General features: G+C 71.2%; 46 protein-coding genes and 2 pseudogenes (2 of these 48 only partly in view). 25 read left to right on the top strand and 23 right to left on the bottom strand.

What is annotated here, in order from left to right; genetic code table 11:
- The 5 genes in view from SLV14N_RS35090 to SLV14N_RS35070 are tightly spaced (at most 3 nt apart) and all read left to right on the top strand, a layout consistent with a single transcriptional unit that may run on beyond the window.
- Positions 1-2,357: the 3' portion of a type I polyketide synthase gene (locus SLV14N_RS35090; RefSeq protein ID WP_263273384.1), read on the top strand. It extends 4,441 nt beyond the left edge of the window; 2,357 of the gene's 6,798 nt are visible here — the last part of the coding sequence; its start codon lies off the left edge, out of view; its stop codon occupies positions 2,355-2,357.
- Position 2,358: 1 nt separating this feature from the next.
- Positions 2,359-7,053, top strand: a complete 4,695-nt coding sequence (locus SLV14N_RS35085) for a type I polyketide synthase (RefSeq protein ID WP_263272534.1) — start codon at positions 2,359-2,361, stop codon at positions 7,051-7,053.
- Positions 7,050-7,373: an acyl carrier protein gene (locus tag SLV14N_RS35080; protein WP_263272533.1), complete on the top strand. Its 324-nt coding sequence runs from the start codon at positions 7,050-7,052 to the stop codon at positions 7,371-7,373. The genes SLV14N_RS35085 and SLV14N_RS35080 overlap by 4 nt, the downstream gene beginning before the upstream one ends.
- A 3-nt stretch (positions 7,374-7,376) precedes the next feature.
- Positions 7,377-8,267 carry an alpha/beta fold hydrolase gene (locus SLV14N_RS35075; protein WP_263272532.1) on the top strand — a complete coding sequence of 297 codons (891 nt, stop codon included), beginning with the start codon at positions 7,377-7,379 and terminating at the stop codon, positions 8,265-8,267.
- The gene (locus SLV14N_RS35070; RefSeq protein ID WP_208686608.1) at positions 8,264-9,451 is read left to right on the top strand and encodes a glycosyltransferase; all 1,188 of its coding nucleotides are present in this window, start codon (positions 8,264-8,266) and stop codon (positions 9,449-9,451) included. Before SLV14N_RS35075 ends, SLV14N_RS35070 begins: the two co-directional genes overlap by 4 nt.
- Before the next feature lie 54 nt (positions 9,452-9,505).
- Here SLV14N_RS35070 and SLV14N_RS35065 read toward each other — a convergent pair whose 3' ends face one another.
- Both SLV14N_RS35065 and SLV14N_RS35060 read right to left on the bottom strand, forming a co-directional pair.
- Complete coding sequence (locus tag SLV14N_RS35065) at positions 9,506-9,778, bottom strand: PH domain-containing protein (protein ID WP_263272531.1); 273 nt, start codon at positions 9,776-9,778, stop codon at positions 9,506-9,508.
- A 25-nt stretch (positions 9,779-9,803) separates the two neighbouring features.
- Positions 9,804-9,992 (bottom strand): annotated as a pseudogene (locus SLV14N_RS35060) (transposase); the annotation flags it as partial.
- A 111-nt stretch (positions 9,993-10,103) separates the two neighbouring features.
- Between SLV14N_RS35060 and SLV14N_RS35055 the strand changes: the two are divergent.
- A complete protein-coding gene (locus tag SLV14N_RS35055) occupies positions 10,104-10,769 on the top strand; it encodes a nitroreductase (protein ID WP_208688248.1) in 666 nt (221 codons plus the stop codon).
- A gap of 226 nt (positions 10,770-10,995) precedes the next feature.
- Here the strand turns inward: SLV14N_RS35055 and SLV14N_RS35050 are convergent.
- Both SLV14N_RS35050 and SLV14N_RS35045 read right to left on the bottom strand, forming a co-directional pair.
- Positions 10,996-11,115: pseudogene (locus SLV14N_RS35050) on the bottom strand (IS5/IS1182 family transposase); the annotation flags it as partial.
- Positions 11,116-11,346: 231 nt separating this feature from the next.
- Positions 11,347-12,543, bottom strand: coding sequence for an Ig-like domain-containing protein (locus tag SLV14N_RS35045; RefSeq protein WP_263273381.1), 1,197 nt, complete (start codon positions 12,541-12,543; stop codon positions 11,347-11,349).
- A gap of 442 nt (positions 12,544-12,985) precedes the next feature.
- Here SLV14N_RS35045 and SLV14N_RS35040 point away from each other — a divergent pair, with 442 nt between their 5' ends.
- The 4 genes from SLV14N_RS35040 (at position 12,986) to SLV14N_RS35025 (ending at position 18,540) form a co-directional block, all read left to right on the top strand.
- Entirely contained in the window at positions 12,986-14,230 is a 1,245-nt protein-coding gene (locus tag SLV14N_RS35040; protein ID WP_259670608.1) for a M4 family metallopeptidase, read from the top strand.
- A gap of 553 nt (positions 14,231-14,783) precedes the next feature.
- Complete coding sequence (locus SLV14N_RS35035) at positions 14,784-15,719, top strand: hypothetical protein (RefSeq protein WP_265875045.1); 936 nt, start codon at positions 14,784-14,786, stop codon at positions 15,717-15,719.
- 696 nt (positions 15,720-16,415) lie between these two features.
- Positions 16,416-17,009 carry a carbonic anhydrase gene (locus SLV14N_RS35030; RefSeq protein WP_208686602.1) on the top strand — a complete coding sequence of 198 codons (594 nt, stop codon included), beginning with the start codon at positions 16,416-16,418 and terminating at the stop codon, positions 17,007-17,009.
- Between the two features lie 73 nt (positions 17,010-17,082).
- On the top strand, positions 17,083-18,540 hold the full coding sequence (locus tag SLV14N_RS35025; protein WP_208686600.1) for a SulP family inorganic anion transporter: 1,458 nt from the start codon (positions 17,083-17,085) through the stop codon (positions 18,538-18,540).
- 119 nt (positions 18,541-18,659) lie between these two features.
- Here SLV14N_RS35025 and SLV14N_RS35020 read toward each other — a convergent pair whose 3' ends face one another.
- The 4 genes from SLV14N_RS35020 to SLV14N_RS35005 are packed head-to-tail and all read right to left on the bottom strand — an operon-like array spanning position 18,660 to position 23,597.
- Positions 18,660-20,186, bottom strand: a complete 1,527-nt coding sequence (locus tag SLV14N_RS35020; RefSeq protein WP_208686598.1) for an ABC transporter ATP-binding protein — start codon at positions 20,184-20,186, stop codon at positions 18,660-18,662.
- Complete coding sequence (locus tag SLV14N_RS35015) at positions 20,183-21,037, bottom strand: ABC transporter permease (protein ID WP_263272530.1); 855 nt, start codon at positions 21,035-21,037, stop codon at positions 20,183-20,185. Before SLV14N_RS35015 ends, SLV14N_RS35020 begins: the two co-directional genes overlap by 4 nt.
- Positions 21,034-22,068 (bottom strand): ABC transporter permease, encoded by a 1,035-nt coding sequence (locus tag SLV14N_RS35010; protein ID WP_208686594.1) that lies wholly within the window; start codon positions 22,066-22,068, stop codon positions 21,034-21,036. Before SLV14N_RS35010 ends, SLV14N_RS35015 begins: the two co-directional genes overlap by 4 nt.
- Positions 22,053-23,597 carry an ABC transporter substrate-binding protein gene (locus tag SLV14N_RS35005; RefSeq protein WP_259670607.1) on the bottom strand — a complete coding sequence of 515 codons (1,545 nt, stop codon included), beginning with the start codon at positions 23,595-23,597 and terminating at the stop codon, positions 22,053-22,055. Before SLV14N_RS35005 ends, SLV14N_RS35010 begins: the two co-directional genes overlap by 16 nt.
- A 390-nt stretch (positions 23,598-23,987) precedes the next feature.
- Between SLV14N_RS35005 and SLV14N_RS35000 the strand changes: the two genes are divergently transcribed.
- The 5 genes from SLV14N_RS35000 to SLV14N_RS34980 are packed head-to-tail and all read left to right on the top strand — an operon-like array spanning position 23,988 to position 29,901.
- Positions 23,988-24,983 (top strand): TauD/TfdA family dioxygenase, encoded by a 996-nt coding sequence (locus SLV14N_RS35000; RefSeq protein ID WP_208686590.1) that lies wholly within the window; start codon positions 23,988-23,990, stop codon positions 24,981-24,983.
- Between the two features lie 31 nt (positions 24,984-25,014).
- Positions 25,015-26,043 (top strand): ornithine cyclodeaminase family protein, encoded by a 1,029-nt coding sequence (locus tag SLV14N_RS34995; protein WP_208686588.1) that lies wholly within the window; start codon positions 25,015-25,017, stop codon positions 26,041-26,043.
- Positions 26,034-27,407, top strand: a complete 1,374-nt coding sequence (locus tag SLV14N_RS34990) for a Y4yA family PLP-dependent enzyme (RefSeq protein WP_263272529.1) — start codon at positions 26,034-26,036, stop codon at positions 27,405-27,407. Before SLV14N_RS34995 ends, SLV14N_RS34990 begins: the two co-directional genes overlap by 10 nt.
- A gap of 41 nt (positions 27,408-27,448) precedes the next feature.
- Entirely contained in the window at positions 27,449-28,477 is a 1,029-nt protein-coding gene (locus tag SLV14N_RS34985) for a cysteine synthase family protein (protein WP_263272528.1), read from the top strand.
- Positions 28,478-28,482: 5 nt separating this feature from the next.
- Complete coding sequence (locus SLV14N_RS34980) at positions 28,483-29,901, top strand: MATE family efflux transporter (protein WP_263272527.1); 1,419 nt, start codon at positions 28,483-28,485, stop codon at positions 29,899-29,901.
- 117 nt (positions 29,902-30,018) lie between these two features.
- Here the strand turns inward: SLV14N_RS34980 and SLV14N_RS34975 are convergent, their stop codons facing one another.
- A complete protein-coding gene (locus SLV14N_RS34975; protein WP_208686581.1) occupies positions 30,019-31,494 on the bottom strand; it encodes an MFS transporter in 1,476 nt (491 codons plus the stop codon).
- A gap of 85 nt (positions 31,495-31,579) precedes the next feature.
- On the opposite strand from SLV14N_RS34975, the gene SLV14N_RS34970 reads away from it, so the two are divergent.
- Positions 31,580-31,966, top strand: a complete 387-nt coding sequence (locus SLV14N_RS34970; RefSeq protein WP_263272526.1) for a MarR family winged helix-turn-helix transcriptional regulator — start codon at positions 31,580-31,582, stop codon at positions 31,964-31,966.
- A gap of 38 nt (positions 31,967-32,004) precedes the next feature.
- Positions 32,005-32,271, top strand: coding sequence for a hypothetical protein (locus tag SLV14N_RS34965; protein WP_259670606.1), 267 nt, complete (start codon positions 32,005-32,007; stop codon positions 32,269-32,271).
- 22 nt (positions 32,272-32,293) lie between these two features.
- On the opposite strand, the gene SLV14N_RS34960 is transcribed toward SLV14N_RS34965, so the two are convergent.
- Positions 32,294-32,437 carry a hypothetical protein gene (locus SLV14N_RS34960; RefSeq protein WP_263272525.1) on the bottom strand — a complete coding sequence of 48 codons (144 nt, stop codon included), beginning with the start codon at positions 32,435-32,437 and terminating at the stop codon, positions 32,294-32,296.
- A gap of 228 nt (positions 32,438-32,665) precedes the next feature.
- On the opposite strand from SLV14N_RS34960, the gene SLV14N_RS34955 reads away from it, so the two are divergent.
- From SLV14N_RS34955 to fes, 3 genes are all read left to right on the top strand, one after another.
- Entirely contained in the window at positions 32,666-33,721 is a 1,056-nt protein-coding gene (locus tag SLV14N_RS34955; RefSeq protein WP_263272524.1) for a YncE family protein, read from the top strand.
- A 360-nt stretch (positions 33,722-34,081) separates the two neighbouring features.
- Positions 34,082-35,437: an alpha/beta hydrolase-fold protein gene (locus SLV14N_RS34950; RefSeq protein WP_263272523.1), complete on the top strand. Its 1,356-nt coding sequence runs from the start codon at positions 34,082-34,084 to the stop codon at positions 35,435-35,437.
- 215 nt (positions 35,438-35,652) lie between these two features.
- Complete coding sequence (fes, locus tag SLV14N_RS34945) at positions 35,653-36,939, top strand: enterochelin esterase (protein ID WP_263272522.1); 1,287 nt, start codon at positions 35,653-35,655, stop codon at positions 36,937-36,939.
- Here the strand turns inward: fes and SLV14N_RS34940 are convergent.
- The 9 genes from SLV14N_RS34940 to SLV14N_RS34900 form a co-directional block, all read right to left on the bottom strand.
- On the bottom strand, positions 36,846-37,610 hold the full coding sequence (locus tag SLV14N_RS34940; protein ID WP_263272521.1) for a 4'-phosphopantetheinyl transferase superfamily protein: 765 nt from the start codon (positions 37,608-37,610) through the stop codon (positions 36,846-36,848). The genes fes and SLV14N_RS34940 overlap by 94 nt on opposite strands.
- The gene (locus SLV14N_RS34935; RefSeq protein WP_208686571.1) at positions 37,607-37,795 is read right to left on the bottom strand and encodes an MbtH family NRPS accessory protein; all 189 of its coding nucleotides are present in this window, start codon (positions 37,793-37,795) and stop codon (positions 37,607-37,609) included. The genes SLV14N_RS34940 and SLV14N_RS34935 overlap by 4 nt, the downstream gene beginning before the upstream one ends.
- On the bottom strand, positions 37,792-41,718 hold the full coding sequence (locus tag SLV14N_RS34930; RefSeq protein WP_263272520.1) for an amino acid adenylation domain-containing protein: 3,927 nt from the start codon (positions 41,716-41,718) through the stop codon (positions 37,792-37,794). Before SLV14N_RS34930 ends, SLV14N_RS34935 begins: the two co-directional genes overlap by 4 nt.
- Positions 41,715-41,945: a phosphopantetheine-binding protein gene (locus SLV14N_RS34925; protein ID WP_018091629.1), complete on the bottom strand. Its 231-nt coding sequence runs from the start codon at positions 41,943-41,945 to the stop codon at positions 41,715-41,717. Before SLV14N_RS34925 ends, SLV14N_RS34930 begins: the two co-directional genes overlap by 4 nt.
- Before the next feature lie 6 nt (positions 41,946-41,951).
- Positions 41,952-42,584 carry an isochorismatase family protein gene (locus tag SLV14N_RS34920; RefSeq protein WP_208686567.1) on the bottom strand — a complete coding sequence of 211 codons (633 nt, stop codon included), beginning with the start codon at positions 42,582-42,584 and terminating at the stop codon, positions 41,952-41,954.
- 11 nt (positions 42,585-42,595) lie between these two features.
- Positions 42,596-44,254: a (2,3-dihydroxybenzoyl)adenylate synthase gene (locus tag SLV14N_RS34915; RefSeq protein WP_263272519.1), complete on the bottom strand. Its 1,659-nt coding sequence runs from the start codon at positions 44,252-44,254 to the stop codon at positions 42,596-42,598.
- On the bottom strand, positions 44,251-45,462 hold the full coding sequence (locus SLV14N_RS34910; RefSeq protein ID WP_263272518.1) for an isochorismate synthase: 1,212 nt from the start codon (positions 45,460-45,462) through the stop codon (positions 44,251-44,253). Before SLV14N_RS34910 ends, SLV14N_RS34915 begins: the two co-directional genes overlap by 4 nt.
- Positions 45,463-45,524: 62 nt before the next feature.
- Positions 45,525-46,325 carry a 2,3-dihydro-2,3-dihydroxybenzoate dehydrogenase gene (locus SLV14N_RS34905; protein WP_263272517.1) on the bottom strand — a complete coding sequence of 267 codons (801 nt, stop codon included), beginning with the start codon at positions 46,323-46,325 and terminating at the stop codon, positions 45,525-45,527.
- Positions 46,322-47,293, bottom strand: coding sequence for an iron-siderophore ABC transporter substrate-binding protein (locus SLV14N_RS34900; protein WP_018091624.1), 972 nt, complete (start codon positions 47,291-47,293; stop codon positions 46,322-46,324). The genes SLV14N_RS34905 and SLV14N_RS34900 overlap by 4 nt, the downstream gene beginning before the upstream one ends.
- Before the next feature lie 149 nt (positions 47,294-47,442).
- Between SLV14N_RS34900 and SLV14N_RS34895 the strand changes: the two genes are divergently transcribed.
- The 3 genes from SLV14N_RS34895 to SLV14N_RS34885 are packed head-to-tail and all read left to right on the top strand — an operon-like array spanning position 47,443 to position 50,391.
- The gene (locus tag SLV14N_RS34895; RefSeq protein WP_208686559.1) at positions 47,443-48,528 is read left to right on the top strand and encodes an iron ABC transporter permease; all 1,086 of its coding nucleotides are present in this window, start codon (positions 47,443-47,445) and stop codon (positions 48,526-48,528) included.
- On the top strand, positions 48,525-49,592 hold the full coding sequence (locus SLV14N_RS34890; RefSeq protein WP_208686557.1) for an iron chelate uptake ABC transporter family permease subunit: 1,068 nt from the start codon (positions 48,525-48,527) through the stop codon (positions 49,590-49,592). The genes SLV14N_RS34895 and SLV14N_RS34890 overlap by 4 nt, the downstream gene beginning before the upstream one ends.
- Positions 49,593-49,596: 4 nt before the next feature.
- Entirely contained in the window at positions 49,597-50,391 is a 795-nt protein-coding gene (locus tag SLV14N_RS34885) for an ABC transporter ATP-binding protein (protein WP_263272516.1), read from the top strand.
- A 67-nt stretch (positions 50,392-50,458) separates the two neighbouring features.
- Here SLV14N_RS34885 and SLV14N_RS34880 read toward each other — a convergent pair whose 3' ends face one another.
- Together SLV14N_RS34880 and SLV14N_RS34875 are read right to left on the bottom strand one after the other, a co-directional pair.
- Entirely contained in the window at positions 50,459-52,021 is a 1,563-nt protein-coding gene (locus SLV14N_RS34880) for a transcriptional regulator (RefSeq protein ID WP_263272515.1), read from the bottom strand.
- Between the two features lie 508 nt (positions 52,022-52,529).
- A complete protein-coding gene (locus SLV14N_RS34875) occupies positions 52,530-52,961 on the bottom strand; it encodes a hypothetical protein (protein WP_263272514.1) in 432 nt (143 codons plus the stop codon).
- Between the two features lie 939 nt (positions 52,962-53,900).
- Between SLV14N_RS34875 and SLV14N_RS34870 the strand changes: the two genes are divergently transcribed.
- Together SLV14N_RS34870 and SLV14N_RS34865 are read left to right on the top strand one after the other, a co-directional pair.
- The gene (locus SLV14N_RS34870; RefSeq protein ID WP_263272513.1) at positions 53,901-54,362 is read left to right on the top strand and encodes a tyrosinase cofactor; all 462 of its coding nucleotides are present in this window, start codon (positions 53,901-53,903) and stop codon (positions 54,360-54,362) included.
- A gap of 40 nt (positions 54,363-54,402) precedes the next feature.
- Positions 54,403-55,221, top strand: a complete 819-nt coding sequence (locus SLV14N_RS34865) for a tyrosinase family protein (RefSeq protein ID WP_208686551.1) — start codon at positions 54,403-54,405, stop codon at positions 55,219-55,221.
- Positions 55,222-55,377: 156 nt separating this feature from the next.
- Here the strand turns inward: SLV14N_RS34865 and SLV14N_RS34860 are convergent, their stop codons facing one another.
- A complete protein-coding gene (locus tag SLV14N_RS34860) occupies positions 55,378-56,031 on the bottom strand; it encodes a response regulator transcription factor (RefSeq protein WP_263272512.1) in 654 nt (217 codons plus the stop codon).
- 97 nt (positions 56,032-56,128) lie between these two features.
- A protein-coding gene (locus SLV14N_RS34855; RefSeq protein ID WP_263273379.1) for a sensor histidine kinase crosses the window boundary here: on the bottom strand, positions 56,129-57,671 show its 3' portion. Its footprint extends 194 nt past the window's final position; only the last 1,543 of its 1,737 coding nucleotides appear in the window; its start codon lies off the right edge, out of view; it ends in the stop codon at positions 56,129-56,131.

The following is a 57,671-nucleotide window of genomic DNA, read 5'->3' as shown; positions in this document are numbered from 1 at the left end:
TCGCCCTCGCGGGCGTACGGGTGGACGCCGGCGGGCTGTTGCGCGGCCGCGGCGCCGTCGAACCGGGCCATATGCCCTCGGCCGCAATCCCGTCCTCCCCTTCCGACACACGCCCCGGCTGGACCGTCAACGGACAACTGGTGCGCACCCGCGACGGCAGCCCCCTGCCCGGCTCCCTCATGCCGGCCCGACGTATCCCGGAGATGACCGTGACCAAGGCGCACAGCGACGACGTCGTCGCCAACCGGGACCAGATGATCCATGACTTCCTACGGGCCGGCCGGGAGATCGTCGCCGCCCAGCGCGATGTGCTGCTCACCTACTTCGGTGGTGAGGCGGGCCTGCCTGCCAAGGCCCCGGTCCCGACAGCGCCCGTGGAGCCCGTGCCGGTCCCGGCCGCGCTGCTGCCTGCCGAGCCGGCCCCGGCCGGGCCCGCTCAGCCGCCGGCCGCGCCGGACCAAGCACCACAGTCCGCCGCGCCGCAGGCGCTGTCCGGGGCGGACGTACTGCGCACCGTCCTGGACATCATCAGCGAGCGCACCGGCTACCCCCTTGAGATGATCGAGCCCGATCTCGACCTCGAAGCCGACCTGAGCATCGACTCGATCAAGCGGATCGAGATCGTCGGTGAGCTGGCCGCCCGTGTCGGCTTCGGCGGCCCGGACGCGGCGGCTCTTCCGCAGCTCGACGACGCGGAGCTGGAGACGCTGGCCAAGGCCCGTACGGCCGCGGGTATGGCCGACTCGCTGGCCGTGCGGCTGCCGGTCCCCCAGCACGCCACGGAACCGGGGACCTCCGGGGAGCGGACCCCGGACCACCCGCCGTTGGCGGAGGGCTCCCCGGATGCCGCCTCCGTGGCAGGCGAGGCGCCCAGCAGACTGGTGCTGCACGAGGTGGCCCTCGCACTGCCCGACGGGGACACCGTCGCGCTCGCCGGCAAGAGGTTCGCGCTGCTCGGGAGCCGCGGCCCGGTGGCCGAGAGCCTGGCCGCCCTCCTCGACGAGCACGGCGCCCACTCGCTCATCCGGGACCCGGGCCACCTGCTCGACGACGAGGACGGCCCGCTGGACGGCGTGTTCCATCTGGAGGCGCTGGCCAGCACCGGCGGTTCCGGCACCAGCGGCCCGCTCCTGCCCGATTCCTTCCCGGTGTTCCAGGCCGCACTGCGGCGCGGCCCGCGCTGGCTCATAGCGGCCGCACCGGACTCTGCTGCGCCGGCCCTCTCTCCGGACGGCCGGGCGGACGGCCTGCGGGGAATGTTCCGCACCATCGCCCGCGAGTACCCGGACACCCTCGCCAGGGTCGTCGAGCTCGCCCCGGACGAATCGCCGGCGCAGCTGGCGGCAGCACTGGTCGGCGAGTTGCTCGCCGGTAAGGACGCTCCGGTCGTACTCCGCTCCGCGGGCAGCCGCCGCGGCCTCGAACTGGTCGAGGCCGGCCTCGGCCCGCTGGCCGGCAGGGGCGCCGGCCCGGCTGGAGACGGCGCTGCCGAGGCCGAGGCCATGGGTCTGGACCATGACTCGGTCGTGCTGCTGGTCGGCGGGGCACGCGGCATCACCGCGCGGTTCGCCGCGACCCTGGCGGCGGTCGCCCGCTGCCGGATCGAGCTGGTGGGCAGGACCCCCGCACCGGCCGGGCCGGAGGACGAGGCCACGCGCAAGGCCAGCGACCGCACCGCGCTGCGCGCTGCTCTCGCGGCACAGGGCGGCCGCTCGGCGGCCGAGATCGAGCAGGCCGTCGCACGGATCCTGGCCCACCGGGAGATCACCGAAACCGTGGAGCGGCTGCGCGGCCTGGGCAGCGCGGTGCGCTACCACTCGGCGGACATGCGTGACGCGGAGGCGGTGCGACGGCTGGTGACCGGCATCCACGCCGAACACGGCCGGCTGGACGGCGTGGTCCACGCCGCCGGGGTCATCGAGGACCGCGTACTCGCGGACAAGGACCTCGACTCCTTCCGGCGGGTGTTCGGCACCAAGGTGGAGGGTGCACGCACGCTGCTCACGGCCCTGGAGGGCCTGGCGGGCGGGCCCCGGTTCGCCGTACTGTTCGGCAGCATCGCGGCCGTCCTCGGCAACCGCGGCCAGGTCGACTACGCCGCCGCCAACGACGCGCTGCAGCACCTGGGCAGCCGCTGGGCCGCGCGCACCGGGAACCGGGCGCTGACGGTGCACTGGGGACCGTGGGCGCCCACCGGTGAGCACGGCGGCATGGTCACCCCGGAGCTCGCCCGTGAGTACGCCCGGCGCGGGGTCAAGCTGATCGACCCCGAAGAGGGCACGCTGTGCCTGCTGCGCGAACTCGCCTACGGCGAGCCGTCGGCCGACGCCGTGGTCTACACCGCATCGGGCTGGTGACATGACCGGCGAGACGTACGGAAACCGGCCCCAGGTCGCCATCGTCGGCATGGCGGTGCTGTTCCCGGGAGCCGCGGACCTCCAGGCGTACTGGCACAACCTGGCCGGCGGGGTGGACGCGATCAGTGACGTGCCTCCCGGGCGGTGGGACGCCTCCTTCTACGACCCTGCGGCCGTGGACCGCTCGGACCGGGTCTACTGCCGCCGCGGCGGATTCGTCGACGACCTCGCGAAGGTCGAGGTGACGCGGTTCGGGATCATGCCCAACTCGGTGCCGGGCACCGAGCCGGAGCAGCTCATCGCGCTGCAGGTGGCCGCGGACGCCATCGCGGACGCGGGCGGTGAGCGGCGGCTGCCGGCCCGGGACCGGGTCGGGGTGATCCTCGGCCGCGGCGGGTACCTGACTCCCGGGCTCGCCCGCGGGACCCAGAGCGTGCTGACGTCCAATCAACTGGTGCGTACACTCGGCGAGTTGCTGCCCGGACTCGGCGCCGAACAGCTGGAGCGGGTGCGGAAGGCGTTCACCCGGCAGCTGGGGTCCGACGAGCCGGAGCAGGCGATCGGCCTGGTGCCCAACCTCACCGCCTCCCGGGTGGCCAACCGGCTCGACCTGCGCGGCCCCGCCTACACCGTGGACGCCGCCTGTGCGTCCTCGCTGATCGCGGTCGACCAGGCGGTGGGCGAACTGGCCGCGGGACGCTGTGACATGGTGCTCGCCGGAGGTGTGCACCACTGCCACGACATCACGCTGTGGTCCGTGTTCGCCCGGCTGCGCGCGCTCTCCCCGAGCCAGCGGATCCGTCCCTTCCACCGGGCCGCGGACGGCCTGCTGATCGGCGAGGGCACCGGCGTCGTGGCCCTCAAGCGGCTCGATGACGCGGTGCGCGACGGCGACCGGATCTATGCCGTCATCCGCGGCACCGGCGTGGCCAGCGACGGCCGCAGCGGCAGCCTGGTCAACCCGGACCCCGCGGGCCAGGTCGGCGCCGTGCGGCAGGCGTGGCAGGCAGCCGGCCTGGACCCCGCAGCGCCGGGCTCGGTCGGTCTCCTGGAGGCACACGGGACCGCGACCCCCTCGGGGGACGCGGCCGAACTCGCCACCCTGGCGGAGGTGTTCGGCCCGGGTGGCGGTGACCATGACCGGCCGGTGATCGGCTCGGTGAAGTCGATGATCGGCCACACCATGCCGGCCGCGGGCGTGGCCGGGCTCGTCAAGGCGGCGCTCGCGGTGCACCACGCGGTGCTGCCGCCGACGCTGCACTGCGACGACCCGCACCCCGCGCTGGAGCGCACCCGCTTCCGTACGATCGCCACCGCGCGCGACTGGGAGACCGGCGGCGGGCGGCGGGTCCGACGGGCGGGGGTTAACGCCTTCGGCTTCGGCGGCATCAATGCGCATGTCGTGCTCGAATCGGTGCCCGGCGCCCCGGCCGTGCGGCGGCCCCGCCCCGCGGCCGTGGTGCGCGAACCCGAACGGGTGCTGCGGCTTGCCGCCGACAGCCCGCAGCGGCTGGCCGCCCTGTTGGACACCGACGACTCCGGCGTCCTCGCGGCAGCCGCGGACCTGCCCGCTCCGGGCGGCGGGCGCACCCGGCTCGGCATCGTGGACCCGACCGCCAAGCGCCTCGCACTGGCCAGAAAGGCAGTGGCCAAGGGCCTGCCCTGGCGGGGCCGCAACGATGTGTGGTTCACGCCCGAGCCGCTGCTCGGCGGGGACGGCGGCGGACGGCTGGCGTTCGTCTTCCCCGGCCTCGAAGCCGACTTCGCGCCCCACGTCGCCGACGTCGCCGAGCACTTCGGCCTGTCCGCGCTGCTGCCCTCACTCCGGGACGCGGGCCCGGCCGAGGTGGCGGACGTCGGTCGGCACGGCGCCGAGGTGATCGGCGTGGGCCGGGTGCTGGACGCCGCCCTGCGGCGGATGGGGATTGTGCCGGACGCGGTGGCGGGCCACAGCGTCGGGGAGTGGACCGCGATGGCCACCGCCGGGCTGTACGCCGGCCGTGCCGTGGACGAGTTCACCCAGTCCTTCGACCCCGAACAGGTGCGGGTGCCGGGCCTCACCTTCGCCGTACTGGGCGCCCCGGCCGACCGCGTCCGCGCCGCACTCGAAGACCACACCGGGGTCGTGCTCTCGCACGACAACGCGCCGAACCAGTCGATGGTGTGCGGCCCGCCCGAGCGGGTGGACGAGCTCGTGCGGTGGTTCCGCGCGCAGCGCGTCATCTGCCAGGTCCTGCCGTTCCGGTCCGGCTTCCACACCCCCATGCTGGCCCCCTACCTCGACGAGATCCGACACCACGCGGAGCAGTTCGAGCTGCATCCACCGACGGTGCCCGTGTGGTCGGCGACCACCGCGTCGGAGTACCCGGAGGCCGAGAAGGACGTACGCGAGCTGTTCCTGCGGCACCTGCTGGAACCGGTGCGCTTCCGTCCGCTGACCGAGGCGATGTACGAAGCCGGCTTCCGGGTGTTCATCCAGGCCGGTACGGGCCAGGTCGGGTCGCTGATCGGCAGCACTCTCCAAGGCCGCCCGCATCTGGTGGTGGCCGCCAACTCCCCGCACCGCAGCGGCCTCGCGCAACTGCTGCGGGTCAGCACGGCGCTGTGGGCGGACGGCGGTGGTCCGGATGCCGAGGCGCTGCGGAGCGCACGCCGGACCGCGCCACATCGCGCGCCGATGCCGCTGAACCTCGGCGGGAAGCTGGTCTCCCTGGACCGGGAGACGGTGGCCGGCGTCCGCTCGGCACTGGCCGCGGGGCAACCGGCGGCGGACGACCGCGGCGAACTGGCCGCTCTGGAGCGGCTGCCCGACCGTCACTCCGCTGTGGCAGCCGAACTCCGCGCGCTGGTGAGAGACACCGCGGGCGCCGTCGAGGCGCTCACCGCGGCGGCTGCCGGCAGCGCGCACGCCGAGGTACGACCGGCTCCGGCAGCCGCGTCCGTACGACCGGAACCGCCGCAGCCACCTGTGCGTCCTGCCTCGCCGCAACCCCCCGTACGGCCGACGCCGCCACAACCCCCCGTACGGCCCGCGCCCGGCGGTCCCCCGGCGGCACCGGCCCCGCACACCCCCGGCGGGCGGGAAGAGCACACCACGCTCCGGGTATCGACGGACGCCATGCCCTACCTGCGCGATCACTGCTTCTTCGTGCAGCGTCCCGACTGGCCGGATGAGGCGGACCGCCGACCGGTGGTTCCGGCCACCACGGTGGTCCAGCACATGGTGGAGTTCGCCGAGCGGGCCCGGCCCGGCTCGCGAGCCGTCGCGGTGCACCAGGTGCGGCTGGACCGCTGGGTGACCGCCGCACCCGCCGAGGACGTACCCGTCGGTGTCACGCCGCTGGAAGCCGGCCGGGTCGCCGTGACCTTCGGCCACTACGCACGGGCCCAGGTCGAACTGGCCGCACACCATCCCGGTGACCCGCCCCGCCCCTGGCAGTGGGCCCCCGGTGCCGAACGGCGACCGGAGATCACGGCCGAGGAGCTCTACCGCGACCGCTGGATGTTCCACGGCCCCCTCTTCCAGGGAGTCACCGAACTCACCGCGATCGGCCAGGCCCATGTACGCGGAGTGCTCACCACCCCGCCCGCGCCCGGCGCGCTGCTGGACAACGTGGGACAACTCCTCGGCTACTGGATCATGACCACGCTGACCGAGCGCACGATGGTCTTCCCCGTACGGATGAAGAGCATCCGATTCTTCGGCCCGCACCCCGCGCCCGGCACCCGCCTGGAGTGCCTCATCAAGATCACCTCGATCACCGACGCCGCGGTGGAGGCCGATATGCAGCTCGTTCGCGAGGGCAGGGTCTGGGCGCACATCACCGGCTGGGAGGACCACCGCTTCGACAACCACCTGGACACCAGGGAGCAGGAGCGCTTCCCCGAGCGCCACACCCTCTCCCGCGTCCAGGAGGGCGGCTGGTCACTGGTCTTCGACCGCTGCCGGGACCTCGCCTCCCGCGATCTCGTCATGCGCCGGCACCTCGGCAGCGCCGAGCAGGAGCAGTACGCGGCGTGTCCGCCACGCGGCCGCAGGCAGTGGCTGCTGGGCCGGATCGCGGTCAAGGACGCCGTGCGCCAATGGCTGTGGGACCACGGCGAGGGGCCGGTCTTCCCCGCCGAGATACGGGTGAGCAACGAAGCGAGCGGCCGGCCCCGGGTCAGCGGTCTGCACGGCCGCGCCCTGCCCGGACTGGACGTCACGCTGGCGCACCGGGCAGAAGCCGCGGTCGCGCTGGTCCGGCCGTGCGCCCCGTACGGGCAACCGGGGCCCGGCATTGACGTGGAGGAGGTCACCGAGCGCCCCGCGCAGACCCTCACCGCCGCACTGGGCCCGGCCGAACTCGCCCTCCTCACCGCGCGCTGCACCGCGACTGGCGAGCCGGAAGTCCTGTGGTTCACCAGGTTCTGGGCGGCCAAGGAAGCGGTGTCCAAGGCGGAGGGCACCGGCCTGCAGGGGCGGCCCAAGCGCTTCACGGTGGTGGCCGCACAGCCTGACGAGCTGCTGGTGGACGTGGACGGCCGCCGTTACCCGGTGCACTGCCGGCGAATCGGCAATCCGGCCGATCTGCCCGGCCGGGAGTACGTCGTCGCATGGACGGCGGCGCCGACCGACGGCAGCAGCGACGACAGCAACGAGAACACCAGCAACAGCGACAACAACGCAACCGACGAACGGGAGACGCAACGATGAACAGCGGTCAGCCGACGACTCCGGCCACGGCGAACGAGGAGGAAGTTTTCAACGAGGTCGTCGGCATGCTCCAGGCCGTCCTCGGCGACTACGGCCTGGACGAGGCCGGAATCACCATGGACACCCGCTTCCACGAGGACCTGGACCTGGAGAGCATCGACCTGGTGACCCTCGGCGGCCACCTGGAGGCCCGGTACGGGGACACCGTGAACTTCGCCGAGTACCTCGCCGGCCTCGGCCTCGAACAGATCATCAATCTGTCCATAGGCCGGCTCGTCGAGCATGTCGCCGCGTGCCTGCGGGACTCCGAGGAGCACTGAACAGTGGCACTGGTCAACGCCAACGGCGTCGATATGCATGTGGAACGGATGCCTGCCCGCAACGGCACCGGCACCGTCAGCGGCACCTTCGCCGGTACCGCGGCACCGCCCACCGTGGTGCTCCTCCACGGCCTGGTCATCGACAGCCTCATCAGCTACTACTTCACCCTGGCACCGGCCTTCGCGGGCGCGGGACTCGACGTGATCATGTACGACCTGCGCGGGCACGGCCACAGCGAACGGCCGCCGAGCGGCTACCTGCTCCAGGACTTCGTCGAGGACCTCGACGCGCTGCTCGACCGGCTGGAGGTCGCCGGACCGGTGCACCTGGTCGGCAACTCCTACGGCGGCACCGTCGCGTTCAGCTACGCGGCCCGCCGCCCGGACCGCGTGGCCAGCCTCTCGCTGGTCGAATCGGAGCCGCCGACCGGGGCCTGGGCCCGCAAGATGGCCGACAGCCTCGGCAGCGGGGTGGTGGAGCTGGCCCGGGAGAGCCTGTATCCGGAACTGGCAGAGAAGTACAGCGCACACGTCTCCCGGCGGGTGAAGTCCATTGCCCGGCTGCTGCACTCCTGCACCCTGTCCGAGGAGATCCCCGCCAGCAGGGTCATGGAGGAGGCCGAGATCCGGTCCGTACGCTGCCCGGTCCTCGCCGTCTACGGCAGCGAATCCGAACTCGCGCCTCAGGAAGGGTGGTTGAAGTCGCTCCTCCCCCACTGCCGTACCGCAACCATCCCGGATCAGGAGCACTCGATCCTCACCGGCGCCACGCAGCAGGTGAGCGACCTGGTGATGGCGTGGATCCGTGATCACACCGCGGAGCCCTCAGCGTCCTCGGCGCGACCTGCGCCAACAGCAACACCAGCACGATCAGCAAGGGCCGGACACCCATGAGCAGATTCCTCTTCGTCGTACCGCCCCTGGTCGGGCACATCAACCCCACGGTCGGCGTCGCGGCCGAGCTGGCCCGACGCGGTCACGAGGTGGCCTGGGCAGGACGGCCGCAGCTCGTGGAGCCGCTGGTGGGCGGACGGGCGACGGTCTTCCCCTGCGCCTCACGGCAGTTGGGCGACCCCGGCCTGCTGCGCCCGGACTCGCTGCGCGGCCCGGCGGCGCTGAACTTCCTGTGGGAGCGGTTCTTCGGGCCGCTGGCGCACGACATGGCCCCTGGTGTCCAGGCCGCGGTCGAGGAGTTCCGGCCCGACGTCCTCATAGCCGACCAGCAGGCCGTCGCCGGAGCGCTGGTGGCCGAGCGGATGGGGGTGCCCTGGGCCACCTCGGCGACCACGTCGGCGGGGTTCACCTCGCTGGAGGGCATGCCGAAGGTGGAGGAGTGGATCGCCGGCCTGCTGCACGGCCTGCGGCAGCAGATCGGTGCACCGGAAGGCACCGCGGATCCCCGCCTGTCGGACGACCTCGTGCTCCTGTTCAGCACCGAGGCCCTGGTGGGCCAGGACGCCTCCCTCGGCGAGCAGGTGCGGTGCGTCGGCCCGTCCATCTCCGCCCGCCCCACCGGGTCCGACTTCCCCTGGAAGCGGCTGGACCACCGGCGCCCCAAGGTGCTGATCACCCTCGGCACGGCCAACACGGAGGTCGCGCCGCGCTTCCTCGCCGAGTGCGCCGAAGCCGTACGCACCCGGACCAACCGCCTGCAGGCAATCGTCGTCGACCCCTCGGGCACCTTGCCGGAGATCGGCGACAGCGTTCTCGTCCGCCGCCGAGTCCCCCAACTCCCCCTGCTGGAAAGGGTCGACGCCGTAGTCTGCCACGCCGGCCACAACACCGTCTGCGAGACGCTCTGGCACGGGCTCCCCCTGGTCGTCGCTCCCATACGGGACGATCAGCCGGCCGTCGCCGGCCAGGTCACCCGGGCCGGCGCGGGAGTACGCGTGCGCTTCAACCGGGCGGGCGCCGCCCATATCAACGCGGCACTCGACGCCGTACTCCACGATCCCGACTACCGGGCCGCCGCCCAACGGGTGGGTCGCTCCTTCCGCGAAGCCGGCGGCGCGACCGCTGCGGCCACCCACCTCGAACAGCTCGCCGCCCGCACGGCAGGCGAGACGCGGCCGCGCTGAATCGACCGCCGACGCGTACGGCAACTCCTGCACGGCGCGTCGGCGGCCGAGTGTTCACGACCCGCCGGGCGCGAGCAAGCAGAAGCTCTCTCCGTTCACCAGGTCAAGCCGGATCTGGTACACAGGGCCCCTGCGGCCGAAGATTTCGCCGTTCCGCAGGTCCACATAGATGCGCTCGACGGCGTGCCAGGGAATGAACCGCCGCCGCAGCGGGGTCCTGGTCCGAACGCCTTCGGCACCGATGTAGGTGCGCCCGGCGGTGCAGCAGTGCCCGATGAGGGAGAGCGGCACGAACACCAAGAGCGCGATGGTCAGTTCCGTGACCACCCCGTGGCGCGGTTCCTCGATCGAGATACACCGTCTTCCACGGTCCGTACCGCTCAGGCAGATCACGCCAATGCACGCCCGTGCATATCCGGTACAGCACCCCGTTCACGACCTGGCGATGATCCCGCCACCTGCCGCAACGCCCGTTGCTCACCGGCAGAAGAGGCGCCAACCGCTCCCACTGGGCATCCGTCAGGTCACCTCTATTCCCCATAGTCGCATCAACGACTGGCTGCTCGCCGAGACGTTGTCCAGCCTCCGGCGATGCTCGGTGCTGACCGCTGAATACGGTGGAGAGCCCGGCTGAATGAGAGGACGCGAAGAAGTGGATGTGTATGAGGCCGTGGACAGTCGCCGGGCCGTGCGGGCGTTCAGCGATGAGCCGGTACCCAAGGAAGTGCTCGAACGAGTGCTGAACGCAGCGACGCGGGCTCCGTCTAGCGGGAACCTCCAGCCGTGGCATCTGTATGTCGTGACCGACGAACCCTTGGCCGAACTGAAGAGGCGCGCGACCGGCAGGGCACTGGCGGGAGACCCAGGTGACGAGCGGGAGTATCCGATGTACCCGGACGAACTGACCTCGCCGTATCTGGACCGCTTCTCCGCCGCGGCAGCCCAGCGGTACAAAGCGCTGGGGATTAAGCGCGACGACCCCGACCGGCCCCAGAAGATCGCTACCTTGAACTCGGAGGCGTTCGGGGCGCCGGTCGTACTGTTCTGCTACCTCGACCGGACGATGGGGCCCGGACAGTGGGGGGACGCGGGGATGTACTTGCAGACGGTCATGCTGTTGCTGAGGGCGGAAGGGTTGCACAGCTGCCCCCAAGTGATGTGGACCATGTACCGCAAGACCGTCAGCCGAAGCGTCGGAGCCGATGACGGGCTCGTACTGTTCTGCGGCATCTCAGTGGGATTCGAGAAGGAAGGCGTGCCACGGCTGCGTACCGGGCGGGCGGACATGACGGAAACGGTGAGCTTCATCGGAGTGTGACCGCTGACGACCGAGATCGACAGGACAGGCACTAGGTCTAAAACTGACGGAGGTTGTTGACAGGTGGGTCTCTGATTCCTAGGAGACCTGCATGACCGAACGGGAACTACAACGGCGTGCTCGGCATCGGCTCGCGCCCACATGCCCACCGCCACGGCGGCCGACGTCGTGGAGTTCTATCGCCTGCTGGAGGGACAGGCCATCGACGACGTCAACCTCTTCAACATCAAGCTGCAGGAGTGAGAGCCTGCCGAGACCCGTTGCCGTGCTGCCGGCAGTCACGAAGGATCTTGTAGTGCTTCATCCGGGCGAAGGCGTGCTCGACGCGGGCTCTGACGCGGCGATGCTCCGCGTTGTCCGCCTCCGGTCCGCGGCATCGGCGAGCCGGGATACCGGTCGGCTCAAGGGCGAGCAGGGACGCAGGAGTTGAGGGTTGATGCCTGCACATCGCGCGTCAGGGCGATCCCACCGCACCGAGGAATGCGCCCCGACGATCGCTGCAAAAAGGGCCGGAACCGCTCGGTGCTGCCGGGTGAACTCCCTTGCCGCATCCGGCCATGCAGGGGGGCTGGGTCGGTCAGACCGCGCTGCCCTCCTTCCAGTCCGCCCAGGACAGGTTCCAGCCGTTGAGGCCGTTGTCCGGCTTGATGGTCTGCTCGTCGGAGTTCTTGATGATGACGACATCGCCGATCAGCGACTCGTTGAAGAACCACTTGCCGTCGGTGTCGCCCCCGCCGCCCTGGTGGTCGCGCAGACCGACGCAGCCGTGGCTGGTGCCGGAGTTGCCGAAGATCGACGGGTTGCCCCAGTAATTGCCGTGGAGGAAGGTGCCGGAGTCCGACAGCCGCATGGCATGCGGCACATCAGCTATGTCGTAGGTTTTCCCCTTTTCGCCGAAGCCGACCGTGGAACCGTCCATCCGGGTCTGCTCCAGCTTCTCCGAGATCACCATCTGGCCGTTGTAGGTCGGGTTCTCGGGGCTGCCGCCGGAGATCGGGACGTCCTTGAGGGTCTTGCCGTCCCGCTTGACCGTCATGTGCTGGGTGTTCATGTCGACCGTGGAGACCTGCGAGCGCCCGATGGTGAAGGACACCGTCTTGGACTGCACACCGGTGATGCCCTGGCCGCCCTTCACCCCGTCCAGGTCGATCTTCATGGTGACCTTGGAGCCGGCCTTCCAGTAGTCCTCGGGACGGAAGTCCAGGCGCTGGGTGCCGAACCAGTGGCCGACGACCTTCTGGCCGCTGCTGGAGGTCACCGTGATGTGGGACTGGACGTCCTTCTTGTTGGTGATCGCCTTGTCGAACTTGAAGGACACCGGCATACCGACGCCGACGGTCTTGCCGTTGTCGGGGGTGTAGCTGCCGATGAAGCTGCCGGCCGAGGAGACCGTCGTGAAGCTCGCGTTCTCGGTGGCGGCCCGGCCCTTGGCGTCCTTGGCCTTCGCCACGATCCGGTACTTGGTGCCGCGCTCCAGCTGGACCCCGGGCTTCCAGGACGCGCCGTCGGACGATATGGCACCGGCGACGACCTTGCCGGAGTCGGCCTCGGTGAGCTTCACCTCGGTCAGCTTGCCGCCGGTGGCCTTCACACCGGTGTCGTTGATGCTGGCGTTGGTGGCACCGTTCTTCGAGGAGACCGTGATCTTGGCGTCCGAAGCGTTGGCACCCGGCCGGCCGTTCTTGCCGTCGTCGGTGCCGCCGGCCGAGGAACCGTCGCCACAGCCGGACAGCGCCAGCGCGCCCACCGCGAGCAGCGCGGCGACGGCCGGCATGCGGCGCGTCCGACGGGCGCGCCCCAGCGCGCCGGGCGCCTGCTGCTCGGCTGCATGAGGCAACTGGTGCGGGGGACGGGACCGGCCCGACGCGGGTGTGTGCGGCGATGTCACGAGCTGCTCCAGACAGGGACGTTGGGTAATTCCGTGCGCATACATATCCTGCTGCGGAGGCGTTCACGGGTGTGGTCTTCTCACGACCTGTCTCTTCGCTACCGCAGGGTGGCTCTCTGCAAGTGCACCTCACAGATCTAAGAGGCGATCTCAGAAATCCTCTTTACGCTCGTTCCCTACCGGCTCGGCCTCACACGGGAACTCCTGGCCATATCAGCCCCCGCCCCACTCATCCGCCTGCCTCTGACCGCTCTACCCACCGCGCTGGGCCATATCGACGCCGACCGCGCACCGCCGGGTCACAGGTACGGAACAAGAAGGAGGAACAGTGCGTAAGAAGTTGGCCCGGGGAGTTACGGCGAGCGCCGCAGCAGTGGTGATGGTCGCCGGCATCCTGTCGGACTCGGCCTCCGCCGGGACAAGCAACAACACCTCGGCACCCGGTGGACGCAGTAACGCCGAAGGGATATCGCCGACGCGGGAGGATACCGGTCAGCGCGTCGAAGGCACCTTGGCCTCGGAAGCGATGACAGGGCCGAAGGGCACCACGAGCGCCACGAAGGCAGCAAGGTCTGCGGAGACCCGCATCGGTACCGGCAACGGCGTGTACGTCGGCAAGGTCAACATCACCACGCGGCTGCGCAACGGCAGGTACGAGCTGACCGACCCCACCCGCGGCGGCCTGTCAACCGTCGACTTCGGCAACCGCAGCAACCGGGAAGAATCGTCGGGCAAACGGTTCACCGACAGCGACAACGTGTGGGGCAACGGCACCGTGAACAGCCGCCAGTCGGCCGCCGTCGACGCCTACTTCGCTGCCGGAAAGACCTGGGATTACTACAAGAACACCTTTGGCCGCAAGGGCATGCGGGGCAACGGCCAAGGGCCCACGGCAATTGTCCACTACGGCAAGAGCCTCACCACGGCCGAATACGACTACGGCCTCTGGTTCGGCGACGGCAAGGGCGACAAGCGCCCGCTGACCGAACTCGACATCGTGGCCCACGAGTTCACTCATGGCGTCGTCGAGTCGACGGTCGGGTTTGCCCGCACGGGCGACGAATTCCGAGGTTTGAACGAAGCCACCTGTGACATCTTCGGCACGATGGTGGAGTTCAATGCCAACATTGCCGCCGACACCCCTGACTACCTCATCGGCGAGAAGGTCAATTCTCATGGTGACGGCAAGCCGATGCGCTACATGGACAAGCCCTCCAAGGACGGCAAGTCCCCGGACTACTGGAAGCCCGGCATCGGTCGTCTCGACGACGCCCACCACGCGGCAGGGGTGGCCAACCACTTCTTCTATCTGATGGCCGAGGGCAGCGGTAAGAAGGTCATCAACGGCGTGGCCTACGACAGCCCCACGTATGACGGCTCGAAGGTCACCGGTATCGGTCGCGAGAAAGCCGCAAAGATCTGGTACAAGGCGCTGACCACCCAGTTCACCTCGACCACCGACTACAAGCACGCCCGGGCCGGCACGCTGAAGACCGCCGCCGCCCTCTACGGCAAAACCAGCTCCGAGTACAAGGCCGTCCAGAAAGCCTGGACCGCGGTCAACGTGAAGTGACCCACCTCGCACGGCACGCACCGCCCTGGCCGTGCCCACACCCCGCGTACGGACGATGCCGGGGAGCGCGTGGGGAGAATCGACTGCGTAAGTGGGCATGAAGCGGAAAGGCCGCGAAAGAAGCATCTGCGCAGGTCAGATGCAGATCCAGTGGCGTTGCCGCAGGCCAGGGCCACCGGGTAGAGGACCTCGTGATGTATGTACTGCCCGATCATCCGTACACGGCCGTGCATGTTCACCTGTACGCCGACAGGCGAACCTTCACCCGCCGGGTTAGCCTCAACCAGAAACGGGCATTCCAGACTTTTTCGGGATTCTGGTGGGGTGGGCTCGGCTCCTGGGTGTGCGGGTGTCTGTGGCTTCGCTGCGCTCTCCGACGCTCCAAGGGCATCCGCCTGCTGCGACGGAGGAGTTCACCGTGCATCGAGTACTGCAGTTGTTGAGAGGGCGGCGCGTGCCTGTCCTGGCCGCGGCTCTCGGCGTGGCGGGTCTGGTGATGGCCCCCGGCGTGCCCCGAACGGCGGCCGCGCCCGCGGGTCACACTCCTCCTCCGGTGGGCACCGTGCACGAGTACCAGATGCCCCTGCCCCGGCTGGGCAGCACGCATGAGTTGGTCATCGGGCCGGACGGCAACCTGTGGGTCTCCCAGCAACTCGAGGACCGAGTCCTTCGCGTATCCACGGCGGGCCGGGTGGTGGGAATCACCGAATTCCCCAGCAACAGCAGGCCCCACGGCATCGACAAGGACCGGCGCGGCCATGTCTGGGTCACCGAGGAAGACACCAACGCGCTGGTGGAACTGGCCGCCACCGGCGAGCGCATCGCCCGTTACCCGCTCCCGGTGCCCGGCGCCGGGCCGCACGGCCTGCGCATCGGATGCGACGGGCACACCGTGTGGTGGACGGGGAAGGAAAACGGAACCATCGGAAGCTTCGACCCCCGCACCCACAGGTGGACCGTGCACCCCCTCGCCGCCGACAGTCAGCCGATCTACCTGGCGCGAGGGCCTCGCTGTGCCATGTTCTTCACCGAGCTGACAGGCAGCCGCGTCGGCCGTGTCGACGCGAACGGCGTCGTGCGCGAATACGCCACCCCCACCCCTGACAGCCGGCCCATCGCCATTGCCGCCGGCCGACACGGCCATATGTGGTTCACGGAGGAGGCCGGCGCCGCCTACGCCGAACTCGACCCCGCCACCGGCCGCATCACCGAGCACCGCACCGATGTCGAGGGCGCCAAGCTGGCTGGGCTGGCCTTCGACTGCTTCGGCAACCTGTGGGTCCAGTACAACCAGCCCGGACTGATCGACCGCGTCCGACCGGACCTGACCACCAGCCGCTACACACTGCCCACCACCGCCCCGGTCGGCCATCGCATCATTTCCGGTCCGGACGGCTCCATGTGGTTCAGCGAACTGGCTGTCGACATCGTCGGCTCCATCACCACCGGCTGCCCCACCCCACCCCGGCCTCCTGAGCCGACGGCGTGAGCCGCGGACAGACGTCAAGGCGTGCGCATCGCCGTCGCCCTCGCGGTCGCAGCCTGCCGCGCCGACTCTCGATCCATCTCACCAGCCTCGGGTCCGCTCCCCACGCCACGAGCGGTGTCGCCCTCTTGGCCGAGCTCATCCGGCCCGGCGGCCGGGGGTCGGGGCGATGTGGGAGCGCTCTCCGGCTCCCACGCCACCCATGGGGCGTACGCCTTAGCGCATCGCAATGGGAAATGCGCCAATTGGCCATGCGGGACAGCGCGTTACCGTGATTTGACCGTGACTTGACCCCTGGCCATGAGGTAATCTTCACGCAAAGAGGTGTTCGCGCGATGGTCAAGCGGACCATCTGACGTGCTGATGCAGTGGCGCGCCTGTGCTCTGGCAAACGGCCGCGATATTCGGGGGAGATGTACTGATGGAGTGGTGGCGGACCCCCTGCGCATACGGCCACTGGCCGTCATGGTCGCTACCGGACCACAGACGTTCCGACTCCTGCCGCCATGCGGTGGCGGGGCGCTCCACGCTCTAGGCGCGGGCGTCGTCCCGTCTCGGATCACCTCTTCGTTTCGCGTCGACGATGACGCGGAATCACCGGCTGCCGTCTAGAGGCAGACCGGAACATGTTCCTTCCACTGATGACCTGAACACACCGCGCTCACGGGCAACGCTCGTGAGCGCAGGAGAAAGGCCACCATGAAGTCCCTGGTTGACAACGCACGATCCTTCACCTCGCATGTGGCGGAGCGTGCTGAAGAGTTCAGCGCCCTTGAGGCCGGGCAGAGCCCCGAGGTGCTGTTCATCACCTGCTCCGACTCGCGCGTGGTGCCGTCACTGATCACCGGTGCACGCCCAGGCGAGCTGTTCGAGCTGCGGACGGCGGGCAACATCGTGCCCGAGTACAGCAGCGACCGCCCCACCGCGGAGACGGCAACCATCGAGTACGCGGTGCGGGTACTCGGCGTCCGCGACATCGTCGTGTGCGGGCACTCCCACTGCGGTGCGGTCAACGCCCTGGTCAGCGGTGGTGACCTCTCCAGCCTGCCCGCCGTACAGGGCTGGCTGGAGCACGCGGCCGCCCAGCCCGAGACGACCACGCCCCCCTCACCCGACGTTGCGGAGGCGGTCCAGCTCCACGCGGTCGCCCAGCTGGAGCGACTGCACACCCACCCCTGCATCGCGGAACGGGTCGAGGAGGGCACGTTGAACGTGCACGCCTGGTACTACGAGGTGCACACCGGAGCAGTCAAGGCATACGGGCCGGACGAGAAGGCTTTCCTGTCGCTGTGACCCGCATCCGCCCGCCCCACGGGCCACCCAGTACCTCCACCCTTCCGCTTCCGCTGTGCGAGGAAGTCCACTGATGCTCTCCCCCCTCAAAAACCCCGCCCATCTGCGGCGTGATGTCCTAGCCTCCCTCGTCGTCTTCCTGGTCGCCCTGCCCCTGTGCGTTGGAGTGGCCGTAGCCTCCGGTGTACCGGCGGAACTCGGCCTGATCACCGGCATAGTCGGCGGTCTGGTCGTCGGCTTCCTTCCCGGCAGCAGCCTCCAGGTCAGTGGCCCGGCCGCCGGCCTGACCGTCCTGGTCTTCGAGGCCGTCCAGGAATTCGGCCTCGGCGTTCTCGGGGCCGTCGTCCTGCTCGCCGGGCTGGTCCAACTCGCCCTGGGTGCACTGCGGTTCGGGCGATTCTTCCGCGCGATCACGGTCGCGGTCGTCCAGGGCATGCTGGCCGGCATCGGACTCGTTCTGATCTTCGGCCAGCTCTACACCATGGCCGGGGTCGAGCAGCCCCGCTCCGGGATCGACAAGATCCTGGGAGTGCCGCACCTGGTCACCGAGATCGCCACCTCTGGCCAAGCCCTGACCGCGTTCGCCATCGGGGCAGGCACCATCGCCGTCCTCGTGCTGTGGAAGAAGCTCCCGGCTCAGGCCCAGCTGCTGCCCGCACCGCTTGCCGCGGTCGCCCTGGCCACCGTGGCAACCACGGTGGCCGGCTGGTCCGTACCCCGCGTCGAGGTCCAAGGGCTCCTCTCGGCGATCCAGCCGCCGGGGATCTCCGACTTCGCCTCGCTGGGCAGCCTCGCCGCCCTCGGCACGGTCCTCGCCTTCGCCCTCATCGCCTCGGCCGAAAGCCTCTTCAGCGCCGCGGCCGTCGACCGCATGCACGACGGTCCGCGCACCGACTTCGACAAGGAACTGATGGCCCAGGGCGTGGGCAACGCCCTCTGCGGAGTGCTCGGCGCGCTGCCGCTGACCGCGGTCATCGTCCGTAGCTCGGCCAACGTCCAGGCCGGAGCCAAGACGAAGCTCTCGCGCATCCTGCACGGACTGTGGCTCGTGCTGTTCGCCGCCCTCCTTCCGGCCGCGATCGGCGTCATCCCGTTGGCCGCGCTCGCCGGGGTCCTGGTCCATGCCGGCTGCAAGCTGGTCCCGGTCAAGGACCTCCTGCCCCTGTGGCGCTCACACCGCGGCGAAGCGCTCGTCCTCGCCGTCACCGCGATCGCCATCATCACCACCAACATGTTCGAAGGCGTTCTCCTCGGCATCGCCCTCGCCGTGATCAAAAGCGCCTGGGAAACCTCCCACATCCAGCTCGACACCCACGAAACAACCGACGGCCGGCTCCTGGTCACCCTCACCGGATCCGCCACCTTCCTCCGTCTGCCCCGCATGCTCGAAACCCTCGAAGCACTCCCGCACAACAAGCCCGTCGAACTCGACCTCTCCGAGCTGCGCCACCTCGACCACGCCTGCCGCATCACACTGGAGAACTGGGCACAACAGCGGGGAACCACCATCGGGGCACTCGCAAAGGTCTGACCAGCCATTCATTCCGCACGCGACCTGAGGACGGCTCAGCCTCACCAGGGGCGCGTAAACGCACTGCTGCCCCTCGCCCGACGCCGGGCGAGGGGCACAGGGCTTTCCCTGCGGGCGGTTCATGCCGGCTGGGCCGCGCCCGCCACCAAGGCAGCGGTCACCGGGTGGGCCGGGGAGGTGAAGATCCGCGGAGTGGGGCCGGATTCGACGGCCCGGCCCTCGGAGAGGACGAGGAGGGAGTCGGTTCTGCTCGCCATGAGGCGGAGGTCGTGGCTGATGAGGACCAGGACGAGGCCGCGGCGGTCGCGCAGGTCATCCAGCAGGTCCATGATCGAGGAGGCCGTCCCGGCATCGAGGGCGGAGGTGACTTCATCGCAGACCAGCACGTTGGGGTCCGCCGCGAGCGCGCGGGCGATGGAGACGCGCTGACGCTGGCCGCCGGAGAGTTCGTGGGGGTAGCGGTCGGCGAAGTGGGCGGGGAGGCCGACCTGTTCGAGGAGTTCCAGGACACGGGTGGGGGCCTGGTCGGGGGTGGCGCGCCGGTGCAGACGCAGCGGCCGGCCGAGGGTCGCGCCGACCGTACGGCTCGGATTGAGGGTGCCCAGCGGGTCCTGCGGCACGAGTTGGAGGCGTCGGCGCTGTTCGCGGGTGCGGCCCTGGGCGGTGGGGGCGAGGCGTACTCCGTCGAGGGTGACGGAGCCGCTGGTGGGCCGGTGGAGTCCGACGACGGCGCGGACCAGGGTCGTCTTGCCCGAGCCGGAGGCTCCGACGATGCCCGTACTGGACCCGGCCGGCACGGCGAGGCCGACGTCGTGAAGGACGGGGGTGCGGTGGCCGCGTCGTCCGAAGGCCGCGTGCAGACCGGAGACGGTGAGCGTGGGTGCGCCGGTGGGGAGCGGCCGGTCGGTGGTGCGTGGCAGGGGTGGCGGTGCGGGCGCGCCGCTGGAGAGGTCCACGACGTCGTCGGCCAGCCGGGAGACCAGGTCCGCGTCGTGGCAGGACAGTGCGATGGCGAGCTGGTGACGGTCCGCGAGATGGCGCAGGAGTGCGGCGATCTCGTGGCGCAGCTCCGGGTCGAGACCGGCGGTCGGCTCGTCGAGGAGCAGTGCGGCGGGGCGGCGGGCCAGTGCCCTGGCGAGGGCGACGCGGCGCTGCTGGCCACCGGAGAGCGCTCCGGGGCGGCGTCCCAAAATGCCGTTCTCGGTGGGGAGTTGGACCTCGGAGATCAGGTCGCGCAGTGCCTGAGGGCTGCGGTCCGCGGCGACTTCGGCGAGCAGGCGGCGGACCGTCATCCGGGGATTGAGACCTGAGCCCGGGTCCTGCCCGACGTAGGCGAGACGGTGGCGGCGCAGGCTGCGCAGTGCGGTGGCGTCCAGCGCCGGCACGTCCCGGCCGAGGACTTCGATACAGCCGGCCGTGAGCCGGGTCCCTGGCGGCAGGACGCCGGCCACGGCGCGCAACAGGGTGGTCTTGCCGCAGCCGGAGGGACCGGTGAGTGCGGTGATACGGCCGGGGCGGACCTCCAGACTGCCGCCGTCAAGGAGCAGACGGCCGTCCGGGGCAGTGATCGTGAGGTCCGTGACGGTCACCGCCGGTTCGGTGGACGGTGCACGGTCCTCGGGGTACCGGCCTGGCATGTGGTTCACAGTGCGGTCACCGCCTTCCGGCCGGTCTGCGGGACGAGTGCCGAAACGGCGAGGTTGACGCTCATGGCGAGGAGGCCGATGGCGAGACTGGGGGCCAGTACGCCCCAGGGGTTGAGGACGATGCCGCCCGCGTTCTCCCGGATCATCAATGCCCAGTCGGCGGCGGGTGGTTGGGGGCCCACCTGGAGGAAGCCGGCGGTGGCGACGACGTAGACGGCGGCGACGAACCGCAGCCCGAAGAGGGCGAGCAGGGTGGCCCGCAGGTTGGGCAGGACCTCCCGTACGACGAGGTGCCACAGTCGCTCTCCGCCGACCGCCGCCGCCTCGATGTAGCCGGAGGCCGCGACGGGCGCCGCCGCCCCTGCGACGAGGCGCACCGCGTAGGGCACGCCCATGACGACGGCGGCGGCGATCACCGCGAAGCGTCCGCCGCCCGGCCACGACAGGGTGAGGAGGAGGATGCCGAGTACGGCGGGCAGCAGCATCAGGACGTCCGCGGAGCGTTCGACGATCCGGCCGACGGTCGGCCGCAGGGCACCGAGCGCGCCGAGCAGGGCCGCCACCACCGTCACGAGCAGGGCGACCAGCAGTGACGTGACGATGAGTTCGCGGCCCCCGGCGAGGACACGGGTGAGCACATCGCGGCCGAGATGGTCGCCACCGAGCGGGGCGCCACCACCCGGCTCGGAGTACGGAGCGGTGACGGGGGCATCGATGGCGTGCGGGTGGAGCCACGGCCCGGTGGCGGCGGCCGTGATGAGCAGGAGCGCGGGAAGGGTGCGCAGAACGAGGCCGCGCGAGCGGCGCCGGCGGATGGGCTGTTCGAGGGCGGTCGGGTGCGGGGCGGTCATATGCGGCCTCCGGAAGCCCAGGCACGTACGAGGTCGGCGAGCAGGAGTACCCCGGTGATGACGGCTCCGGTGACGGCGACGACGCCCGCGACGACCGGGCTGTCCCGGTCGGCGACGGCTCCGGCCAGAACCCCGCCGATGCCGGGGTAGTTGAAGATCGTCTCCACCACGACGGCGCCGCCCAGCAGCATGCCGGTCGAGGTGGCGAGACCCGCCGCGATGGTGGGCAGCGCGCCGGGAAGCAGGTGGTGGGTCAAGATCCGGTGCCGCGGCAGCCCGTCGATCAGCGCGGTCTCCATGTGCGGGGCCTTGGCCTCGTCGGCGAGGGCCGCGCGCACGATGCGGGTGTTCCAGCCGATCTGCGGGACGGACAGCGCCACCACGGGCAGCACGAGCATCGGCCAGGACGCGGGTGCGCCGTCAGCGCCGGTGAGGGTGACGGCGGGCAGCCAGCCGGCCCACAGGGCGAAGACCAGGACGAGGGCGACCGCGACCACGAATTCGGGCAGCGCGAGGATGCCGGTGGCGGTGGCCGATACGGCCCGGTCGGTGAGGCGGCCGGGCTTGAACGCCGCCAGGCAGCCGAGTCCGAGCGAGACCACGAGGGTCACCAGCAGGGCGAGTCCGCCCAGAAGCAAGGTGTTGGGGAAGGGGCGGGCGAGAAGACCGGCGACCGCCTCCCCGTGGGCGGAGGTGCCGAGGTCGCCGGTGGGCAGGCCGGTCATCCAGTCGGCGAAGCGGGTCAGGACCGGGCGGTCGAGGCCGAGGAGGTGACGCCGGTGCCCGAGGTCGGCGGGGCTCTCACCGCGCTCCGCGGTGGCGGTGGCGGCGTCGCCCGGCAGCAGTTCGATGGCGGCGAAGACGGCGGCGAGCAGCACGGCGAGCAGCAGCATCCGGCGGGCCGGCAGGGCGAGCAGACCGCCCGTGCGCAGGACCGCGGACAGCACGGGCCGGACCGGACGGACGGCCGTCGGCTCCCCGTCCGGTCCGGTCGCCGGCTCCCGCGCCGTACCGCTCAGCGGGCCAGCCATGCCCGCTCAAGCTGCACACGGCCGTAACCGGGCAGGGTGGGCAGACCGCGCACCGGGGCGGCGGCCAGGTCGATGCCGTCGGCCATGCCCCACAACAGGTAGCCGGATGTGTCATGTTCGATCCGCTGGAGTTCCTTGAGCGCTGTGGCGCGCTTCGCCGCGTCCCTGGTGCCGATGGCCTTGCGGTACGCCGCGTCGAACTCGGCGTTCTTCCAGCCGGTTTCGTTCGTGGCCGATGCGGAGAACATCGTCTTGCTGGCGAAGAAGACGACGGAGTCGTTGGTGCCCCAGTAGGTCGTGTAGAGATCGCCCTGGAGCCAGGTCTTGTCCCAGAACGTGGCGGACTCCTGCTTGACCACGTCGATCTTCACCCCGGCCTCGCGGACCTGGGTCGCGAACAGGGTCGCGGACTCGGTGAGCCCGGAGACGTCCTCGGTGGTCAGCAGCTTGTACGTCTTGGACGTGTCGAAGCCCGCCGCTTTCAGCAGGGACCTGGCCCTGCTGAGGTCACGGGTGCGCTGCGGGATGGCGGCGGCGTAGGCGGGGTCGCCGGTCCCGAGAATGTCGTTGGCTACGGCGCCGTAGCCGGACAGCACCTGCTTGACCATGGCCTCGCGGTCCACGGCCAGCCGGAGCGCCTCCCGCACTTTCGCGTCCGCGAACGGTCCGCCGGTGGTGCGCATGACGATCGGCATCGCCATGTCGTCGGGGCGGCGGATGATCTGGACGTCCTTGCGCTGCTCGGCCGTACGCGCCGCCACCGCGCCGACGTTGGAGGCGACGTCGATCTGGCCTCCGAGCAGTGCGTTGGCCATCGCCTGCGGGGATTCGAAGATCTTGACCTCGATGGCGTCGAGGAGGACCTCGCCGCCGTACCACTCCTCGTTGCGCACCAGCCGGGCGTTGCCGGAGCGGAACCAGTCCAGCTTGAACGGGCCGGAGCCGGGCGCCGTCCCGATCTCCTTGTCCTTGGTGCCCTTCTTGAGCACAAAGGTCGTCAGGCGGGTGAGCTGGGGCAGTTCGGCATTGGGGTAGTCGGAGATCAGGACGACGGTGTCGGCGCCTTCGGCCCGGATGTTCTCGGCCTTGATGCCGGGCAGTCGGGAGGCACCGTTGGGGGTGGCCCGCAGCCGGCGCAGCGACCAGGCCACGTCCCCGGCGGTGACCGGGCTGCCGTCGTGGAACTTCGCGCCCTTGGCGATCGTGAAGCGCCAGGTCTTCAGGTCGTCCGACACCTGCCAGCGCCAGGCCAGCCGCGGGACGGTGTTGGTCTTGGCTCCGGGGGCGGTCAGGGTGTCGTGGACGAGGGCGACGATGAGGTAGTCGCTCTCGTTGGTCTGAACGCTGTGCGGATCACGGGTGACGGCCGAGGCGCGGCCGAGCGCGCCGACCCGGAGCGTGCCACCCCGCTTGGGCTTGCCGCCCGCGGCGGCGGGTTCGGTCGAGGTCCCCCCGCTGCCCGAGCATGCGGCCAACAGCGCCGCCGCACCTAACGCTCCACCGGCCCACAGCACTTGACGCCTGTTCATGTCCACGTACGTCCTCGATCCGCTTCGGGGGCGACTGGGGGGTGCTTAGGTGTGCCTACCCTAATGACAGTCCTTGCTGCAAGGGGTCACGCGCCGACGAACAGATGATCGAACGGCAGCACTCGGGGCAGATTGTGTATCCAACTGCGCTTTGCCGCCTTGTTTTTGACGTTGCATCAGGCAAACGCCCGAAAGTGAACCGGACCCACCAGTAAGGGTTGCCTTGCCTAAGGTCGGCGCCTAATGTTCAGCCCGTTCGCCGGTCAGCCACCACATCAGCCGCCTCCGGGCGGCCGCTCAGTCCTGCCTGTTACGGATCCGCAGCGCCCCGCCCCCACGGCTGCCGGCAGAGGCGCTTTCCCTGTCTCACGACGGAAACGGACTCTCGCCATGAGCACGGCAGCCGCACCTGTCCGCACGCTCGATGACCGCACCGCGAGCGAGCTCCGCCGGACCGCGGAGAAGATACTCGCCGAGTTCGGCGCGTCCACCGCAACTCCCCTCCTCCTGACTGAAGTTGCACAGGCGGCCGCCGGGTTCGACGACACCCTCCGGCACCACTGCCGGCCCGTCGACACCGCCGACGGCCTGTTCGTGCTGCGGGGCCTCGATGTCGACGACGACGCCATCGGGCCGACCCCCTCCAGCTGGGCCACCGCCGACGGCTGCGGTGCCCCCTTCGACCTCCAACTGCTGCTGCTCGCCTCGGTGATGGGCAACCCCCTCGCGTGGGAGGGCCAGCAGGACGGCCGGTTCGTCCACAACATCGTCCCCTCTGCCGGGCGCGAGAGTGAGCAGACCGGAGCCAGCAGCACCGTGCTCCTCAGCCCGCACACCGAGGACGCCTTCCACCCCCGCCGCGCACATCTGCTGATGCTCGGCTGTGTGCGCAACCCCGACGGCATCGCCACCACCGCCGCCAGCATCCGCAAGGCCCGGCTCACCGACGAGGACCTCGGTGTCCTCTCGCGTGCGGTGGTGCCGATCCTTCCCGATGACGCGTACGCCGAGGCGCAGGGCTACGCCGGACAGACGCCGCCCGCGGTCCCCACGCTGTTCGCGGCCGAGGAGGGACCGACCCTGCGCTTCGACCCGGCGTACACACCGCTCGACGAGGCGGACGGGCCCTACCGGGCGGCCTACGGACGGCTCACCGCCGAACTCGCCCGCGTATCCGTCGCGGTGAGCCTCTCCCCCGGCGAGGTCCTGGTCGTCGACAACGACCTGGTCGTGCACGGCCGGGTGCCCTTCCAGGCCCGCTACGACGGCAGCGACCGGTGGCTCAAGCGTGCCTCCGTGCGCGTTCCCGGGCGCCGCAGCCGCCCCCTGGCCGAAGCCGGTGAACACGGCTACGGTCAGGCCGCCCTCGAAGCCCCCACCAGCTGACAGCTCGTCCACGGAACGGAGGCACCACCCGATGACCGACACCTCGATCACCGCCCCCGCCGACCCCCCGATATCCGGCGACGACCAGCACCTGCGGTTCCTGTCCACCACGGATCTGGCCGGGATAGACATCTCCCTGGCCGATGTGGTGGCCACCGTGGAGGGCGCCTACCGCACCCTGCACGCCGGACAGTCCGACAACCCCCGCAAACTGACCGTCAAGCCACCGGACGGGCACTCGGTCTCCTACGCGATGCTGGGCCGGGACGGCTCCCGTGATGTCGTCGCGATCAAGACCTCCTACAAGCACGGCCTGGACAAGGGCCGTGCCGAGCAGCACTACTACACCTCCCTCACGCTCTACGACGACCGCACCGGACTGCCGGTGGCGCTCATGGACTGTTCCCGGATCGGGTCACTGCGTACGCCGGCCGTCTCCGCACTGCTGGCCCGCGAATGCGCGGCGCCCGGCGCCCGCAGCGCGCTGGTGATCGGCACCGGAACCCAGGGCCGCCTCGCCCTGCCGTTCCTGCTCACCACCCTGCCGGACCTGGACCGGCTGATGCTGTCCGGCACCCACCCCGAGGGCATCGCCGCGGTCCGCGCGCGGCTGCGCGACCACTTTCCCGACCGGGAGGTCGAGCTCGTCGACGATCTGCGGGCCGCCGCCGCGGACGCCGATGTCCTCGTCGCCACCGCCGGCTCCCACACCCCCGCCGCCGTCGAGGCCGACTGGCTCAGGCCCGGCGCACTGTCCGTCCTCGTCGGCCATGGACTCGCCCCCTCGACGCTCCACCGGGCCGACCGGGTCATCGCCACGAGCGAGGCACAGATGCATATCACCGGCCTGGACATGGCCGACGCGGACGGCAAACTCCCGGCCGTGGACGCCGAGTTCCCACCCGTTCTCGCCGGCAGCGCCGCCGGCCGCCGCTCGGACACGGAATGGATCTTCGCGTACAACAGCGGCCTGGTCGTCACCGACATCGCCCTCGGCCACCGCTTCGCGCAGCTCGCACTGGCACAGGGCCTGGGGACCGAGGTCGCGCTGTGGCGGTGAGCAGCGCATCCTCCTGGCCGACGCTGCCCGCCCTGCCCGACCCCGCCACCCGCGCCGTGCTGGACAGCGGGCTGCTGGAGGAACTCTCCTACGCCCTCGGCGGCCCGTTCCACTTCCTGTTGCCCGACGCGTTCGACAGCAACCTCCGGGCCATGCGGTCCGTACTGGAGACAGCGGGCGTGGACGGGTTCGTGTACTTCGCGAAGAAGGCCAACAAGGCCACCGTGTGGAGCGAACGCTGCGCCGCGAACGGTGCGGGGGTCGATGTGGCCTCGGCCGGTGAGCTGCGCGACGCCCTCGGAGGCGGGGTGCCCGGGGAGCACCTCGTCGTCACCGGCCCGGCGAAGGACGGCGCCCTGCTGCGTCTGGCGGTACGGCAGGGCGCGCTGGTCGCCGTGGACGCGCTCGATGAACTCGACGCGGTCCTCGCCACGGTGCCGGCCGGCACCGCTCGTCCGGCCCGGCTGCTGCTGCGCTGCCTGCCGCCCGGCCAGCCGCACAGCCGCTTCGGCATGAACGACGCCGAACTGGACACCGCCCTGGACCGCTGTGTGCGGGCGGGTGGCGCGGTGCGGATGGAAGGCTTCAGCTTCCATCTGTCCGGGTACGCCGTGCAGCCGCGCGCCGACCTGGCCGGAGCCCTGATCGACCGGTGCCTCAAGGCCCGCGCTCTGGGGCTGGCGGCCGGCCGGATCAGCATCGGCGGCGGCCTGCCGGTCAGCTACACCGACGCCGAGAGCTGGTACGCCTTCCTCGCGGAGCAGCACAGCGGTCACTACCACGCGGGCAAGTCGTTCACCGCCGGTGACTTCTACCCGTACCACTCCCCGACCGCCGAGTCCGGAGCACTGCGGGTGCTGCTCGGAGCGCGGCCCGAAGGGCACCGCCGGAGCCTGGCCGAGCTGTTCAAGGGCTCCGGTGTCACGCTGTTGATGGAGCCGGGCCGAGCCCTGCTGGACAAGGCGGGTGCGACCGTGTTCCGGATCCAGGGGGTCAAGGACCGCGCGGGCTACCAGCTGCTGACCGTCGACGGCACCAGCCTGAGCCTGTCCGAGCAGTGGTTCAACAGCGAGTACCTGCCCGATCCCTGTCTGCTGTCGCACGCCCCGGACGTCCCCGCCGGCACCTATCCGGCCTGCGTCGGGGCGGCCACCTGCCTGGAATCGGACCTGCTCACCTGGCGGAAGATCGCCTTCCCGCGCCGTCCTCGCACCGGTGACCTCCTGGTCTACCCCAACACCGCCGGCTACCAGATGGACTCCAACGAGTCGTCCTTCCACGACCTGCCCCTGCCCCCCAAGGTCGTCATCGACCACACCGAACGCCCGCGTCCCCGCTGGCGGCTGGACCGGCGGCCGTACTGACCCCGGGCCGATGCCCGTACGCCCCTTCACAGGAGAGTTCGATGCCCGGAGCACTTCAGCGCCCCAGCGTGGTCTCCCGAATATCCGACCTCATCGGCCACACCCCGCTACTGGAACTCGCCGTCTCCGAGACCGGCAGCCGTCTGCTGCTGAAGCTGGAGATGTTCAACCCCACCGGCACGGCGAAGATCCGGATGGCCCGCCAGATGATTCTCGATGCCGAGGCACGCGGCGCACTGCGCCCCGGCGGCCGCATCATCGAGTCGACCTCCGGCAACACCGGACTCGGGCTCGCCGTCATCGCCGCCGAACGCGGCTACACCTTCACCGCCGTCGTCGACCACCACGCCTGTCCGGACAAACTGCGCGCCATGAAGGCCCTGGGCACCGAACTCGTCCACGTCAGTAACAACGGTACGGAAGAACTCGCCACCGCCGCACGGGAAGAGCTCGCCGAGGACCTGGCCCGCAGCCAGGACAACACCGTCTTCACCGAGCAGCACCACAACCCCAGCAACGGCGTCGGCTACTTCCCCGTCGCCCACGAACTGAACGAGGCCCTCGACGGCCGGCTGAATGTCCTCATCGGCTCGGTCGGCACAGGTGGCGCCCTCTGCGGCACCGCCCGCGAACTGCGCACCCTCATACCGTCGTTCCACACCATCGGCGTCGAGCCCGAGGGGTCGATCGCGTTCGGCGGGCCCGCCCACGACTACTACCAGTCCGGCACCGGCACCCCCGAGGGGGCGGAGATCGGCGCCCTGGTCGACTTCGACCTCATCGACGAAGGAGTCAAGGTCGGCGACATCGAGGCGTTCGCGACCTGTCGCGCCGTCGCCCGCACCGGCCTGCTGATCGGGGGCTCCGCCGGCGGAGTCGTCCACGTGGCACTGTCCCGGCTGCCCTCGCTGCCGCCCGGCACCACCATGGTCGCCCTCATCAATGACGGCGGCGAGAAGTACCTGGACACCGTCTTCAACGACGAGTGGATGCGCGCCCGTGGTCTCCTCGCCCCCACAACGGAGCGAGAGACCGACGAGCTCCTCACCAAGCTCCGGAGGAACCGATAGCCGCCATGCCGACCACTCTCCTCCGCGACAGCCGCGCCCTGGCCGCGCTCGCCGTCCCCCTCATCCTCACTCAGCTCGCCCAGGTCGCCCTGACCACCACCGACACCGTGATGATGGGCCTGCTCGGCACCGAGGAACTCGCCGCCGGCGGCCTGGCCCTCGTCATCTTCAACCAGCTGCGCACCATGGGCGTCGGTCTGCTCACCTCGGTAGGCAACCAGGTCGCCACCGCGGCGGCCCGCACCGAACTCACGGCAGACGCGACCGAGCCCCCCAGTGAAGGAGCGACGGAGGGGGAAAGAGAAGCGGCGCACGCGGAGATCCGTGCGCTCGTTCGCGCGAGCCTGGTTCTCGCCACGCTCGCCGGGCTCGCCGGAGCCGTTCTCATGCTCCTCATCGGTCAGGCCCTGACCTGGCTCGGCCAGGACGCCTCCGTCGTCGAACGCACCCGGGCGATGCTGCTCGCCCTGGCCCCCGGTCTGCTGCCCTGCCTGTGGTTCCAGGCCATCCGCCAGTTCACCGTCGGTATGCGCCGCCCCCAGGCCCTGCTGCAGATCACCCTCGCCTCCATAGCCGTCAACGCCGGTCTGAACTGGGTTTTCCTGCACGGCACATGGGGACTGCCCCGGCTGGGCCTGACCGGCATCGGCGTCGCCACGTCCACCGTCCACCTCCTCTCCTGTCTCGCCCTCTATCTCTCGGCGAAGAAGGACGCCCAACTGGCGCCCCTGCTCAGCCTCAACGCGGCCAAAGCCGATAGGGCCACCTCCCTGCGGCTCGTCGGCCTCGGTGTGCCGATCGCTGCGACCTACGGCTCCGAGGCCGGGTTCTTCTCCCTCACCGCGCTGATGGCCGGCTCCTTCGGCCCCGCCGCCCTCGCCGCGCACACCGCCGTCAACCAGCTGGTCTACATCGTCTTCCAGGTCGCCGTCGGCATCTCCCACGCCGCCTCGATCAACGTCAGCCGCGAACTCGCCCTCGGCCGTACCGACGACGCGCGCCGCCTCAAGAACACCGCGCTGGCCTGCGCGGCAGCCGTCATGACCCTCGTCGGTATCGCCTACCTGTCCGTGCCCCGGGTCGTCCTTTTCCCCTTCCTCGATTCCGGCTCCGAGCAGGCCCTCGGCATCGCCACCCACCTGCTCATGGTCACCGCCGTCCTCCAGTTCTTCGACTGCGCGCAGAACATCGGCGTCGGACTCCTGCGAGGACTCGACGACACCAAGAGCGGCTTCCGCATCACCCTCATCGGCTACTGGGCCGTCGGACTCCCCGCGTCCTGGCTCCTCGCCTACGCTCTGGACCTCGCCACCCTCGGCATCTGGCTCGGCCTGCTCACCGGCCTGGCCACCACTGCCCTGCTCCTCCTGCGCCGCTACACCCAACAACTGGCCGGTCACCGGAGCCAACCGGTCCCGGCCTGATCACCGTCCACCGAATGACGGAGCCGGCAGGTGGGACACGCGGATGCGGGCCCGGAACGGCACATCCCGGTCATGGCTGGTGCCACACCGGGATGCGCCGTGACAGGACCGGTCCGGTCAGTCGACGAGGGCGAGCTCCGGCTCGTCCACCGGCCTGGGCGCCGGCTCGACCGTCGCCGTGTCGGTCTTGCGCCGTCCGAGCACTCCTGACAGTCCGATGAGCAGGCCGATCGCCGAGAGGACGGTGATCGTGAGCAGCGCCGGGGTGAAGCCGGCGAGCAGGGCGTCGGGGCCGGTCTTGCCTTCACCTCCGGCGGTGAGGACGGCCGTGACGATCGCGAGTCCGATCGCGCCGCCGACCTGCGTGGAGGTGTTCAGCAGGCCGCCGGCCAGGCCCTGTTCGTGGTCCGGGATGCCGGCGGTGGCCTGGATGTTGAAGGACGCGAAGGCCAGGGTGAACCCGATGCCGAGCAGGATCATGCTGGGCAGCACACCGACGACATAGGGGGCGTCCCGGTCGATGACGAGGAAGAGTACGTAGGCGATGAGATGGGCGATGACACCGCCCGCGATGGTGCGCGAGGTGCCGACCCGTTCGATCAGGGGATCCATCCGCGGCGAGCCGAAGGCCACGATCGCCGCGGCCGGAAGGAAGCCGAGCGCGGTCTGGAGCGCCGACCACTGCAGCACCGACTGGAAGTAGAGCATGACCACGAACTGGAAGCCGATGTAGCCGCCGAAGAACACGGATATGCCCAGGTTGGCCCGCGCCAGCGAGCCCGAGCGGAGGATGCCGAGACGGACCAGCGGATGCGCACTGCGGCGTTCGATCACGAGGAAGGCGAGCAGCAGCACCGCGGCGATGGCGAACTGGATGAGTGTGTTCGGAGCGGCCCAGCCGGCCTCCGGCGCTTCGACGACGGTGTAGACGAGCAGCAGCATCGCGCCGACCGAGGTGATCGCGCCGGGGATGTCATAGCCACCGGAGGAGCGGGGGCCGTCCTTGGGCAGCAGGCGGTTGGCCGCTATCCAGGCGATCACGGCGATCGGTACCGGCAGGAAGAACGTCCACCGCCAGCCGACCTGGGTCAGCAGGCCGGAGAGCACCAGGCCGGCCGAGTAGCCGCTGGCCCCGAAGACGGAGAAGACGCCCAGCGCCTTGTTGCGCGCCGGCCCTTCGGCGAACGTGGTGGTGACGATGGACAGCGCGGCAGGCGCGGTGAACGCCGCCGCCATGCCCTTGAGTATGCGGGTGGCGATGAGGAGGGTTCCGTCGTCGACCAGACCGCCGAGCACGGAGGCGGCCGCGAACACGGCTACCGCGGTCAGGAACACCCGGCGGCGTCCGAGCAGGTCGGCGGCGCGTCCGCCGAGCAGCAGCAGCCCGCCGTAGCTGAGGACATAGCCGCTGACGATCCACTGCAGCGCACTGGTGGACAGGCCCAGGTCTGCCTGGATGGAGGGGAGGGCGACGCCCACCATCGAGACGTCGAGCGCGTCGAGGCCGATGACGAGGGAGACCGTGAGCAGGACTCCCCAGAGTTTGGCGTTCCACGTGGAGGTGGAGGCGGACAGGGGCGCGGAGGAAGTCATGCCGCGACTCTCACATGCACGCGCATCGAATGCAAGTGCATTTAATCTTTGTGCATCAAATGCCGCCGCATGTTATCTTGGCTTCATGATGGGTGGCTCAGAGCAGGAACTGGTCGACGAGTGGCATGGGCTCCTCGCCCTTCACGCCACCGTGCACAATGCTCTCGAGCACGAGCTACAGGCGCAGCACGGTCTGAGTGTCAGCGAGTTCGAAGCCCTCGAACTCCTCGTCTCCTCCGACCACGGCAAGTGCCGGGGCCAGGACCTCACCCAGGCGGTGCACCTGAGCCAGAGCGCCGCATCCCGCCTGGTCGCCAGGCTGGAACGGGGCAGCCTCGTCGAGCGCGTCATGTGTGACCTCGACCGCCGCGGCATCTTCGTCATCCTCACCGACGAAGGCCACAAGCGCTACCGCGACGCGAAACCGACCCACCGCTCCGTGCTGGCGCGAACCCTCCGCGGAGACAACTGACCGGTCTCCGCCGCAAGTTCACGCCCGAGATCGACTGGGTGATTCCCACCCGCGAGCAGCTGGACTTCTTCGTCTCCCTCCTCCCGGCTCGCCAGGTCCTGTTCGTCGTTCTTGCACCGGGCATCGAGGTGTGCCGGTACCGCAACACCATCCGGGATCCACGCGAGCGGTTCGACTTCGACGGCTATGAAGAACTCGACGCCGACATGAAGCGTGAACTCGGCGATGCCGGCTGGTGGTTCGACACCGCGGCCCTCACTCCCGAGCAGAGCGCCGATCGCATCATCCACGAAGCCCGCCACTGAGCCATGTGCAGCGCCTGGTCGATCATGCCGTGAGCCAGCGAGGGTCGATGCGGCCCAACCAAACGTCCTGACACACGACCCGGTCGGTGGAGCTGGGGTAGCTGCCGCCGGTGCCGGTGTCCTGGATGACCTGGGTGCCCCCGGAGCCGTCGCGGCGGTCGCTCATCAACTCCCAAGGTGGCAAAGCGCTCCCGTTGGTGAAGGTGCCGCCAGTAGGGGGATTGAGGGCGCTGGTCGGCGACGGGGGAAGGCGGCGGCAAGACACCCTCCCGCAGCCGCCAGAAATGCGCAGAAAACAGCGGGCCATATCGGAGTGCATGTTAGGTAAGCCTAAGCTAAGTTAGTCGCTGATCGCCTCTCCGTGAGGCGCCTCTGTCAAGGAGACTGACGCCACATGACCTCACTCGCCTACCGCATCCGCCGTACTGCCGCGATCGCCGTGAGCCTCGCCGCCGGCAGCGCTCTTGCCCTGGCCGACACCGCGACGGCGCACTCCGGCAAAACGTCGGGCCCGGTCGCCCAGTCCGCGCCGGTTGCCAAAGGCCTGTATCAGTCCGCGTACTCCGAGCGGAACCATGTCCTCTGGGCCACGTCCTCGGTGGGCCGACCGCCGGTCACCAACTCCAGTCTGGTGAAGGTCGACCCGCGCACCCTGCAGGTCAAGGCGACGTACACGCCGCCGGTCACCAACCCGGAGACCGGCGCCGTCGAGGCGGTCTACGGCGTCGCCGTCGATGACGAGCACAACACCGTCTGGACGACGAACACCCGCGACAACTCCGTGGCCGTCTACAGCCAGCGCACCGGCAAGCACCTCGCCACGCTGCCCGGCGTCAAGCATGCCCGCGAGGTCGTCGTCGACGAGAAGCACAACCTGGCCTGGGCGAGCAGCTTCGGCGACGGCAGTGTCGTCGCCTTCGACACCCGCACCTACAAGGAGAAGAAGCGGGTAACGGTCGCGGGATCGAGCCCCGCGGGTCTGGCGGTCAACGAGCGGTCCGGTGCCGCCTACGCCACCGACCTCGCCAATGACCGGATCATCGAGATCGCCCCGCGCGCCACGGGCCCGCGCCTGATCCCGGCCGGAGACGGCCCCCTCTCGATAGCCCTATCCAAGGACGGCCGCACCGCCTACTCCGCCGACCAGGCCGCCGGCACCGTCTCGGTGATCGACCTGCGCAAGGGGGCCGTCACCAGGAGCGTGCCGACCGGTGCGGGCGCAGTGGCCGTCGCCGCCGACCCGCGCTCGGGCCGGATCCTGGTCGCCAACCGCACCACGGCCACCGTCACGGTCGTCGACCCCCGCAAGGGCGCCGTCGTCGACACCCTGACCACCGGCGCCAACCCCAACCACGTCCAGGTGGCCCACGGCGCGGCGTTCGTGGTCGCCAAGTCCGGCTCCGGTCCCGAGGGCCAGGACGTCCTGCACCGGTTCTCCCTCGGGCGCTGACGACCCGATCCCAGCGGCTCGGTCCGGAGCCGCGCCGGGTCCCGCCCGCCCCGCCCGAGGGTGGGCGGGACCCGGCCCGCCGGGCGCACGGCACCTGGGGCCTGGGGGCCGCCAGATCCGTACGACCGGGCCGGCCGCCCGCCGGCCCGTCCGCATCACCCGGTACCGACCACGTACCGCTCCGCTCGCACACCACACCTCCGACCGGAATGCCCTCCCCCACATGACACATCGATACGCAATCCACCGCTCTCCGCGAAAACTTCCCCTGAGGGACCGGACCGCTCCCGCCGGGTCCGTGATCCTGCCGACGGCCCGCCCGCTGCCCGGGGAGCCGCAGCGCACACGGAGCACGTTCAGGTGAGCCGCACCGCTTCCGCCGCAGTCACGGCGCCCGCGGACGCCGCCGAGCCCGTGCCGTACACCATTGTCAGCCCTCGTCTCACCCGGCTCACCCACCGGCTCGAACAGACCGGGCCCGCCGAACACAGCGCACTGACCGCCGAGTTCTGGACCAGGGTCGAGCGGGAGGGAACTCCGCTCATCGAGCCCCTCGACGACGATCCCGACCACCGGGCGGTGACCTTCCTGTGGCGCGGCCACCGCGCCACCCGTCAGGTTCTGCTGCTCGCCAACGGGCTCACCGACCCCGACGACCTCGCCGGTTCACTCCTCGCGCCCTTGCCCGGCACGGAGATCTGGTACCTGACCCGTCGTCTGCGGGCCGATCACCGGGGCTCCTACCGCCTGGTCGCCGACATCTCACCCGGCCCCCTGCCCAGCGCGGAGGAACCCCTGCGCGCCCGCTTGCGGGGGCTGGCCGCCCATGCGGCGCCCGATCCGCACAACCGGATGCCACTGCCCGGTCGTGGGCGGTCGGCCGGCAGTTCCCTCTTCGAGCTGCCGTTATCCCCGCCTCAACCCTGGCGGGAGCCCCGCCCGGACGCCCCCCGTGGCACCGTGGAGCGGCACCGCAGCCCCGGAGCCGCCCTCGGTGACCAGCACGTCACCTGGGTGTACCGGCCGCCGTCCGGCACAGCGGCCGGCCCCCTGGATGTTCTCGTACTGCCCGACGGGGAGCTGTGGTTCGGCGCGCTCGGTCTGGCCCATACGCTCGATGCGCTCCTCGCCGAACGGCGCATTCCGCCGCTGCTGGTGCTCGCACCCGATACGTCCGGTCCGGTCGCCTGGTGGCACGTGCACGACACCCACGAAGGCTACGCCGACTTCCTCGCCGACGAGTTGCTGCCCTGGGCGGCCGCACGCTGGCCGGTCACTGCGGACCCCCGGCGCACCGTAGTGGCCGGGCAGAGCCTCGGCGGCACCGCCGCAGTGCACACCTGCCTGCGCCGGCCCGAGCGGTTCGGCAGCGCCCTGGCCCAGTCCCCCGCGCCCCGCCCCGCCGCGGCCCGGCCTCCTGGCGCCCGGTCCCCTGCTGCCCGCCCACGGCGTGATCGGCTCCCCGGCAGCCCCGGGACCGCCCACGACGAGCCGTCCTGGCCGTCGCAGTGGTTCGCCCCGCCCCACCGGGACGGCGTCCGTATCCACCTCGACATCGCCCGGCAGGACGTCGCGAAGGTGCCGGGCCCCGCTCTCCACGACCTCCTGGACCGCTGCGGTCACACCGTCACCTGGCAGGAGTTCAGCGGAGGGCCCGACCACGCCTGTTGGCGCGGCGGGCTGGCCGACGGTCTGATCGCTCTGCTCGGCAGCTGAACGGGGTACCGGGGGGGGCGGGGGGCCTCCGTCAGCGGCCGGCCCCCTCCGGCCCGTGACGGCCTCCGGGCGGTGGGTCGGGCCGGCGATCGCGCCCGCACCCGGCCCCGGAGACCGGTGGTGTGCAGTGTCTGCGGGGCGGGCGCCGGGAGCGACTCCCGAGTCTGAAGTAAGGTAACCCTAAGTCATCCGTCCCCTTGTCCGGAGTGCCTTCCATGCCCGTGCCGCCGCAGGACGCCCCGAACCGCCCGCCCCGGCTGGCGCGCCCCGAGGCGCTGCCGTGGCTCCCGGAGCCGGGCTTTGCGCTGACCTCTCCGGACGGGGCCGAGGAGTTCTGGGCCGACGTCCGCCGCCGTGGCACCCCGCTCGTCGCTCCCGATCCGGCGGGCCGCGCCGATCACGTCGCGGTGACGTTCCTGTGGCGCGGTGACGCCCGGACCCGCGCCGTCCAGGTGCTGCCGAACAAGCTGGCCGACCCACGGAACCCCGAGGGCAATCTCATGGCCCGCGCCCCCGGCACCGACATCTGGCACTGGACGGTCCGCCTGCGCCACGACTGGCGCGGCACCTACGACCTCTTCGTCGACGAGGGCGACGGGCCCGGACCGGACAGCCCCGACTACTGGCGCCGGCTGCGCACCCAGGGCCGCGCCGACCCGTACAACGCCCGTCGGCTGCCGCGGCGTTGGGGCGGTGAGCCGGTCTGCTACGCCGAACTGTCCGGGGCCCCGGACGCGGTGGACTGGGCGCCCCGGCCGGGCGTCCCCCGCGGCACCGTCAGCGAACACCAGGTGTCCAGCGGGCACCTCGGCAGCGATCGCCGGGTCTGGCTGTACCAACCGCCGGGCGGGGCGCGGGAGACGGCGGAGCTGCCCGTTCTCGTGCTGCTCGACGGGGAACACTGGCAGCCCCGGCTCGGCGTCGCGCACCTCTTGGACAACCTCATCGCCGACGGCCGCATTCCCCCGCTCGCCGCCGTCCTGCCGGATTCCGTCGACGCCGGCACCCGGTGGGCGGAGCTGAGCTGCCGTCCGGAGTTCGTCGCCTTCCTCACGGACGAGCTGCTGCCCTGGGCGGCCGGGCGGGTGCCGGTCACCGGCGACCCCGCCCGCACCGTGATCGCCGGGCAGAGCCTGGGCGGACTCACCGCGGCCTACGCGGCGTACTCGGCACCGCACCGCTTCGGGAACGCGCTGGCCCAGTCGGGTTCGTTCTGGTGGCCCGACGGCCCGGAGGCCGAGTGGCTGACCGGCGCTCTCGCGGCCGCGCCACGGCTGCCCGTGCGCTTCTGGCTCTCCTTCGGTGAGCAGGAGTGGGTGGCCCTCCCCGCCGCCCGGCGGCTGCGCGAAACCCTCACCGCCGCCGGCTACGACGACGCCGTCTACCGTGAGTTCAACGGCGGCCACGACTACCTGTGCTGGCGCACCGAACTGGCCGACGGTCTGGTGGGCCTGCTCTCCCCCGACGGAGCCGCCTCGCGCACCGCGCAGGCCGCCGCATAGCCCGCCGGGACCCGGAGGTCCGTGAGCGCCCAGCCCGGACTCCGGGCGGGCAGCGGGCCGGTGCCCAGGCGGAGCGTGCGCAGGGACGCCTCCGAGATGCCCGCGCCGGTGGCCTTCAGACAGGCCTCCTTGCGGGTCCAGCAGCGGGTGAAGGCGGCCGGTCGGTACACCGGCGGCAGGGCCGCCAACTCGGCCTGCTCCAGGGGGTACAGGGACGCCGCCGCGTCCCGGACCGTCCCGGCCCCGGGTACCCGCTCGATGTCCACGCCGACCGGCCGGGCGGCGAAGGCCAGCAACGCCGGCCCGCCCGAGTGGGAGAGGGAGAAGTGCAGTTCCTCTCCGGGCGGACCGGCCACGGCGGGGCGGCCGTGCGGGCCGCCGCAGCCCGGGCACGGCAGCCGGGTCAGCGGCACGTGGGCCGCCGCCATGCCGAGACAACCGCCCAGCAGCCGGCGCAGCGCCCTGTGCGCGGCGGCGTACAGCGCACGCTCGGCGGGCCGGCGCAGCGCCGCCACCCGGGCCCGCTCCCCCTCGTCCAGTACGGACACATCGAGCGGTGCGCCCGCTGCGGGCGCCGGTACGAGCCACAGCCGCGGCCCCGGTGACAGCTCCGCCGGATCCGGCGGCGGCCCGGAGTGCGGCCACCGCCGTACCGCCGCCGCGCCGTTCATGGCCGGTCCGCCGCCACCAGCCGTGTGCACGCGTCGTGCGGGGCCGGGCCGAAGCGGGCGGTCCAGCCTTCCGGGGACTCCCGCCAGGCCGGCCACAGGGACAGGTGCCCCTGGGTGTTCTCCAGGACCAGGTGGGTGGCGTGGCCGTCGGGCCCCGGGTCGAACGGCGCGGAGCGGGCGGTCATGCGTCGAGCTCCTTCAGTCGGGCCGCCAGGACGGCGGCGATCTCGTCGAGCTGACGGTCCTGCATCAGCTGCGGGTGGGTGCAGTCCAGATCGCGGTTGGCGATCGTGCCGCTCACATGCGGCCGCCATGCCTCGCGGGTGAGCCAGTCCTCGGCGCGCGGTGCGGCGGCGGTGAAGAACAGCAGGTCGCCCCGGTAGGCGCGGTGGTGGTGGGCGCGCATCATCCGCGCGTGGTTGGGCACGATGTCGACGATCTTCGAGAGGGTGTGGTCGGTGAGACCGGCGAGCGGGCTGCCCGCCCGGCGCAGGGTCGCCAGGACATCGTCCCGGGTGCGCTCGTCGGTGCGGTCGTAGCCGGCCATGCGCAGCACCGCGGTGAGCGCGTCGCCCTCCTCCGGCGCGGGCCGCTCCCGCCACTGCTCGGCCGGGAACGCGTCGAGCAGCGCCAGCAGTTCGACCGTCTCCCCGGCCTCCTGGAGCAGCACGGCGACGGTGTGCGCCAGGATGCCGCCGACGGACCAGCCCAGCAGCCGGTAGGGGCCGTGCGGTTGTACGGCGCGCAGGTGGCGCACATAGTCCGCGGCCTGCTCCGACAAGGCATCCGGCAGCGGCTCGTCGCCGACCAGGCCGCGGGCCTGGATCCCGTACACCGGCTGGTCGGGTCCGAGGCGGGCGGCCAGGCCCGCGTAGCACCAGGCGAGGCCACCGGCGGGGTGGAACGCGAACAGTGCGGGCCGGTCGCCGGTGGTGCGCAGCGGCAGCACGACGTCCAGGGCGTCCTCGGACGCGGGGCCGGAGCTGTCGAGGCGGGCGGCCAGCGCGGCCGGGGTGGGCGCCTCGAAGAGCGAGCCGATCGTCAGCTCGCAGCCGAACGCCGCACGGATCCGCGCCACCAGCCGTACGGCGAGCAGGGAGGTGCCGCCCAGGTCGAAGAACGCGTCGTCCGGTCCGGCGTGTTCGAGGCCCAGCACCTCGGCGAAGAGCCGTGTCACGGTCTCCTCGCGGGGGCCGGCCGGTCGCCGTGCGTCCCGGCCGCCGGTGAAGACCGGGGCGGGCAGTGCGCGGCGGTCCAGCTTGCCGTTGGGGCTCAGCGGCAGGGCGTCCAGGGCGATGACGGCGGCCGGCACCATGTGCTCCGGCAGTGTGCGGGCCAGCCCGGCGCGCACGGCCTCGGGAGCGGCACCGCCGGTGACATAGCCGACGAGCCGCTGTTCGCCGGAGCGGTCCTCGTGGACCAGCGCACAGGCACCGTCCACACCGTCCTGCGCCGTCAACGCCGCCTCGATCTCGCCGAGTTCGATGCGTTGGCCGCGCAGCTTCACCTGGTGGTCGGTACGGCCGAGGTACTCGACCTCGCCCTTCTGCGTCCAGCGGGCGAGGTCGCCCGTGCGGTACATGCGGCTGCCGGGCGGTCCGAAGGGGTCGGCGACGAACCGGGAGGCGGTGAGTCCGGGACGGTGCAGATAGCCCTCGGCGAGCTGCCGGCCGGCCAGGTACAGCTCGCCGGGGACGCCCGGCGGGCAGGGCTGGAGCGCCGCATCGAGCACATACAGCCGGGTGTTCCACACCGGCCGCCCGATGGGCACCGCACCGCTGTCGTCCGCCGCGCAGGCGTGGTAGGTGACATCGACGGCGGCCTCCGTCGGCCCGTAGAGGTTGTGCAGCTCGACGCGCGGCAGGGTGCGCGCGAAGGTGTGCGCGGTGTCGCGGGGCAGCGCCTCGCCGCTGCAGAAGACGCGGCGCAGCGAGCCGCATGCGGCGGCGTCCGCCCCGGCCAGGAAGACCTGGAGCATCGACGGAACGAAGTGGCAGGTGGTGACGGCCTGTTCGCTGATGAGCCGGGCCAGGTAGTGGGGGTCCTTGTGGCCGCCGGGCTCGGCGACGACGAGCACCGCGCCCTCGCGCAGCGGCCAGAAGAACTCCCACACCGATACGTCGAACGACGAGGGGGTCTTCTGCAGCACCCGGTCGGCGGCGGTCAGCCGGTAGGTGTCCTGCATCCACCGCAGCCGGTTGTCGATCGCCGCGTGGGAGACCACGACGCCCTTGGGACGCCCGGTCGAGCCGGAGGTGTAGATGACGTAGGCGGGATGTGCGGGGGTGAGCGCACGCCCCGGGTTGACCGGGAGGTAGCCGGCCAGATCGAGACCGTCCAGGACGACGAGCGGTGTCCCGGTGTCCTGCGGCAGCCGCGTCGCGTGGTCGGTGACGGCGCACACCGGCGCGGCGTCGTCCAGCATGCCGGCGAGACGCTGTGCCGGATAGTCCGGGTCGAGCGGCAGATAGGCGGCACCGGACTTCAGCACGGCGAGCAGGGTGACGACCAGCTCCGCCGAACGCGGCACCGAGACCGCCACCACGGCGCCGGGCCTGGCGCCGAGCGTCTGCAGATGGCGGGCCAGCCGGTTGGCGAGGGTGTTGAGCTCCGCGTAGCTCAGCGAGGTGTCGCCGTGCACCAGTGCGGTGGCGGCGGGGGTGCGGACGGCGCGTGCCTCGATGGGGCCGATGAGAGTGGTCGACGGGAGGTGCCGGTCCGTCCGGTTGAACTCCTCGACGACCACGGTGTGTTCGGCCGGTGTGGCGATGCCGTGCGCGGCCAGCGGGGTGTGCGGGTCGGCGGCGGCGAGCCGGTCCAGCAGGTGCAGGAACCGCTCCTGGTGGGCGGCGAGTCCGGCGTCCTCGTACAGGGCGGGATTGCCGTCGTGGTCGATGCGCAGACCGTGTCCGTCGGCGCGGTCGTAGACGTTGACGGTCAGGTCGTCGACGGGCCCGGCGGAGAGGTTCCGGGCGCGCGTGGGTGCACCGGCGAACGCCACGCCGTAGTCGAAGGGCATGATGTTGACGAGCGGGCCCACCAGGGCCCGGCCCTCCCCGAGCAGTCCCAGGTCGCGGCGGATGTCCTCGTAGCGGTAGCGCTGGTGGCGGCGGGCCCGGCGGATGCCGAGCACCACCTGCCGGACCAGTTCCGCGAAGGTCGCGTCGGCGGAGACGGTCAGCCGCAGCGGCAGGACGTTCATGACCATGCCGGGTACGCGCAGGGCGGCCGAGCCCATGCGGCCCATCATCGGCAGCCCGAGCACGACGTCGGACTGGGCGGTGGCGCGGGAGGTGTACAGGGCCTTGGCGGCGATCAGGACGTCGGGCCAGGTGGCGCGGAGCCGGGTGGCGAGTCCCTGGACGCCCTCGGTGGTCTCGGGCGAAAGACAGGTGGTGCGGCGGCGGAACGTCCGTGCGGGCAGCGCGCCGCGGCCCGCGAGCCGCGGCGCCTCGGGCCGGTCGGCGAAGGCGCCGGACCAGTGCGCGCGGTCGGCGGTGAAGTCCGCCGAGGCGCGGTAGTCGTCGTCCTGACCGACCAGGTCGGCGAGGCGTCCGAAGGTCCGTGGGCCGGGCTCCTCGCCCCGGGCGAGGGCGGTGTACACCTCGGCGGTACGGCGGACCAGGAGCGAGTATCCGAAGCCGTCCATGACGAGGTGGTGGATGCACTGGTACCACAGCCAGCGCTGCTCACCCACGCGGAACAGGGCGTGCCGGAAGAGCGGACCGGCCGCCAGGTCGAAGGGCTCCGCGAGGTCGGCGCGCATCCACCGCTCGGCCGTCTCCTCGCCGTCGTCCGCGGTGCGCAGATCCCGTACGGTCAGCGGCAGTTCGACACCGTCCAGGACGTGCTGGCGCGGCCCGTCCGGGGTGTCCTCGATCCGGACGCGCAGCGCGTCGGCCTCGGCGGTCACCAGGCGCAGGGCGCGGGCGAAGAGGTCGGGGTCGAGCACCCCGTCGATCTCCAGGCACTCCGCGGTGTTCTGGGCGGGGCTGAGCGGGTCGAGGGCCTGTGCGTACCACATGCCCGACTGTGCCGCGGTCAGCGGCAGTACGGCCTGCGGGGCGCCGGTTCCGGGCCCGGCGCCGCCGGTGAGGAGGACCGTCACGAGCCGGCTCCCAGCAGGGGGGCCCAGGCGTCGATGGCGGGGCGTTCGGCGAGGTCCACGAAGCCGACCTCGACGCCGTGTTCGCGGCGCCAGCGCTCGACGAGCGCCATGATGCGGACGGAGTCCAGTCCGTAATCCACGAGGTTCTCGTCGAGCGGGATGTCGGTGGGGTCCTCGCCGAGGGAGTCGGCGACGTCCCGGCGGATCTGCTCCAGGGTGAGCGCCATGGCGGCTCAGGCCTCCTTGAAGAGGGCGTCGGTGGTGGTGACGACGGCGCAGCGGCCGGCGGCCCAGCGCAGGGCCATGTCGTGGTCCGCGCGCGAGAAGTCGGCGACGGCATCCGCGACGACGAACGCCTGGATGTCGCGCTGCCATGCGTCACAGGCGCTCATCAGCACGCCGATGTGCGCGTACACACCGACGACGACGAGCTGGTCGCGGCCCGCGGCGCGCAGCAGTTCCTCCAGTTCGGTGCGGACGAACGCGCTGTACTTCCACTTGGTGAGGACGGTGTCCCCGGGTTCGGGCGCGACGGCCTCGGGCGTGGCGAGGGCCTGCGGGTCGTCCGCGACGCCGGGTCCCCAGAAGTCGAGCTGCAGACCGCGTTCCTCGGGCGTCTGGCCGCCGCGCTGGGCGGAGTGGACAACCGGCACACCGAGGCGGCGGCACCGTTCCAGGATCCGTGCGGTGTTGTCGAGCATGCCGGTGACCGGCTGTTCGCCGGCCGGGAAGGCACCGAGGAAGTGGTTCTGCAGGTCGTGGACGAGCAGCACGGCGCGCGCGGGGTCCGCCGTCCAGGCGACGCGGTTCGCCGGCAGCTCGTCCCCGGCGGGCAGGGGGTAGGGGGCGATGGCGGGAAGTGCCATGGGAGGGCCTTTCAGTGCTGCTCGGTGGTGGCCGCGGCGGACCGCAGCCCCTTCTTGCTGACCTTGCCGATCCCGGTCTGCGGGAAGGCGTCGACGAACTCGACGAGGTCAGGGACCTTGTAGGCGGCGATACCGCGCTCGCGGACGAAGCGTTTGAGGGCGACGGACTTCATCGGCTCCGCGCCGGTGCGCAGAATGACGTAGGCAAGGGTGCGTTCGCCCAGGTACGCGTCGGGCACGGCGACGACGGAGACGTCGTGGACGGCGGGGTGGGCGAGGATGATGTTCTCGACCTCCTCCGGCGCGATCTTCTCGCCGCCCCGGTTGATCTGGTCCTTGGCCCGCCCCTCGACGACGAGGTGTCCGGTGGCCGTGCGGCGCACGATGTCGCCGGTGCGGTAGAAACCGTCCTCGGTGAAGGCCCTCGCGTTGTGCTCCGGGGCGCGCCAGTAGCCGCGGATGGTGTACGGCCCCCGGGTGAGCAGATGGCCGAACCCGCCCTCCTCGACCTCGTGTCCGGCGTCGTCGACGATCCGGATCTCGTCGTCCGGGGAGATCGGCCGTCCCTGGGTGGTGACGACGGTCTCGGGGTCGTCGTCGAGCCGGGTGTAGTTGACCAGCCCCTCGGCCATCCCGAAGACCTGCTGGAGCCGGCAGCCCAGGGCGGGCGCCAGCCGCCGGGCCGCCTCCTGGCTGTACTTCGCGCCGCCGACGAGCACGACATCCAGGCTCGACAGGTCGCATCCGGTCTCCGCGGCGGCCTCGGTCCATACGAGGGCGAGCGGCGGTACGAGTCCGGTCATCGTGATCCGTTCCCGCTCGATCAGCGGGAAGGCGGTCGCCGGGTCCGGTCCGGGGCACAGGACGGCCGTGCCGCCCGCGTACAGCACGCCGAGCCAACCGGGCGAGCTCATCGGGAAGTTGTGCGCGGCCGGCAGCACCACGAGGAACCGTGTGCCGGCGTCGACGCCGCAGATCTCGTTGGAGCCCCACACCGAGTAGAGGTAGTCGTCGTGGGTGCGCGGAATGAGCTTCGGCACGCCCGTCGTACCGCCCGACAGCTGGAGAAATGCCAGCTCGTGCGGCTCGGGGCCGTCGGGGGTGCCGGCCGGGTCGCACGGGACGTCGGACAGCGCGGTGTGCTCGCCCGGGTCGCCGGCGACGAAGATGTGCCGCAGGCTCGGTGTGGCCGCCTTGACCTTCGTGGCGAGGGCACGGTGGTCGAAGCCGCCATGGCGGTCGGGGATGACGTACGCGGTGGCCTCGGCGAAGGAGCAGAAGTAGCCGATCTCCGTCTCCCGGTGCGCGGGCAGCGCGAAAACGGGCAGCGCGCCGATCCGGAAGAGCGCGAAGACCACCTCGATGAACTCACCGGTGTTGGGCAGCTGCACCACGACCCGGTCGCCCTTGGCGATCCCGCGTGCCGCGAACCCGGCGGCCAGCCGGTCGGCGCGCTCGTCGAGCTCCCGGTAGGTCCAGGTGCGGCGGCCGGGGGCCGGATCGACGAGGGCGGTCCGGTCGGGGTGGGCGGCGGCGCGCTCGCGCAGCATGCACCCGAACGTCTCGCCGCGCCAGTACCCGGCGGCGCGGTAGCGCTCGGCGAACTCCGCGGGCCAGGTGGGGGCGTCGAGCCCCGGCGTGGTGGCGAGGGGGGTGGCGCCGGCGCTCACAGCGAGGCTCCCACGGCGCTCAGGAAGGTACGGAACTTCGCTCCGGTCTCGGCGGTCTCGGCCTGCGGCGAGGAGGCGGCCACCACACCTGCGCCCGCGAACAGCCGCAGTGTGCGGCCCTCGGCCTCGGCGCAGCGGATCGTCACCACCCATTCACCGTTGCCGTCCGCGTCCTGCCAGCCGACCATGCCCGTGTACGGGCCGCGGTCGAAGGGCTCGGACTCGGCGATCACGGAACGGGCCACATCGGTCGGGGTGCCGCACACGGCGGGCGTCGGGTGCAGCGCGGACGCCAGCTCCAGGGCGGAGACGGCCGGGTCGGCCAGCTCGCCGGTGACCGTGGTCGACAGGTGCCACATGGCGGCGGTGCGCACCAGCGTGGGCCGCGCGGGCACCTCCAGCCCCGTGGAGTACGGCGCGAGCGCCTCGCGTACGGCGTCGACGACGACGGCGTGCTCGTGCAGGTCCTTCGCGGACTCCAGGAGGGCGGCCGCGCGCCGCACGTCCTCGGCCAGGTCGGCGCTGCGCGGCGCGGAACCGGCCAGCGGGTTGGCGACGAGCCTGCCGTTCCGGCGGGCCACGAGCAGTTCGGGGCTGGCGCCGATCAGGGTGCGGCCGGCGCCGCTGGGCACGGCGAAGGTGTAGCCGGCCGGGTCGCGGCGCGCCAGGCGGCGCAGCATCGCGGTCAGGTCCGGCTCCCGCTGTGCCGTCAGCTCCAGCGTCCGGGCGAGCACGACCTTGTCGAACTCTCCGGCCTGCATCCGGGTGACCGCGGCGGCGACCGCCGCGGCGTACCGCTCGGCCGACGGCACCTCGCGCAGCTGCCAGTCGGTGTCCTCGGCGGGCGCCACGGGCAGGGCGATGAGGGGGTCCTCGTGCAGGGGCGGCGCCCAGCGCACGGAGTCCGGGACGGCGAGTGCGTGCGAGGCGCCCTCGGCGAAGGGCAGCGAGCCGACGACGACCGGCGCGGCATCGCCCGCGCGCCGGCGCGCGTCGAGGGTGTCGCACACCCGCCGGGTCAACGGCCGGGTGTCGTGGGGTATTTCGGCGGCGGTGCCGTGGGCGAGCAGGGTGTGCCGGGGCGAGGCGAGAAAGCGGTCGGCGCCGGGTCGGTAGGCGTCGAGCAGAGCGGTCGCGGCACCGGGGGCGAGCAGGGGAAGAGTGGGGTCCGGGGGCGGTGCGGTGGGTTCGCACAACGAGGCAGACATGGGCGTCTCCAAGGGAAAGGTCACGAGCCGAAGTCGCAAGAGGGGGCTGGCACTTGCCCGGTTCAGGCGCGCAGCGTCGCGCCGCCGTCGACGTACAGGTCGTGCATGGTGATGTGGCGGGCGCGGTCGGAGACCAGGAAGACGACGGCCTCGGCGATGTCGGCCGGGTCGGCGATCCGGCCGAGCGGGATGCCGGTGCGGTGCGTCGCGAGGTCGCCCGCGATGACGCGCTGCGCGGCCGCCGTCTCGCTGTCCGCGCCGGAGGCGGTCCACAGTGCGCGCTGCATATCGGTGAGGGTCGACCCGGGCGAGACGGTGTTGCAGCGGACGCCGCGTGCGGCCACCTCCAGGCCCAGGCACTTGGTGAACATCACCGCCGCCGCCTTCGACGCCGCGTAGGCGGACATCCCCGCACGGGGCACACCGGCCGCGTTGGAGGCCACGGTGACGATGCTGCCGGAGCCACGCCCGGTCATACGGCGGGCGGCGGCCCGCGAGACGTGCAGGACACCGTTGGCGTTGACGGCGAAGGTGGCCGCCCAGTCCTCGTCGGCGAGGTCCTCGACAGAGGAACTCCGCAGTATTCCGGCGACGTTGACCGCGATGTCCAGCGGCCCGAGGGAGTCCTCGGCCTCGGCGACGAGGGCCTCGACGGCGGCCGCGTCGGTGACGTCGAGACAGCGGGCCGTGAGGTGGTCGGGGTGCTCCTGGGCGAGTTTTCCGACGCCCTCGGGAGCCAGGTCGGTGGCGATGACGCGGGCGCCGTGCGCGACGAGGGCGCGGGCCACCGCCTCGCCGATGCCCCGGCCCGCCCCCGTCACGAGGGCCAGCCGTCCCTCGAGTTCCAGGCCGGTGGCGCTCACTTGACCATGGCCTTCCGGATGTCGCCGAGCACCGAGACGGCGGCCTCGGCGCCGCCCAGGCTTGTCCACTTCGAGCCGTCGATCATGGTCGCGTGCTGGTCGCGCACGGCCTTCAGCTGCCGGTAGGCGGGCTTGGTGGCCAGCTTGTCCAGGAGGCCGGCGTCCGGGCCGCCGGTGGAGAGGGTGCCGATGAACAGCCAGTCGCCGTCGATCTCGCGGAGGTTCTCGTCGCTGAGCGGTGTCGAGTGGCCCTGACCCGGCTTGTTCTGGACGCCGGGCCGCTTGAAGCCCAGGTCCTTCAGGACGTCGCTGATGAACACGCCCTGCTGCATGACGGCCGTGCCCTTGGCCGAGTAGCGGGCCACGGACACGCTCGTGCCGGCCCGCTCACCGAGGTCCTTCTTCAGCGCGGCGGCCTTGGTGTCGTATCCGGCGAGGAACTTCTTGGCCTCGTTGCTCTTCCCCAGTGCCTTGCCGGTGAGTTCGAGGGACTTCTTCCAGCCCTTCGTGCGGTCGATGGTGACCACGGTCGGGGCGATCCGCCGCAGTTGCTTGAGGACCTGTGCGTCGGCCGTCTGCCCGGCGAGAATGACGTCAGGTCTGGACCGTACGACCTTCTCGATGTCCGGGCCGGTGACCGCGCCCACGACCGGTATGCCCTTCGCCCGGTCCGCGAGATAGCCGGGGGCGCCGTGCTGGCCGCGGCCGGCGGTCAGCCCGACCGGCTTGACGCCGAGGGCGAGCGCCGAGTCCAGGTCCATCTCGCTGAGCGCCACGACGCGTTCGGGCGCGGCCGGCACCTTGACCTCCGTACCTGTCGCGTCGGTGATCCGCGTGACCTTGCCCGCCGGTCCGTCAGCGCCCGCATCGTGCTCGGGTGATCCGCACGCGGTCGCGGTCAGGGCACAGGCGGCGAGAAATGTGGCCGCGGCGGGGCGGGAGAAATGGCGGGAAGAGGCTTGCAACATGGCCTGAGATCTCCGTTGTTCGTTGAGAGGGTGAATCCGGCAAATACGCTGATTTTCTGGTCACCCCAGGAAAATCCGCATGGCGAATAGGGCTTTTTCGGCATGAGAGCACCAAGCCCGCAGCGCGTAGCTTAGGTTAGGCTAACCATATGTCAATCACCAAGGGAGACCGACTGGAAGCGGAACGTGTCCGTCCGCGTGCGCGGTCGCCGTTCCGGTCCCGCACCGCCGTCTGGGCGGCCGCCGGTCTCGTCGCCGTGCTGCTGGTGTTTCTCCTGCTCTCGCTCCTCATCGGCACCGGATCCAGCTCCGCCGCCCGCGCCTGGGACTATCTGCGCGGCGATCCCTCCGCGCGCGCCGACGCCCAACTGCGGCTCGCGGTGCTGGAGGTGCGGCTGCCGCGTACGCTCGCCGCCGTGCTCGTCGGCGTCTGCCTCGGCACGGCCGGCTGTCTGCTGCAGGCCGCGACCCGCAACCCGCTCGCCGAAACCGGACTGCTCGGCGTCAACTCGGGTGCGGCCTTCGCCGTCGTCCTCGGACTGACCTTCTTCGGCGCCACGTCCTCGTCCGCGCTGCTGCTGTGGGCCCTGCTGGGCGGTATGGCCGCGAGCGCGGTCGTCCTGCTCTTCGCCGCGTCGGGACGTACCGCCGGCTCCCCGCTGCGGCTCGTCCTCGCCGGATCGGCGCTCGGCGCCACCTTCCACGGCATGACGTCGTATGTGCTGCTCGGCACCCAATCGACCTACGACACCTACCGCTACTGGACGATCGGCTCCCTCGCCGGAGTCGAGACGTCCGATCTCCTGCCCCTGCTGCCGGTGGTGGCCGTGGGCCTGCTCATCGCGCTCGGCTGCGCCCGCCCCCTGTCCGCCCTCGGCCTCGGCGACGACAGCGCCCGCTCGCTGGGCCACCATCCGGGCCGGGTCCGCCTCCTCGTCGCCGCAGCCGTCTCGCTGCTGGCGGGCTGCGCGGTCGCGGTGGCCGGCCCCATCGCCTTTCTCGGACTGCTCGCCCCCTACGCCGCCCGCGCCCTGGCCGGGGCCCGGATGGCGGCCCAGCTCGTACTGTCCGCGCTGATCGCGGCCGACGTCATGATCCTCGCCGACATCCTCGCCCGGATCGTCATCCGGCCCTGGGAGACACCGGTCAGCGTGCTGCTCGCCTTCGTGGGCGGACCGTTGCTCGTCTGGATCGCCCGTTCGTCCCGCCTGTCCACGGCAGGAGCCGCGGCATGACGGTCTCCGGCACCCACCCGCCCCTCACCCCACCGGACAGCACGGTGCTGCGCGCCGGCACCCTGTCCTGGCTCTTCCCGCGCCGCAGCGCCCTCGTCGCCGCGTTCCTCGTTCCGCTGATCCTCCTTCTCATCACCCTTGCGGTCATGGCGAGTTCGACCGGAATGCCGCTCTCGCAGACCCTCTCCGGGCTGCTGGGCACCGGCGATCCCGGGACCGTCATGATCGTGCGGGAATTCCGGCTGCCCCGCGTGGGCGTCGGCATCATGGTCGGCGCCGCCCTGGGCATCGCCGGCTGCCTCACCCAGACCCTCGCCGGCAACCGGCTCGCCACGCCCGACCTCATCGGGGTCAACGAGGGCGCCACCGCGGCCGTCGTGGCCTCGGCCGCCGGGTCGGCGACCGGGATGGTCGGCGGCTGGTGGCTCGGCCCGCTCGGCGCCGTCGCCGCCGCCGTCCTGGTGGTGCTCTGCGCGGGTGGTGCGGGCAGCCGCGGCTACCGCCTCCTGGTGGTCGGGATCGGCGTCTCCACGTTCATCGGGGCGGTGAGCGACCTGATCATGTCGCGGGAGAACGACAACACCGCGGGCGGAGTGTTCCTGTGGGCCGTGGGCAGCCTCAACGGCCGTGACGGGAGCGTGGGGACACCGCTGCTGACCGCCCTGCTGTTCCTGGTCCCGCTCGCCCTCATGGCCGGGCACCGGCTGCAACTGCTGCGCTTCGACGACGACATGGCCGCCTGCCTCGGCGTCGACCTGCGGCGGGTGCGGGCCGTCGCCCTCGCCCTCGCCGTCGCCCTCGCCGGAATCGCGGTCGGCGTCGGCGGGCCCATCGCCTTCGTCGCCCTCGCCGCCCCGATCCTCGCCCAGCGGCTCAGCGGCCCCACCCGCGTCCCGGTCCTCGGCTCCGCGCTGACCGGCGCCGCCCTCATCGCCGCGGCCGACGCGCTGGGCCGCGTCGCCGCTCCCGTCGAACTCCCCGTCGGCGTCGTCACCAGCGTCCTTGGCGGACCCTTCCTCCTCTGGGTCCTCCTCCGCTCGGACCGGACCACCGGAAAGGCATGACAGCATGACCGCAACTCCCGGGCTCGCCGTGCGTGCGCTGCGGGCCGGTTACTCCGGCCGCACCGTCGTCGAGGGAGCCGAGTTCGCCCTACCCACCGGGCAGGTGGCCGCAATCGTCGGACCCAACGGCTGTGGCAAATCCACTCTGCTGCGGACCATCGCCCGGCTCCACCGCCCGGAATCCGGGGAGGTCCACGCCGACGGCACCGACGTATGGCGGCTCAGCCGGCGGCAGGCCGCCCGCCGTATCGCCCTGCTGCCCCAGTCCCCGCGCGCGCCCGAAGCCGTCACGGTCGCCGGGCTCGTCCGCTACGGCCGCCACCCCCACCAGGGCCTGCTGCGCCAGTGGTCGCGCGAGGACGAGCACGCCGTACGCGAGGCGCTGGAGGCCACCGGCACCACCGAGCTCGCGGCCGAACGCCTCGACCGGCTCTCCGGCGGCCAGCGCCAGCGCTGCTGGCTCGCGATGGTGCTCGCCCAGCACACCCCTGTGGTGCTGCTCGACGAACCCACCAGCGCCCTCGACCTCGGCCATGTCGTCGATGTCCTCGAACTTGTCCGCGAGGTCGCCGCCGCCGGCCGCACCGTCGTCATGGTGCAGCACGACCTGGCCGCCGCCGCCCGCTACGCCGACACCCTCATCGCGATGAAGGCCGGCCGCATCATCGCCCACGGCACACCCCGCGACACGGTCGACGAGGCCCTGGTCAAGGACCTCTACGCACTGGAAGCGGACATCCTGCGGGCCCCCGGCGACGCCTCACCGGTCGTCGTTCCCCGCACCCGCACCGGAACCTGACCACACGTCAGCCACTGAGCCGGGAGCCCGCCCGCACCCTGATGGCCGGGGCGGGCGGGCTCCCGGCTCAGTGCAGATTCCAGCGCTTCTTTTCCGGCCAGTAGGCATACTTCTTACGGCCATCGATCGCGCTCGTACGGAACGGCTTTCCCCCGTCGTTCACGCGCACCGTGCCCTGCTGGCCGCCGCTGCTCCAGCCGACTTCCAGGTACCAGCTGACGTCATGCCCCTCGGTGTGCACGTTGAGGTTCAGGACCTGCGGATCCCTGGTGGAGACCTTGAAGGGGAAGTTCTTCGCGGGCACCACGACGTCGCCGTCCTGTCCGGCCACGGGCTTCGCCAGCGGCTGGGAGTCGTCCAGGTCGATGTCGAAGGTCTGCGGGGTGACACCACTGCCGCAGCCGTCACCCAACGCGTAGACAGGCCAGGACAGCGCGGCACGCTTGCCCACCACCCGGACGTTCAGGGAGGTCAGCACCACGGCGTCGTCCGTATTGCCCGTTGCAGTGAGCTGCAGCAGCATGTGGCCGCCGCCGATACCGCCCAGCGCCCGGGCCCAGTCACGGGTGTCCTGCGGTGCGGTCGGCGGTGGCGGGACATGGCCCGGGGTCTGCTGGAGGAGATAGTTGACGCCACAGGGCTCATCCCAGTTGTACGAGCTGATGCCGACCTGCGGAGCCGATCCGCCCCGGTCGTCATCCGGAGCCCGGCTCGCGCGGGAGCCGTCGGACCGTACCGAGCCGGGCGTGCTGGGCCGCGCCTTCTTGTCAGGGGCCGGATGCCGGTCCTCTGAGCTGCGGCCCGGTGAAGGACTCTCCGGCCGCCGCGTGGAAGCACCCCCGGCAGCCGGCGTCCGGCCGTCGCCCTGCGCGCTCTTCCTCGGGGAATCGACCGTCATGGGCTCTTCAACGGCTAACGCCGCCGGTACGGCGACGGCTGCCACCGCACTGACCGCGAGGGCAATACGGAAGAGGGCGCGCCGCCCCGGGCCGCGCCTGGCCGCCGCCATCGGCTCGGCGACCACTTCCCGCTCGTCCTCGGTGGGCGATTCGTCGGCTGAGGCCGGTGTGGCGGGTGAGTCCGGTGCGGCCGATGAGCCCGGCGCGTGCGGGGCGGGTGGTGAGTGCGGCGGATGCGGTGCGGGTGACGAGTCGGGGGCGTCGTGCGGCTCGGCGGCGGAGGTGTCTGCCGCAGGGGCGGCAGGTACGGCCGTATCGACGGAGGTGTCTGCCGCAGGCACCGAAGCCCCGGCCGTATCCGCGGACACATCTGCCTCATGAGTCGACGAGGTGGCCGGCTCGTCATTCGACGAGGTGGCCGGCTCATCCGTCGACGAGGCCGCTGGGGCAGTCGAGTTGGCTGTGGCGGACATCGCCCGGCTTCGTCTTCGGGCCTCGTCGGCGAGGATCCAGCGCCGGTGCAGTTCCACCAGTTCGTCCGCTGTCGCCCCACACCGCCTGGCGAGGCGGTCGGCGGGCGCGAAGTCCTTCGGCACGGCATCACCGTTGCAGTACCGGTGCAGCGTGGACACACTCATGTGCAACTGCCCGGCGAGGACGCCATAGCTGCGACCGGAGCGCTCCTTCAACAGACGCAGCAGCCCCGCAAACCCCTCTGTCTCTGTCCCCACCCTGCTCCCCTGTTCGTTCCGCCGCTCCGGGACAGCGTTCCAGGGAGTCATCATTTCCCCAGTTCAGCGCCCATTTCGGCGTTCTTCCGACTCTCATTGTCCCGGATCCGTCGGCCACCGAACGCACGCCACGCAGGCTGTGAGCAGCACCACGAAAAACACAAGACGCCCTGCGAACTTGGGGACTTGGGGACTGGGGGACTGGGGAACTACGGCGCGTCCGGGTTCCGGGACCTGCGTGACAGGCTTGACCGCCTCCTGAGTTGAGACGGGGTCCACACCGCCAGGCCGATCACCACGTTCGTGAACTCGACAGAGTCGATGGAGGCCAGCGGAAAGTGCCCAGGTCATGCCGAGACAGTCCGCAGCCGCGCTCCGCGCTTCGACCGACCCCTGACGCGCCGCGTCACCGCGGCTCCGCTCCCGACATGCAGTGGGGCAGCAGGCTCAGGATCTGCTCTCCCGCCGATGGCGCCCCATCGCGCCCCCTTCGCGCCCGTATCGACTCTCAGTGGCCGGAGGGTGGTTCGAAGCAACCGGTTTCCATGAACGGGCCGTTGGTCTTGACCTCGTAGTTGGTCTTCTGGACGAACGCCGTGACGCAGGCGTCCTTGTGGACGCGGAGGCCGACCTGGGCGCCCTCGGGCGTGACGTAGTGGTCGGCCTCGTAGCGCGGGTCCATCGCCCGTACGGTGAGGTTCCCGCCGCGCCGCTCGCCCTTCGGCCCGGTCCGTTCCTCCTCGTACCCGAGCTGGAGCAGTGCCGCACGCACGCTCTTGGGGTCCCACTTCTTCTGCCCCCAGAGCCGCTTGAGCACGGGCTCGATGCGGTTGGCTTCCTTCCGTGCGTCCTTCGCGCCGGCCGGGGACATCTCGCCGGAACGGCGGTAGGCGTTGTTGTCGCCGTTGTGTGGGGCGCCGTCGACCGCTCCGGGTTCCACGTAAGGGGAAGCACCGGGTGAACTGGGGCTGGAACTCGGGGATGTGCTCGGGGCACCGGCCGCCGCGCGAGTGCCGCGCTGCTCGCCGCAGGCGGTCAGAGATATGACGGCGCCAAGGAGGAGAGCGGCCACTGCGACGTGTCTGCGCCGCCCAAGCGTCAAGGTGAGCATGGGCATGACTCTGCCATGACGGGGACGGCTGCACCGGCGAACGCTCCCATGACCTTTCAGCGCTGCCTCTTTGCGCGGCAGGCGCGTGGACATCGAGCCCCACAGAGCATGTATGATCTTGATGTAACTCCGGCGCAACACACGGAGTCACGCGTCTGTGGTCCAAGGAAAGACGCCCGCCAGCCGGCGGGAAATGCAGGTGCAAGGCCTGCCGGGCGCTCCACACACAAGGGCCCCTGTCTCGTATGAGGCAGGGGCCCTTGCCTCTTGCCCTTTCCTCCTTCACGACGGCACTTCCATGGGTCCCCGGCCCCTTGGGCGCAGTGGTGGGGATCGTTCCGAGGCCGGCCGGGCTCAACATCCGAGATTCCAAACGTTGGTTTGCTGACACGTTGTGTAGCAGCAGCGGTGCCTCAAACCCCTTCCGCCCGAAGCCCCCTGCATTCGCGCCGAGTTCCGGCCGTGCGGGGGCTCATGGTTTCGATGGTCCAGGTTAAGGATCTGCGGTGAAGGACGGCCGGCATCGCGGAATATCCGGTTCCGCGGTGCGCCGGGGCGGGGCATGAGCACGATCCGCGCCGTTGAATCCTGCACCTCCGCCCCGGTGTTGTCTCGTTCCTTGTCCCACTCGCCGGTGCAACTTGATGATCCGGTCGTCCCTGCCAGCATGTGGCGGCGCGGGCCGATGGTCGGCGCGCCGGCTCGACGAACCGAATCCTCTGCGGTCCCGACCCGGAGGAGGAGCCGAGACGAACAGAGGAGTGGAACATGTCGCGTCCCACCCGCCGCCAGGTGCTGCACGGCAGCGCCGCGGCCCTGACCGGAGCGGTGCTCGCCGCACCGGCCGCCTTCCCCGACAGCGCTGCCGCCCGCCCCACGGACGGCCACGGAACCCCAGCCGGGCACGGGCCCTCCGGTGGTCACCAGATGCCGGAGCCCTTCGACGAGATGTACCAGGGCCGGCACATCGAGGGCTGGCCGGCTGACGACCGAGGCTCGCAGAACGGTGGCCGAGGAGGGCATCACGCCAATCGGGCCGCCGGGCCCCACGAGGGGATGGACTTCGTCGTCCGCATCGACAACGACGACCTCCATGTGATGCGGAACGCGGACGGCACCTGGATAAGCCTGGTGAACCACTACGAGACGTTCACCACGCCACGCGCCTTGGCGCGCGCCGGCGTTCGCGAACTCCAGGGCGCCGACCTGGTCCCCGTCGTCACCGGCTGAGGCCTGCCCCTGCCCGTCCCCCCACCGAGGAGTCCTCGACATGGCAGACCGGAAGAACCAGGCGGACCTCACCGCCACCGAGAAGCGGAACTTCATCGATGCGGTGCTGGAGCTCAAGCGCAGCGGCCGCTACGACGAGTTCATCAGCACCCACAACGCTTTCATCATCGGAGACACCGACAACGGAGAGCGGACCGGCCACCGGTCACCGTCATTCCTTCCCTGGCACCGCAGGTTCCTGCTGCAGTTCGAAGAGGCCCTGCAGAGCATCACGCCGTCGATCATGCTCCCCTACTGGGACTGGACCGCCGATCGCACCCCCCGCAGCTCCCTGTGGGCCGACGACTTCCTCGGCGGTGACGGGCGGAGCGGCGACGGCCGGGTGACCTCGGGGGCGTTCGCCTTCGGCAACGGCAAGTGGCCGATGAACATACGGGTGGACGGCCGGACGTTCCTGCGCCGCTCGCTCGGCACCGGGGTCCGCGAACTGCCGACCCGAGCCGAGGTCGACCGGGTACTCGCCATGCCGGTCTACGACACCGCGCCCTGGAACAGCTCCTCCGACGGCTTCCGCAACAACATCGAGGGCTGGCGCGGTCCGAATCTGCACAATCGGGTGCACGTCTGGGTCGGCGGGCAGATGACCACCGGCTCCTCGCCCAACGACCCGGTCTTCTGGCTGCACCACTGCTTCATCGACAAGCTCTGGGCCGACTGGCAGCGGCTGCATCCCAAGTCGGGGTATCTGCCGACCGGCAACACACCCGACGTCGTCGACCTCCACGACACGATGAAGCCATGGAACGACGTCACCCCGGCGGACCTGTTGGACCACACCAAGTTCTACAGCTATGCATGACAGGTCCCTGACATGCACCTCCAGGTCCCTGACATGCATACCAGGTCCCCGGCATCTGCCGTGAAAGGTGCCTGATGGCGGCACCGTCCAGGGCCGGGGAGCGGTCATCCTGCTGAGCGCTCCCCGGCCCTGCGGCGGGCGGTATCGCCGTTTGGCTCAGGTGCCCAGGCCGGCGTCGCGTGCCAGGAGTGCGGCCTGTACCCGGTTTTCGCAGCCCAGCTTGGCCAGGATCCGGCTCACATACGACTTGACCGTGGCCTCGCTCATATGGATCCGCTGGCCGGCGTCCGCATTGGAGAGGCCCTCGCCCAGCAACGCCAGAACCTCCAGCTCACGGTCGCTCAAGGTCTCCAGCCGACGGCGGGCCTGCTCGGAACGGAGCACGCTCCGGCCGGACGCCAGCGAGTCCACGACATGGCGGGTGGCGCCCGGCGACAAATACGCGTCCCCGGCCGCGGCGGCCCGTACCGCACGCATCAGCTCCGCGGGCGCCGAGTCCTTGAGCAGAAAGCCCGCGCTGCCCTCCGCCAGGGCTCGCAGCACGTTCTGCTGCTCCCCGAAGGTGGTGAGGATCAGCACTCGCGCATCGGGGACGGCACGGCGGAGTTCGGCCAGGGCCGTGAGCCCGTCCATGACCGGCATCTGGATGTCGAGCAGCACGACATCCACGCGCTGGGCCCGGGCCAGTTCGACCGCTTCGCGGCCGTTCGCCGCCTCCGCGACGACGTCGATGTCGTCGGCCGAGGTGAGAATCATCCTGATGCCCGCCCGAATGAGCGGCTCGTCATCCGTGACGAGAACCTTGATCACGCGTCTCCTGCACCCTCTTGAACGGTCATAGCTGCGGCCGTTCGCCATCATCCCCGATCAGGCCGCCCGCCGGGACAGCACGGCGAGCGTTCCGCCCTTACCTCTTGACCTCGAAGGACTTCTTCTCGATCAACTTGCCGTCCTTGAAGCAGAACCGGAAGACCGGGTCCCTCTCCCAACTACTGCCGAACTCCGTGGAGTTGAGGCTGAGGCACTTCGCCCCCTCGGGCACGGGCGGGGCGCCGTTGTCCAGGCCTTCGTCCAGGAACGAGGAGCCGTCGGGCAACCGCTTGCGCACCTCGGCCTCGGACTGGCCCACCTGCACCGCCGCGTACTCCTTCGGCTCGATCATTACCTTGTCCATTTCACTCACGAGGAAGATCCCACCGACGACGACGCCGATCACCACCAGCAGGGCGATCAGTGCCGCCACCCCGCAGCCGATGGCTATGCCGCTGCTTCTCTTGTCCGTGCTCATTGCCTTGGTCAGCTCCTTCGGCAGACCGTTCCAGTCGATGACCGGATCACCTTCGCCGGGCGAACCCGCCGAAATCTGCTGCCGAAAGTCGCCTGTGGGATCAACGAACGTCGCCGTCGCCCTGCTGGGCGAGGGGCGTGTGGCACCGGCCTCCGACGAGGTGTACGGCAGCACCCCCGCCAGCCGGAAGCCACCGTCGGCCGTCGGGCCCACATGCACCATGCCTCCGACGAGCCGGGCCCGCTCCCCGAGCCCGGTCAGCCCCTGGCCGCCGCTCACCACGCTCCGGCCGTCGTCCGCGGTCCCGGGCGCGGCACCGTTCGCGACCTCCACGACCAACGAGTCCGGTTCATAGCGCAGTTCGATGGTGATCGAGGCGCCCGGGGCGTGCTTGTGGGCGTTGGTCAGGCCCTCCTGAGCTATTCGGTACGCCGCGTGATCGGCGGTCGGGGCGAGCGGGCGCACCTCGCCCGAGCGCCGCAGCTCCACGGCCGTACCCGCGCTCCGGGACACCTCCACCAAGCGCTCGATGCCTGCCACCCCTCGCGCGGACGCCTTGGCGTCCTCCTCCCCCATGGCCTCAAGAGCAGGGGTGGGGGCGCCCCCGGTGGCCGCCGAGGGAGTGGCCCCGTCCCCGGGACCGTGGGTGCCGTCCCGCAGCAGCCCCACCACCTCGCGCAACTCGTGCATCGCGCCCACCGAGGCCTCCCGCAGCACCCCTACGGCCTCCCGCTGTCGCCCGGTCAGCTCGCGGTCCACCTCCAGCGCTCCGGTGTGCACCGAGATGAGCGCGAGCTGATGGCCGAGGCTGTCGTGCATGTCCTGCGCGATGCGCTGGCGCTCGCGCATCCGGGCCTGTCCAGCGATCATCGCGCGCTCGCGCAGCAGTTGGGCGTTGTACTCCCGCAGGGTGTCCAGCAGGGTGCGGCGCTGCGACCAGTAACGGCCGGCGAGGCCGGGCACGACGATCGCGACCAGCGTCGCCAGGACGCCGACGAACAGAATCCCCGGCGAGATACGGGGCAACTCCTGCTGGAGTTCCAGGCCGAAGCTGAGGGCATACGCAAGGGCGAAGGTGCCGGTCGCCCTGCCGACCCCGGTGATCCGGCGCCCGGCCGACCAGCCGACGACGGGGGTCAGCGGGGCGAGACCGGCGAACGCG

Source organism: Streptomyces sp. Je 1-4 4N24 (genome assembly GCF_026239515.1).
Lineage (GTDB): Bacteria > Actinomycetota > Actinomycetes > Streptomycetales > Streptomycetaceae > Streptomyces > Streptomyces nigrescens.
This window is presented reverse-complemented; position numbering and strand designations above follow the sequence as displayed.

What these genes read in the sequence shown, in the direction of transcription:
- SLV14N_RS35085 (WP_263272534.1), top strand. Translation starts at nt 2,359, where the DNA reads ATGACCGGCGAGACGTACGGAAACCGGCCCCAGGTCGCCATCGTCGGC.
- SLV14N_RS35080 (WP_263272533.1), top strand. Translation starts at nt 7,050, where the DNA reads ATGAACAGCGGTCAGCCGACGACTCCGGCCACGGCGAACGAGGAGGAA.
- SLV14N_RS35070 (WP_208686608.1), top strand. Translation starts at nt 8,264, where the DNA reads ATGAGCAGATTCCTCTTCGTCGTACCGCCCCTGGTCGGGCACATCAAC.
- SLV14N_RS35045 (WP_263273381.1), bottom strand. Translation starts at nt 12,543, where the DNA reads ATGCCGGCCGTCGCCGCGCTGCTCGCGGTGGGCGCGCTGGCGCTGTCC.
- SLV14N_RS35030 (WP_208686602.1), top strand. Translation starts at nt 16,416, where the DNA reads ATGAAGTCCCTGGTTGACAACGCACGATCCTTCACCTCGCATGTGGCG.
- SLV14N_RS35025 (WP_208686600.1), top strand. Translation starts at nt 17,083, where the DNA reads ATGCTCTCCCCCCTCAAAAACCCCGCCCATCTGCGGCGTGATGTCCTA.
- SLV14N_RS35015 (WP_263272530.1), bottom strand. Translation starts at nt 21,037, where the DNA reads ATGACCGCCCCGCACCCGACCGCCCTCGAACAGCCCATCCGCCGGCGC.
- SLV14N_RS35010 (WP_208686594.1), bottom strand. Translation starts at nt 22,068, where the DNA reads ATGGCTGGCCCGCTGAGCGGTACGGCGCGGGAGCCGGCGACCGGACCG.
- SLV14N_RS35005 (WP_259670607.1), bottom strand. Translation starts at nt 23,597, where the DNA reads ATGAACAGGCGTCAAGTGCTGTGGGCCGGTGGAGCGTTAGGTGCGGCG.
- SLV14N_RS35000 (WP_208686590.1), top strand. Translation starts at nt 23,988, where the DNA reads ATGAGCACGGCAGCCGCACCTGTCCGCACGCTCGATGACCGCACCGCG.
- SLV14N_RS34995 (WP_208686588.1), top strand. Translation starts at nt 25,015, where the DNA reads ATGACCGACACCTCGATCACCGCCCCCGCCGACCCCCCGATATCCGGC.
- SLV14N_RS34985 (WP_263272528.1), top strand. Translation starts at nt 27,449, where the DNA reads ATGCCCGGAGCACTTCAGCGCCCCAGCGTGGTCTCCCGAATATCCGAC.
- SLV14N_RS34980 (WP_263272527.1), top strand. Translation starts at nt 28,483, where the DNA reads ATGCCGACCACTCTCCTCCGCGACAGCCGCGCCCTGGCCGCGCTCGCC.
- SLV14N_RS34975 (WP_208686581.1), bottom strand. Translation starts at nt 31,494, where the DNA reads ATGACTTCCTCCGCGCCCCTGTCCGCCTCCACCTCCACGTGGAACGCC.
- SLV14N_RS34970 (WP_263272526.1), top strand. Translation starts at nt 31,580, where the DNA reads ATGATGGGTGGCTCAGAGCAGGAACTGGTCGACGAGTGGCATGGGCTC.
- SLV14N_RS34960 (WP_263272525.1), bottom strand. Translation starts at nt 32,437, where the DNA reads ATGAGCGACCGCCGCGACGGCTCCGGGGGCACCCAGGTCATCCAGGAC.
- SLV14N_RS34955 (WP_263272524.1), top strand. Translation starts at nt 32,666, where the DNA reads ATGACCTCACTCGCCTACCGCATCCGCCGTACTGCCGCGATCGCCGTG.
- fes (WP_263272522.1), top strand. Translation starts at nt 35,653, where the DNA reads ATGCCCGTGCCGCCGCAGGACGCCCCGAACCGCCCGCCCCGGCTGGCG.
- SLV14N_RS34940 (WP_263272521.1), bottom strand. Translation starts at nt 37,610, where the DNA reads ATGAACGGCGCGGCGGCGGTACGGCGGTGGCCGCACTCCGGGCCGCCG.
- SLV14N_RS34935 (WP_208686571.1), bottom strand. Translation starts at nt 37,795, where the DNA reads ATGACCGCCCGCTCCGCGCCGTTCGACCCGGGGCCCGACGGCCACGCC.
- SLV14N_RS34925 (WP_018091629.1), bottom strand. Translation starts at nt 41,945, where the DNA reads ATGGCGCTCACCCTGGAGCAGATCCGCCGGGACGTCGCCGACTCCCTC.
- SLV14N_RS34920 (WP_208686567.1), bottom strand. Translation starts at nt 42,584, where the DNA reads ATGGCACTTCCCGCCATCGCCCCCTACCCCCTGCCCGCCGGGGACGAG.
- SLV14N_RS34910 (WP_263272518.1), bottom strand. Translation starts at nt 45,462, where the DNA reads ATGTCTGCCTCGTTGTGCGAACCCACCGCACCGCCCCCGGACCCCACT.
- SLV14N_RS34900 (WP_018091624.1), bottom strand. Translation starts at nt 47,293, where the DNA reads ATGTTGCAAGCCTCTTCCCGCCATTTCTCCCGCCCCGCCGCGGCCACA.
- SLV14N_RS34895 (WP_208686559.1), top strand. Translation starts at nt 47,443, where the DNA reads ATGTCAATCACCAAGGGAGACCGACTGGAAGCGGAACGTGTCCGTCCG.
- SLV14N_RS34890 (WP_208686557.1), top strand. Translation starts at nt 48,525, where the DNA reads ATGACGGTCTCCGGCACCCACCCGCCCCTCACCCCACCGGACAGCACG.
- SLV14N_RS34885 (WP_263272516.1), top strand. Translation starts at nt 49,597, where the DNA reads ATGACCGCAACTCCCGGGCTCGCCGTGCGTGCGCTGCGGGCCGGTTAC.
- SLV14N_RS34870 (WP_263272513.1), top strand. Translation starts at nt 53,901, where the DNA reads ATGTCGCGTCCCACCCGCCGCCAGGTGCTGCACGGCAGCGCCGCGGCC.
- SLV14N_RS34865 (WP_208686551.1), top strand. Translation starts at nt 54,403, where the DNA reads ATGGCAGACCGGAAGAACCAGGCGGACCTCACCGCCACCGAGAAGCGG.